The following is a 54035-nucleotide window of genomic DNA, read 5'->3' as shown; positions in this document are numbered from 1 at the left end:
TAATTTACATTATGAGCAGTTTGCGGACGGAAGTGTAAAATGTATCGAAGATGAGATACCATTTGAGCTGCCGGCTGGATGGGTGTGGGCGAGATTATCAATGGTAGGCACAACGAATATTGGCTTAACCTATAAACCAACTGATATATCTGATAGAGGAACAATAGTGCTACGCTCTTGCAACATTAAAAACGGAAAAATAGACTTAGATGATTTGGTACGTGTAAATACACCTATTAAAGAAAATCAATACATAGAAAATAATGATATTTTAATATGTGCTCGAAATGGCAGTAGGGCGTTAGTAGGTAAGTGTGCTTTGCTTGAGGATATACAAGAAAAAACATCTTTTGGTGCTTTTATGGCTGTTTTTCGAACAGAGTGTTACCGATATTTGTATTATTATTTTAATACTTCCTTTTTTAGAAGTTTCTTTGATAGTGATGACTCAAAACAAATTAATCAAGTAACACAAGCAACTTTGAGAGATTCGCTAATACCATTGCCACCATTTTCCGAACAAGTGCGTATTACAGAACAATTAGAAACAACCATAGAAGTATTAGACTTGATTAACGAGCGTGTTGAAGCTACGTCAGAAATAATATCACATATCAAATACAAAATTCTCGACCTTGCTATACAAGGCAAACTTGTTCCTCAGAACCCCGAAGATGAACCAGCTGCTATTCTTCTCGACCGTATACGTGCTGAGAAAGAAGAACTTATCAAATCAGGCAAAATCAAGCGTGATAAAAAGGAATCTGTCATCTTCAAAGGTGAGGATAACTCTTATTATCAAAATGTACCTAACAATTGGTCAATTGCATCGTTATCAGAAATAACTACATCACAACTTTTGAATGATGGCGATTGGATTTTATCCGATAATATGGATTCTGCAGGAGAAGTAAAACTTATTCAACTTGGCTCTGTTGGATTTTTAGAATATATTGACAAAGGATTTAAGTATTTGACCAATGAAATGTTTGAGTATATAAATTGTACTGAAATTCATTCGGGATATATGCTTATTAACAGAATAGTCAGCGATAAAATGACTGTTTGTATATTGCCGGAAATTAGTGGCAAAAAAATAACAACTGTAGATACCTGTTGGGTTGCACCAAAAGAAAATTGGTATAATTTAAAATTTATTCTTTATTCACTTGCTTCACCACAATACCAATCATCAGTTTTATTTTATAGCTCTGGCACAACAAGAAAGCGAATTAGCAAGACTAATTTGATTGCTTTACCTCTTGCCATTCCTCCCCTTGCCGAGCAAAAGCGAATTGTTAAAGCTATTGAAACTATCTTTGCTCAACTTGATGATATTTCAAATGCGATAGCATAACATCAGCCGTCCTCAAACGAGGGCGGCTTAACTTTTACCAAGTTACTATTTTATCAACAAGTGCTTTTTGCTCACTTGCGGTGCGTCTAAGATATATTCTTGTTGTTTCAATACTTTCGTGTCCCATAAGGTCAGCAAGTAAAGCGATATCATTGTATTTCTCAAGAAAATTCTTTGCATAACGATGGCGGAAAGAGTGTGGGTAAACAACTTTTTTATCAAGACCATATTTATCAGCGTAATTTTTTAGCTGCTGTGAAACACCTCTTGTAGTAATTCTTTCACCATAACGATTAAGAAAAAGATAGCCGGAGGAACGATGCGTTTCCTCAAGCCAAGCCAAAGTTTCATTTCTCAATTTTTTCGGTATGTATAATCTTCGTAATTTACCACCTTTCGAATACAAATCAAAATAGCCAAGCTCTACGTGCTCAATTTTAATCTGAATCAATTCGCTTACACGGGCACCGGTTGCGGCAAGATACCACACAACAAAGTACCATTCCATATTTCCGTCTTTCTTTAACTGCTTTTTTAGAAATTTGTAATCTGCATTGCTGATTACGTTTTCAAGAAAATTCTTTTGTTGGACTTTCACCGCTTTCAACTGCAACCGTTCCTTTCCGAGATATTCAAGATATTTGTTCATAGCTTGAATACGAAGATTTACGGTTTTAGGTTTGTAAAACTCCATAAGATACCCCTTGTATGCCAAAAGGTTTTCCTTGCTTATCGTTTCGTAGTGTTCGTGATAGTAGTTCACTGTCCACAGATAAGATGTAATGGTGTTTTCCGAAAGATTACTCTTTCTCAGGTGTTCCTCAAATGTTGCTTGTCCTTTCATAATAAAAGACCTCCGTATATATATTCACGACAAAAAGCCGCAAATATATTATACTTCCCATAAGTCTATGGCTCTTATTATGAGAAGGTCGGGAATAACATTAAAAACATTGCTGATAAAATTCCTTTTGAAATTCCTGAAAGTTGGACATTCGTAAGATTAGAAGATATACTTGATTATGAGCAACCTACACCATATATCGTTAAGTCAATCGATTATAAAGATGATTATCAAACGCCGGTATTAACAGCAGGAAAATCTTTTATAATTGGCTATACAAATGAAACTTACGGAATTAAAACAGAATTGCCTGTAATCATATTTGACGATTTTACAACTGACAGTAAGTATGTTGATTTTCCGTTTAAAGTTAAATCCTCGGCTATGAAAATCCTTACAGCGAAAGAAAAACTTATCAATACTAAATTTGCTTACTATGCTATGCAAGTAGTAGAGTGTGATAATTATAATCATAAGCGTTATTGGATTTCTGAGTTCTCTAAAAAGTTGATTCCCTTACCGCCAAAAAACGAACAAGTTAAAATTGTTAATGCTATAGAAGAATTATACAAATACATAGAACAGAGTCTCAATTGAGGCTCTGTTCTATTATATCAAGCACAACAAAAATTTTGTCTATCACTTCGGATATACGGTTTTGTTCTTCAATCGGTGGCAAAGGAATTTTACAATCATAAATGTTTTCTAAGGACAGATTTGGAATAGCCATTGCAACTTCCTGATGTAACAAATCCTTTTTAATTTTACTCGAATTTATAGCGTAAATTAGATATTTAATATTTACAAATTTCGTAGTTACAAGTCTTACAAGTGCAACTGCCTGATTAGTGTTAAGCGGCAACGCACTTTCAGTAACAATAGCCGTTCTGCCAAGAGTACCTGCAATAGTAATTAAGATATCGTTGCTTTCTAGAATTGAGCGCTTCAGAAAACCAGTATGGGTTTTATCATCAACATACTTTAAGTTATCAAGATTAAGTTTGTCGTATCCTAAAATATTTTCTGCTCTCAAAAATCCAATACCCGATGATGTGTACGAAACATTTCCGCCTCTCGGTGTCGTTCCTTTTGTAATAACTTTCGAAATCATTCCGAGCGATGTCAAAGCCCAATTTGAGGGCAAGTTCTCATAATAAGAGTTATCCTCACCTTTGAAGATGACAGATTCCTTTTTATCACGCTTGATTTTGCCTGCTTTGATGAGTTCTTCTTTTTCAGCACGGATACGGTCGAGAAGAACAGAAGCCGGCTCATCATTTGGGTCTTGCGGAACGAGTTCGCCACGAATAGCAAGGTCAAGAATTTTGGATTTTATCAGAGAAATCTCTCCAACGATAGTTTCTTCGTTGCTCTTTATTGATTCCACAAGTTCAAGTAAATCACTTACTTTACGTGCAATATATTTTTGTTCGTTTATAGGTGGAATAGGAAACATCAAGGATTTTACTAAATCTGAGTTAAGATTATCTACAGTTGAGCCGCCAGCCATAATAGCCATTGTCTGATACATATATTTTGCGCTCAAAGCATAATACAAATAATCTTGATCAAATATTAATTCTATATCACCAATCACAAGCCAACCATCGTGTATGCATCCTTCGGTTTTCAGAATATAAGGACGACCAAAACTCATTGAATTGGTTAATAAAAAGTCTCCGCTTTTTACAAATCTGCTTTTTGATACACCTTCAGGTTTGATTCTTTCTTTTGTTGAAAAAATATATTTACCATCTTTTTCTGTGTCACCGATTTTTATCCAATTCACTCCTTTAGCATCGTTAGTTAAAAATGCTTTTATAGGACGTGGTGAACCTCCACGCGCAATTGTAGAAATGTTACCTAAACGTTCCCACTCCCACCCATCCGGCACTTCAAACGGTATCTCATCCTCAATACATTTCACCGTTGCGTCCGCAAACTGCTCATAATGTAAATTACATCAACCATATTTGGGTCTTAGGGTCTAACGATAACCGTTTTGGATAAACCATCCACAAATGGTCTGCTCGCTAAGATTAAGTAGAACATCATCAACACAGTCCGTATATTTGCCCGCCGAGATAAGAGCGTTTTTCTCTGAAATAAGGCTTTCAATTATTAGTTTTCTTTCTTCCGATGTAAGATAAATATGATACTTTCTCATACAAATATCACTTCCGTGTTAACGATTTCACTTGCTCGATTTCGGATGTTATTCATCTCCTGAACCCATAACATCATATCTTTGGCTTTCAGACTTTCTGTAACATTTTCTTTCTCGGCAAGTGATTTTACAAGCTGCTGAAACATTTCTTCAGCTCGTGTATCTATCTCTTTGAGGTGTTTGTTGAGGGTACCTTTGGTCAAATAGTTGTAGTAAATAATGCGATGATTTTCTTTCAGATATCTGCGGTATCGCTGTCCTCACATACCAATTTCAAACTGTTCTTCTTTTGGTAGTGCCAGTGTGGGAAGCCTGTAATCACAGTTCGTTTTATAAGTTCCACCAAGATTTTCATAAATAGATTTCATTGAAAAATCCTCCTTTGTTTTTGTGTAATTACATTTTACAAAAGATTTTTCAAAAAAACCAATGTGCCGATTGCAGAAAAATAGACACCAACCAATTTGGTCAGTGCCTATTTTCACCCTTGCAATGCCGATTTTACTGTATTTTTAGAATATTTCCTTATAAACACTCAGCATTTGCAAGCTCCATTTTACCAATTTTTCCAAAGTTTTCTACTCCGGTAATTCCTCCTTCATATCCAAAAAGCTCGGTTTCCAGCAAGCTTTCCGGTATTGCAGAGCAATTTACTGTCACGAAAGGATTTTCTTTTCTTTTGCTTGCGTTATGAATGGCTCTTGCCAATAGTTCTTTTCCTGTACCGGTTTCAGCTGTAATAAGTATGTTTGAGTCTGAGTTTGCAACTGCTTTTGCTCTCTGCTTTAAACTTATAAATGTTGGATTTTCTCCAATTAGACTATCAAATGTAGTTTCAAATGACGCATCTCTATACCTTGCGGCTGACCGTTGTAGATTGACAGAGTCCTTATAGCTGCCTATCAATGACACCAATTCATCACCCTTGTAGACTTTTGTTATTTGTGAAGAAATTATTTTCTTTTCACTTTCTTTGTTTTTATAGACTTCTTCTTCTATTATCAAGTCACAGCCATAACCATTCATTGCTTTTTCTAAGATGCTGTTTTGCCAAATGTCTTTTATATGTGTTTTTTCTATGTCAATATCTTTTCTATCAATAGTAATACTAACCTACATAAGAAAGTGTAGTATTAGTTTTCATTGTAAAAATTTTTGCATAAGGTAGTAGCATAAAATTCTTTTCAATATGTATGCTACAATTTTCAAAGTAAACTAGTATAAGTATACTGTTTTTTATGCACCATTGCATATTCAAATACTGAATTAGTCGGTATTTTTGTCCCAATCTTCTTCTCAAATTCTCCAGTAGCTGCAATTCTTATATAACTATTATTGGCAATAGTTACATGACAACCTGTTGTTTCAAGTATCGCATAAGAAATTCTCTGTGTAAAATCATATATTCTATTCATACCTTAACCCTTCAAATAAAACAATTGTATCCCTATTTCATTGTATACTCGTTTAAATTACTATTGTATTGAAGAAAAGTTGGCAGAAATAAGCGGTAATATCACAAAAATTACTACAAATCCGATTGTAACAGCAATTATAAAGACCAGTGCCGGCTCAAGTAGCTTTGTGATTTTTGATATTTTATCAGTCAGCTCTTTAAAATAAATATCTGAAAGCATTTTTAGGCTCTCTTCCATTGTGCCGGTTTTTTCTCCTATATCTAAAAAATAGCTGATTTTGTTTTGCTTTAAATCCAAATTATCAATAGCCTCTTTTATGGAATTGCCCTCTTTAACAGAACCATAAAATTTGTTCAGTTTTAATTTTATTGACTTGGATTTTATCTGCTCTATCAGTAAATCTGTGGCTCTCAAAATATCGATGCCTGATGAAATTAGTAAGTAATACGTCCATAAAACGTAGGCGTAGCTATAGGAGTTTGCTAAATCTGATATAATGGGCAAATTTATATCCTGTAGATTTTTATTTTCTAACCTTAAATTTACAAGTAAAAATATTATAAAAACAAGTGTAATAAATAGGACTGTTGCCTGCAAAAAATATTTTGTAGTAAAAGCCGACACGCCCATTAAAATATGTGTAATTGCCGGTAACTGCACATCACTGCCCTGATACATAGTCGCTACTGATGGTATAAAGCTAAAATTTATGTAACAAATCAATGCAAATATTGCTAATATCAATACTGATGGATAAGCAAAAGCCTTTTTGACCTTGTTTTTTGTTTCATCAGCTATCTTAAAATAATCCGCCAGCCTTTCAAATGCGATATCAAGTCTGCCAGTTTCCTCTCCCACTGTCACAACTGCATATGACGTTTGTGAAAATTTATTAGTGTTTTGCAAAGCCTCACACATAGATTTTCCACCTGAAATGTCATTTTTTATACCGGTAACAAATTTTTTATCGTTTTGTAAAATTAAATCCAAAGAGTCAACTAAATTAAATGATGTCCTTGCAATTTTTGATAAAGAGTCAAAAAATTCGTACTGCTCATAAAAGCTTAGCTTTTTTTCTTTAGGCTTAAATATACTTTGAAATTTCTTCAACTGATGCCTCTCCTTTTTCAAGCATATTTAAAAGATGTTCTTTTAAAGTTTTAATATTTATTTTTTGATAAGTCAGCTCATTATTTTTGATTAAATTTTTAACCTCTTGATTTAGCTCTAATATTTCAAATATGGCTTTTTGGCTAAAATATCCTGTGCCAAAGCAATTTTTGCAGTGAGATGACTTAAAATATGTCTGTCCTGCTTTTAGTCCAAGATACTCATTATTTTTCTCCAGTGTATACTCTATTTTGCAGTCAGGACAAAGCTGTCTAACCAGCCTTTGAGAGATTATTAATGACAATGAAGATATTATCTCATAAGGCTCAATCCCTAAGTCAAGCAATCTGCCTATAGCAGATATGCTTGAATTTGTGTGCATAGTCGACAAAACTAGATGCCCTGTATTTGATGCACGAATGGCAAGTCTAGCCGTCATTTCGTCTCTTATTTCCCCAATATTTATGATTTCAGGGTCTTGTCTAAGCACAAATTTTAAAATATTTTCCACTTCAATACTTTTTGCATGGGAAATTTGTATCTGTGTCACGCCATCTAGCTTGTATTCCACCGGGTCTTCTATGGAAATGATGTTTTTTGAGCCGTCATTTAAATAGTGCATCATTGTAAATAATGTAGTTGATTTTCCTGAGCCTGTCGGACCTGTGACTAAGATTAGACCGCTATTTTTATTTATGTGTTTTTTGATTATTTCCTGCTGTGTTATATCCAAGCTTATGTCATCAAATCTATATATGTGCTTGGTATTTCCAAGTATTCTTATGTCAATTTTTTCGCCATCTACTGTCGGCACTATGGAAACTCTAAAATCGTTTCTGTCAAATGTAAATCTCCCCTCTGTAGGTGCAATCGTACGACTTATGTCAAGTCCACAGCTTAATTTTATAATTCTAATCAGTGTATTTGTCTGTTCCTTTGTTATTTGTGAATATGTTCTTAACTGCCCGTTTATTCTCAGCTTTATCATGCAGTTAGATGTATTATCAAAAATATGTATATCACTTGCGTCTATATATAAAGCCTTTTTTACTATATGCTCAAAAAACTCCTTTGCCCCTTTAGAAATAGCTGTATCAAACTCATTTTTCAGCTCCTCATCTAATCTTATCATGCTGTAGTATTCTTCAAACATCTTATCAAAGTTGAATTTTTTATCATAGATTAGCTGTATATTTTCTCCGAATTTTTTTATTAACTCATTTAAAAAATCAAAATTCTTCGATTTATCTAAATCTTTACATAACAGTATTTCTACTCCTTTTCTTTTATCAAATGGCACAATGTTATATTTTTTTGCGTCATCAAAGGTTATTTGCATTGATATCCCTCTTTATAATTTTATGTATAAAAAAATTCAAAATGTGGTATATAATATTATACACAAAATAATTCTTAATTAAAAGGAGTAAATATGAACTCTGCAAACGAAACTATAATGTCAATGCTTAATCATAGAACTATTAGAAAATTTAAAAATGATGAACTCCCTGAAGACTTAGTCCAAACTCTACTGGATGTAGCTAATATGTCACCTACTTCCACCGGTATGCAGACCTGCTCAATCATTAGAGTAACAGACCTTGAGATAAAAAAAGAACTTGCTACAGTTGGAGGTCAAGCCTATCTAAAAGACTCTCCTGTATTTTTTGTATTTGTGGCAGATTTATTCAGAAACTATATGATTGCCAAAGAGCAAGGCAAAGAAAGTAACGCTTTAGTCGATGCTGACAGATTTTTGCAAGCTTTCACTGATGCAGTAATTTCTGCTCAAAGCGTAGCTGTAGCCGCAGAGTCACTTGGTCTTGGTACAAATTATTTTGGCTGTATCCACAATGACCCTAAAAAAATAATTGACTTGTTAAAATTACCAAAATATACTTTTCCCGCTACAGCACTGGGCATAGGATATAAAGACCAAGAGCCTATGCAAAAGCCTAGAATGGATAAAAGTATGAAATATTTTGAAAATGAATACAATGTCTTTGACAATTACCTAAAGGAAATAGCTGATTTTGACAAGGTAATGCAGGATTATTATGACCTAAGAGAGCATGGCAAACGCTCAGATAAATTCAGTGAGCAAGTTGTAACAAAATTTAACAAAACTAGAGAAAATAGAGCAAACGTGTTTAAAATAATTAAACAGCAGGGGATTATAATCTAATGAATACCAGTAATAAATATAAGCTTTTAAGTATAATACTTATAATTATTTTAGCAGTTCTTTTATACATCGATAATATTACTTTAATATGCGTTTACTCAATTCTAGTCATAAGCACTTTTTTAATCATAAAAAAACAAGGTAAAATGCCAAATTATAAATATTCAAGCATTTACTTTTTTGGCACAATTCTTTGCACTATATCAGGTACTCGCTATAGTGACACAAGAAATATTTACTGGCTAATTTGCTTTTTATTATTAGCAATTCTTATTGTGCTTACTCAAAAAGAAAAAAATTAATAAGAGCATAAAAAATAGACAAATGGAATTAAAGCAATTACATTTGTCTATTTTTGTTTTAAGCTATGAAAAAATGGAATTTACTGGATGCCAATTCTTATTTTTTGTTAAAGTTATCTTTTAATCCTACTATTTCGTTAAATACTAAATGCTCTTTTGTAGAGTCTCTATCCAAAATATAGTATCCGTTTCTAATAAACTGAAATCTGTCGCCGACTTTTGCCTCTTCAATTGTTCTTTCTATTATGCAATTGTCATTTACGTTTATAGAGTTTTCGTTGTATTCGTATTCGCCGGTTTCTTCATTCATTTTGAATAAATAATCGTATTGTCTGACTTCTGCTTTTACAAATTCTTTTGCAGATACGAAATGGATTGTGCCCTTTACTTTTCTACCGGTAAAGCCTGTGCCTGATTTTGTTTCAGGGTCATAAGTTCCATGGATTACTGTTACGTTTCCATTTTCGTCTTTTTCAAAGCTTGTGCATTTTACGAAATAAGCGTTTCTTAATCTTACTTCGTTACCTACGAAAAATCTGTAGTATTTTTTAGGCGGATTTTCTTCAAAGTCACTGCGTTCTATATATAATTCTTTTGAAAAGGCGATTTTTCTTGTGCCTAGTGTTTCATTTTCCATGTTGTTTTCTGCGTCAAGATATTCTACTTCGCCCTCAGGGTAGTTGTCTATGATTAATTTTATCGGGTCAAGGATTGCCATTCGAATTTCTGCTTTGCCTTTTAAGTCGTCTCTTATTGCGTGCTCCAGCTGTGCGATATCTACTGTGGAATTTGCTTTTGCTATGCCTATTTCTTCTGCAAAGTTTCTAATAGACTCAGGTGTATAACCTCTTCTTCTTATACCTGAAATTGTAGACATTCTTGGGTCGTCCCAGCCGCTCACTTTTCCTTCTTCGACTAATCTTCTTAGCAATCTTTTGCTCATCACCATATTTGTCAGGTCAAGTCTAGCAAATTCTATCTGTGTCGGAGGCATTTCAAATTCTGTTTCTTGCACTGCCCAGTTGTAAAATGGTCTATGTTCTTCAAACTCAAGTGTGCATAGTGAATGTGTGATACCCTCTATTGCATCTTCTAGCGGGTGAGCGTAGTCATACATTGGATAGATACACCATTTGTCACCCGTTCTGTGGTGGCTTGAGTGAAGTATTCTGTATATTACAGGGTCTCTCATATATATGTTTGGAGAGCTCATGTCGATTTTTGCTCTAAGTGTCATTTGTCCGTCTTGAAATTCACCGTTTTTCATTCTTTCAAATAAATCTAGGCTTTCTTCGATAGGTCTGTCTCTATATGGCGAATTTTTTCCCGGAGTGTTGAAATCTCCCTTATACTCTTTCATTTGCTCAGCGTTAAGCTCGTCAACGTAGGCTTTGCCTTTTTTGATTAGTTTTACTGCCAATTCATACATGGTGTCAAAATAATCTGACGCGTAGTGCATTTCGTCCCATTTAAAGCCAAGCCATTTGATGTCCTCTTGTATGGAGTCAACATATTCCACGTCTTCTTTTACCGGGTTTGTATCATCAAATCTTAGGTTGCATTTGCCGCCGTATTTTAGTGCTGTCATAAAGTTTAAGCAGATTGCCTTTGCGTGGCCTATATGTAGGTATCCGTTAGGCTCAGGCGGAAATCTTGTGTAAACTTTGTTGTTATACTTGCCTGTTTTGTTGTCCTCGTCAATTTTATCGTGGATAAAATTGTTCATAATAATTTCTTCCATTATTTTTCCCCTTAGTAGATTTTATCTAAATTAATTTTTAGTTAATAAATAATCCTGCTTTTTTTAAATATTCGTTTATTATTATATCATAAGTTTTCTTAATTGGTAAATCCAACTTTTCTGATAATAATTTTGCTGACTCATATTCCGGATAAATGTAGCTTTCATTTTCAAAAAATGCCACTTTTACAAATAGCTCCAAGCCATTATAGACAAAGCTTTCTATTTCTCTTTGCAACATATCTCTTTGAACGTCATATTTTCTTACTCCAATAGTAGTGGTTTGTCTAAAAATTATCCCCTCTACCTTAGCTACATCATTTTTATTGCAAAGGACTGAAAGCTTGTAGGCAGGTCTATTTTTTTTCATATAAATTGGTGTGTAAAATGCGTCTAGGCAGATATCCTGCAATTTTTCCATTAGATAGCCAAGTATTTCAGAACAGCAGTCGTCTATGTTTGTTTCTATCATTTGTAGGTCAACGCTTTTTGCCGTTTTTATTGTGCTATCATTTTCCTCTTCTTGCAAGATAATCGCTCTTAAAATATTTGTTGTTTTTGAAAAATTTTTATTTCCTGCTCCCAGTCCAATTTTTTTGGGTGTATATGATGTAATTTGTTTTTTATTTGCAAAATTTGCCAGTATCGCTGCTCCTGTAGGGGTTATGTGCTCTCCTATTTCATCAATTATATTTATTTTAATTCCATGCTCTGATGCTATATTTATTACAGCAGGCACCGGTACCGGCATATTCCCATGAGCACATTTGACAAAGCCTGTTCCCTCGTAAATTTGTGAGCTGTAAATTTCACTTACTCCCAAATCCTCTAGCAATACGCAAGTCCCAACTATATCTATTATGGAGTCAACTGCTCCAACCTCATGGAAGTGAACCTCATTTATATCTACACCATGAGCCTTTGACTCTGCAACTGCAATTATATGAAAAATATTTTTTGCATTTTGCTTTACATAATCTGATAAATCTGTACTGTCTATTATTTGATAAACTTTTTCAAGGTTTGTGTGAGAATGTTCGTGGTGATGATGTCCATGACTGCATTTGTGGTTGTGTTCATGCTCTTTAGTTTCTAAAATCACGTCAAAATTATACGCAGCTATGCCATTTTTTTTAACTCTGTCAAAAACAAGCTCATATTTTTCTTGTATGTCTAAGGAGTTTATTGCATGAATTAATTTTTCCTTGCTTGCTCCTAGGTCAAGCAGTGAGCCTATAACCATATCTCCTGCAATTCCTGAATACGCCTCAAAATAAATTTTCAATTTCTTGCCTCCTCTATTAGCCTGTTAATCTGAGCCGCATTGTAAGCTGCTCCGTATCCATTATCAATATTTACCACGTTTATACCCTCACTGCAAGAGTTTATCATTGTAAGCAGAGTTGCAACGCCTTTTAAATTTGCTCCATAGCCAACAGATGTCGGCACACAAATTACCGGCTTGTCTACAAGTCCGGCAATCACTGTGGCTAGTGCTCCCTCCATACCGGCTACTGCTATTATTACATTTGCTTTTTTTATTTCCTCTATTTTTGACAAGAGCCTGTGAATTCCGGAAACTCCCACATCATAAAAGGTGTTTACATTTGCTCCAAAAAATTGTGCTGTAATTCTTGCCTCTTCACAAACTGCGATGTCACTTGTACCTCCTGAGCAAATTGAAATTAGTCCTCTTTTTTCTTTTTTTTCAAACTCTATTCTCATTGTTGATGAAATTTCATCAATTATTACCTGTGTATATTTTGATTTTATCAAATCCATTTGAGCCTTTGTTGCTCTAGTTGCAAGTATATTTTCTTTTTTTTGATAAAACAGGTCAAAAATTTTTAACAGATGCTCGTCAGTTTTTCCACCGGCAAAAATTACCTCAGGAAATTTTCGTCTGTTTTTTCTATCAAAATCTATTTTTGCAAAGCCGATATCCTCATAACCATTATTTGTTTCTTGCATATTTTCCTCTAGTTAAATTCACAATCTAAAATAATATTTATTATACTCTATTAGAAAAAATATTTCCATATATTGCTAGAAAAACCAAGCTTAAAAAAGAATACAACCTTTTACATTGTATCCTTTTTATATATTGCATATTATATATTTTTCCCAAGATAAGAAAGTGTGGCTACTACTGCTGCTTTTACTCCAGTTTCAAGAGTTGGGTGCATATCAGGTGCAAAGGCAGGATTGTGGTTTGGCACGATTTTACTTTCAGCTTTAAATCCGCCTAACCCCCAATATACATAAGGTGTGCCTAGAGCAGTTGGTATATTTGAAAAATCTTCAGATGCTGTCATAGGCTTATAATCGTCTACAACATTTTCTTCCCCAAGATATTTTTTAAATATTTCAATCAAATCTTTAGCTATTTGCTCATCATTTATTGTTGCCGGATATAAATTATATATTTTAAATTCAGGTGCTTTAGGAGAATTACTTGCCTCACATTCTGCGATTGTTATTCTTTTTATTGAGGAAATCAGGTGTTCTCTTATTTCATCGCTAAAGGCTCTGATATTTATCCTTATTACCGCCTCTTCCGGTATTATATTTGAAACTGTGCCAGCATTTAACGCTCCAACTGTCACCACTGCAAAATCAAATGGATTTATTTCTCTTGCAACTATCCCTTGCAATCTCATAACTATTGAAGCGGCTAAGACAACTGTGTCTATACCCATGTGTGGCATTGAACCATGAGAGCCTTTACCGTAAACTTTAATGTCAATTGATGCTGCTGTGGATAAAAATTGCCCTTTGCATACTCCAACTTGTCCGGATACAGGAGTAGTTAAAACGTGCTGACCAAAAGCAACATCGGGATGAGGAATTTTATCTTTCAGACCTGCATCTATCATACCTTTCGCACCTGAGCCGACCTCTTCTGCCGGTTGGAAAAGTGCAATATATGTTCCTGTCCATAAATCCTTGTGCTCAGCCATGATTTGTGCCGCTCCTACGCCGGCTGTCACATGAAAATCATGTCCGCAAGCGTGCATTACCGGCACAATTTCTCCGTTTTCATTTTTTGCCACTTCTTTAGATGCGTAAGGTAGACCTGTCATTTCCTTTACCGGCAGTGCGTCCATATCCGCTCTGAATAAGACTGTTTTGCCATCACCATTTTTTAGTACGCCAACAACTCCTCCACCTATTTCAATAACATCGTAGCCAAAAGATATTAATTTTTCTTTTACTAAATTTGCAGTATCATTTTCCTGCATTGGTAGCTCAGGGTGAGAGTGTAAGTGCTTGTAAAGCTCCTCTTGCTGCTTTGAAATTTCTTTTATTGAATTAAAAATTTTTTCGATTTGCATTTTGTCTCCCCTATTAAATCAAAGTATATTTTAGTAAAGTGTTATATATATATTTACAAAAATATTTTATTTAATCAAATGCCCATAGCTTGTTAAACTATTCGTCCATACTTCCCGAACGAAAACCTCTCGCATCTATTGTCGTATATTTAAATCCTGCCCGCTCAAAATCAGGAATTAAATTATTAATTTTTTCTGCTAAAAAAGCAAGCTTGTCTTTGTCTACCTCTACCCTCGCAATATCGCCATGTACTCTAACCCTAACATTGTAAATGCCTAGACTTTTTATTTTACCTTCAAGCTCCTCAATCTTGTCAAACTGTAAAAAATCGACCTTTGTATCATAAGGATATCTAGTGAGCATACAAGGGGCAGACGCTCTGTTTGCAACAGAAATTTCTAATTTTTTCGCAAATTCTCTTACTTCATTTTTAGTGAACCCACATTCTTCAAGCGGGCTAATCACTCCAAGCTCCTTTGCGGCAATACTGCCAGGTCTGTAGTTATCCTTGTCATCAAAATTTGAGCCATCTATGACATATTTAAGAGAGTATTTAGATTTTTCTTCAAAAATTCTTGAAAATAAATCATTTTTGCAATAGTAGCACCTCATTTTGTCATTGGAAAGTATTTTTGGATTTGTAATTTCATTCACATTTATGACAACCTGCTTTACACCAAAATCATCGCAGATACTTTTTGCTATTTTTAAATCATTTTTTGGATTTAAAATGGTGTTCAAGGTGAATGCAACAAGCTTTAAATCCTTTTTAATGTCAGACCTTTCATTATAAAATTTTTCATCACTAAAATTTTTTTCATTATCTAAAATATCTTTTGCAGCTTTAAGTATTAAAGTGCTGTCAACCCCGCCTGAAAAGGCAACAGCAACTCCATCAGGCATAAGTTTTTTTATAAATTCAATTAAGCTTTCCTCTTTTTCAGTATATTTCATAAATGCCTCTGTTTTATTTATCCAAACCAACATATTGATAATCTTGAAATTTTTATTAATAGCATTTTATATTATTCTAAAATACCATTTATCAGTCGAACAAACCGAAGTTTTGTAAACTCAATTTCCTTTGTATCCTATCAATAAATTATTCTAATAACCGCGATAGTTTATTCACCATTTTTTGCTATCTGCTCTATTGATTTTATCTGCTCTAGATAGTCTTTTTCAACTTGTGTGAGGTTTTTTTGCTGATATTTTTTATATTCTTCATTGTACAGTATTATACTATTACTCATTCTTTGCTCCGATTTATCCGTAGTAAACTTGGATTTATAAAGGTGTTTATAGTTTCTTCTTTTCATATTTTTCTTTTATGTCCAAAAAATATACCTTTTTCTGCCAAGCTACTCAAAAGAATTGTTTCCGGAAATATTTTCAAGCAATATTTCAAAATCTAATCTGATATCATAAATTCTCCCACACAAAAAAATTCAAATCTTATTTCCTATTTACTCCCCTATCAACAGTCCTTATAAAATCCTGTGCGTTTGTGACTATTGATGTGGCTGTCAGTGTGCCTCTGTCTGCAAGTTTATTTACTGCAAATTCTTGTATGTCGACTGTATACATATAAATCGGTCTTATAATGCTGTTAAATTCATTATAAGATGGTGTCATATTTCCTGTAGCTATGGTAAATAATATTGCTCCCATCATTATTATTGTTGAAGTTTTTTTCGTATGGCTACGCATTATATTTTGAGCCTCGTATACGTTGTCTATTGTCTCCGGTAGTGAATATCTATCTCTTATAGTGCCCGGGATTACTATGGGTATATTATTTTCTATGGCGGTTTTTATAAAGCCGTCTTTTACTTTACCTGACTCTACTAATTCTTTTATAGAGCCGTATTTATTGGCAAGGCTTATAGCTTTATACATATTTTTGACAGAATTTTGTTCGCTTTCAAAATTTCTTTGTCCCCATGTTGTGCCAAGTATTCCTCTTTCTAAATCCAAGGCTGCTGTTTCTGTGCCGCAAAAGATTGCTTGGACGTATCCATTTTCTATCAAGCTTGATAGGGCATCTCTTGAGTCTGTATCTAGGGCAAGTGCTGTACCTACTACCAATGTAATATAGCCATGATTTTCTTTTTCGTATTCCAATATCTCATACAATCTGTCATAGTCAATCGAAAATGCTGTTTCTCTTGACCTGCCCGACCTAAATGCAAAGGCGTCCTTGTCCTCGTCTTCTTGCAAAAAGCCTTCTGTCCAAACGTATATTCCCTCTGAGGCATCCTCTGTCCTGCCTATTACAACCTTGTCACCTTTTTTAAGATTTCTAAATTCTACCAAGCTTACGCTTTCTTTTCCTACTTCGTCTGTTACTACGCATACTGTATCCATACGCGATTGCAGTGCTAAAATCCATTTGTCATTTATCTTAAAATACTCCGGAAAAATTGACATCGCGTGATAATTTCTTGGGCTTACCCCATCTTTTTCTACGACCTCGCAATAAACATTTGGTGCTTGTTTAAAAATTTCTTGGTCAAAATTTGGGTGATGATATTTTGGTATTTCAAAAGACATTTACATCACCTCTTTCTTATGCTTAGTATCTTTTTCAATTAAATTTCTTTCCAAATTTACGCAAAAGCTTTGCACATTTGTAATAACCGGTGTAAATGCCATGTTTTCTCTTGCGGCTGCTACTTTATTTGCCACATTTTCCGTAACATCAACGCAATACATATACACCGGTGTAACCTTTCCATCTTGCCTTACTCTATATCCTGATGCCATATTTGCTACTGATAAGGTATGCAGCATGGTTGCAACTCCGATTATTAATGTAGCTTTATTCAAATATTCCTTAGTCTTATTCAATGCCTGCTCGGTTTCTGCGTAAACCTCCGGCAATGGTCCATCGTCTCTTATAGAGCCTGAAAGCACAAATGGCACGTCCATTTCTACCATAGTTTTTATTATACCGTCCATTACCTTGTCTTGGTCAATTAAATTTTTTATTGAGCCAGCTGTCTTAACTTCATTTAATAAATCCAAGTGGTTGTAATGTCCCATTGGTGCATTTTCTTGGGTGTAAATGTTTTGCCCAAGAGCTGTGTTGAGATAGCCTGCCTCTAAATCGTGGGTGCAGATGGCATTTCCGCCCAAAAGGCAATTAATATATCCATTTTGGCATAATTTTGTAAGAGCGTTTCTTGTATCAAAGTCAAATACCACGCTTGGACCAAGTACCCAAACTATATAGCCTTTATTTTGTTTTTCATATTCCATCAAGGCAAATAATTTTTCATATGTTTCTGAAAAAGAGGTTTCAACCGCACTCCCGCTCTTGTAATACACACTTTCGTCAAATCCTTCTTTATAGACAAGCACCCCCTCACTACCATCTATGCTGCTGCCTGATATTACTTTGTCGCCTTTTTTTATTTCTCTAAGTTCTTTTATGTTTACCTCGCCATCTTCTACCACTGCAACACAATTTAGGCTGTTTCTTTCCGGTAGATACCATTTGTCGTTGTATTTATAAAAGGTCGGCATATGTGTTGTGAGAAAAAAATTATCCGGTGCAACCTTGTCTTTTTCAGCCTGCTCGATTTTAACATTTGGCATAATTTTATATTTTTCCAAATTAAAATCAGGAGCTTTAAACTCCGGCATATTAAAACTCATAAAAATCTCCTTAAAAATCTAGGTCATATACTAAACATTTATGCAATATTTCATATCTATAAAAATTTACTACTTATATTAAACTATTTTTTTAATATCTTCAACAGTTGTTTAATTGATGTGTCAATATTTTCTATAGGTATACCACCAAAGCCTAATATTAAATCATTGTCCTGCCATTTTGCAATCGAAAAATCTTTTACCCTTTTTATATAAATTTTATTTTCAAGCATTTTTTCATCAAAATCTGTCAAGTCAAAATTTTTTTTATCCAACCTAAGAATTATGTGCAAGCCCGATTGAGAGCCTAATATTTCTATACCTTCATAAGTTTTTAAAATTTTTAAAACTGCCGCCCTCTTTTTTCTGTAATGGGTATTCATTCGATTTATATGTTTTTCAAAGCTACCTGTTTTGAGAAAATATTCCAAAAAATATTGTTGTAATTTTGATGTACCACTTAATAAAATTTGTTTGCTCTCTAACTCTTTTCTAAGGTTAGTCGGCAAAACTAAATATGACACTCCTAAAAAATTACCAATCGACTGTGAAAAAGAGCCTGATAAAATAACCTTTCCTTTTGTATCAAGGCTTTTTAGAGCAGGTATCGGATTGCCTAGATATCTAAAGTCACCGTTATAATCATCTTCAATTATATATCTTCCTGCTTGCTCATTTGCCCAGTTAAGTAATCTTTGACGCCTTCTGATGCCCATTATTATCCCTGTTGGGAACTGGTGATTAGGTGTAGTTATTACTATATTTGCAGCAGTTTTTTCTAAATCCCTTACAGAAAAACCATATTTGTCTATTGGCACATGGATAATATTTCTTGAAAAGCTTTTAAAAATATCCCACGTCCTGTTATAACCGGGATCTTCCATAGCAAAATACGAATTTTTTATAATCGACATAATTAAAAATAAATGCTCAAAGTATCCGGACGCAATTATTATATCCTCAGGACTTACACAAACCGCTCTACGCTGATGTAAATATTTGCTTATTTCATTTCTTAGGCTCATTAGTCCAAGCTTGGATATTTTTTCATTCCCCATACATTTTTCTACTGCAAATGCTGAACATTTTTTCAAAATACTTTCCGGCAAAAGACTTTTTTCCAAAAGTGAGTAATTAAAATTATATTCGTATACGATTTGCTTATTTTCAATTACCTCATACCCTAAATGGTCAGCTATATTAAGATTTTCTATTGAAAGCTTGTCGACAAAAAATCCACTTCTTTCCCTTGATACAATGTACCCTTCGTCTAAAAGCTGCTCATAAGCATTTTTAACAGTATTAAGGCTTACTCCTAGATTTTGTGCAAAAAGTCTCCTTGATGGTAATTTATCATTTGACTTCAGATTACCTGATTTTATTTCATTGACAAAATAATTGTAAATTTGTATGTAAAGTTTTTCATCATTATTAAAATTAAGCGTAATCATTTTGGACCCTTAAAATTTATTTATTTTGATACTTTTATAAGATCCAGTATAGCATTATAATCCAAAATAATAAATAATAAAATAAAGTTTAGCGGAGGATTATATGACAAAATACACATTAGAAGAAGTACATAAACAGCTCCTTGGCGGAGTAATCATGGACGTAACCACTGTAGAGCAGGCAAAAATAGCAGAATCTGCCGGTGCAAAAGCAGTAATGGCACTGGAAAGAATACCGGCCGACATAAGAGCAGCCGGCGGAGTAAGCCGCATGAGCGACCCGGCTATGATAGAAGAAATAATGAAGGCTGTAAAAATACCAGTAATGGCAAAATGCAGAATAGGACATTTTGTAGAGGCACAAATCTTAGAAGCAATCGGCATCGATTATATAGATGAATCCGAAGTATTGTCACCTGCTGACAATCAAAACCACATTGACAAAACCCTTTTTAAAACACCTTTTGTTTGCGGCTGTAGAGACCTTGGCGAGGCACTAAGAAGAGTAGCCGAAGGTGCTGCAATGATAAGAACAAAAGGAGAGGCAGGTACTGGCGATGTAGTGCAAGCCGTAACCCATATGAGAACTATCCAAAGACAGATGGCAGAAGTAAAAGCTCTAAGAAATGATGAAGTCTACACAAGAGCAAAAGAATTGCAAGTACCAGTGGACTTGTTAAAATATGTTCATGAAAACGGAAAATTGCCTGTATTAAACTTTTCCGCAGGTGGAGTAGCAACACCGGCAGATGCTGCACTTATGAGATGCCTTGGTGCTGAAGGTGTGTTTGTAGGTAGCGGTATATTTAAATCAGGCAACCCTGAAAAAAGAGCAAAAGCAATAGTAAAAGCAGTAGAAAATTATCAAAACAGCGATATAATCGCAGAAGTTTCCAAAAATCTTGGTCAAGCAATGGTCGGACTAAATGAAAATGAAATAGAGTTAATAATGGCACAAAGATAATATTTTTGTAACCTATATATTTTTGCTTAATTATATTTAATTTTTATTTGTACTTAAATACACTCCATAAAAATTTTAATAACCCTTACTAAAAAGCCACCCCAAAGGTGGTTTTTTAGTGATTTCATATCATTTACAAAAAATCGTGAAAATAATTTTATTTCACTTTTGAAACTAAGCGTCAATTTACGCATGTCAACAAAGGTATTGATTATTTTAATACTTACTTCTACAGCAACATCGCTTTTTAGTACAGCAAAAAGCATTGCAATTCCTTGTTCTGTAAAAACATACGGATTAGATGAAGAATGTTTTAAGTTTTCTAACGGCCACAATTTGTGACCTCAAGTTTTCATATTCATCTAAAAAAATTATTTTATATCCAATCGATGTTAATACTAACTTACATAAGAAAATGTAGTATTATTTTTCATTATAAATTTTTTTGTATCAGAGAGCAACACAAATTTCTTTTCAATATTTATACTATAATTTTCAAAGTAAGCTAGTATAAGCATTATATTTTATTGACAATATTATAGCATTTTAATATGTTTTTATTAGTTTTAAGATAGTAATTAAAAAAGCAAGGTGCAAAATATTTTGCTTTCCTTGCTTTTTTGAATATGACATACTATATTTTATTAATTTTGGATAATATAACGCCTTATACTAAGACTAATTAAATTGTCAATACAGGCATGGGGTATTCATCGAAAAAGATTGTGAGCCACCGCCATAGGCGAAAAGTTCAAAAATTAATGTACCCCGTCTTTATTAGATAATACTCTTACATCTTTGCTGCTGTTTCTCCAAGCTCAGCACACCTTGCTTTTGCATCTTCATCAGGCTCACCATTGACAATTAGTCCTTCACCATTTACAAGTCTTGCTTTAGCTGAGTTAACTCTATCTTCCCAGTCTTTCATCCATTGACCTACTCCCCATCCAAATGAACCGAATAGCGCAACATTTTTTCCACTCAAATTTGGTTCAATTTCTGAGAAAAACGGTTCAAACTCACTTTCCTCCAGCACTTCATCTCCCATTGATGGGCATCCTAGTATCAATGTATCATAGCTTAAAGCCTCTGTAGCAGAAATATCTGATACGTTATACATCTTAGTTTCAGGGTTTACTCCTTTAGCACCCTCTAGCACTGCTTGTGCCATTTCCTCTGTGTTTCCTGTGCCACTCCAATAAATTACTACTGTTTTACTCATTAATTTTCCTCCAATAAATTTTATAAATAATTATGCAACACAAAAAATGTCTACTAGGCTTTTGCCCTCATTAATTCTTCTTATTAGGGCTGCTCGACATCTTTTGTACCTCAAAAACATATTTTTTGCATATTCGATATTTGAATATGCTTTCCACGCTCCCACATATATACAGCCCTCGTCCTTGTGATTTATAAAGCTATACACGTCTTGTACAGGATATCCTAAAAATACTCCTATTTCGTGTGGAAACTGCTCTTGTTTCATTCTCTTTCTTAATATATTTAAGTAATCATCAAGATTTTCGCAATTTGCATATCCAAATTCACTCAAAAACAGATTTACTTGTCTATCATTAAGCTGTGCCAGCAATTTTGTTTTTTTGTAAACGATTAAAATCGTACTCCTTTCACATTCACAAATCACCTCAATATAAATATCCCTTTGATTTAATAGCAGATTTAGCATTTTTATCTGACTTTTAGCATTTGGATATTTTTTATTGTTATATGTAACTATATTTGAGGCTTTTATGCCTACTAATGCCGGAGCACAATGATATGCAATTAACTCTTCTAGCATAGTATCCTCCAACTTCATTATATATAACACTAACAGGCAAGATGCTCTGACAAGACTTCATCCAATGCTCCTGAGCTTGAAGAGTGACAATATTTTATAGCTGTGCCTGTCCTTTGTGCTTTTAATGTCGCAACATCAAGCATTTTATGTGCTACAGTTTTTGTAAATACTACTATAAGGTCAGGGTTTCCAATTTGGTTTTGAAAATTAGCCGGAGGTTGGGTAAATACTTTCGACTTACACCCATGTTTTTTACATATATTTTTATAATGGCTATTCATTCTGTCTAGCCCTCCTATTATCACTACGCTCATCTATATACTCCTTTTTAATGTATAATTTATTATTTTTCTTTTAATCGCACAAAGGATATGGTAAAAAATTATTGTTGCCAAACAAGTTAAAATTATTCCAATCATATATTCTCCTTTGCAATCATTATGTGTATATTTTAACAAACAAAAAAATTGCCCTCCACTCTAAAAAGGTGAAGGACAATCCATTTTGGCAATTAATAATAATTCTCATTTGTTTTTTTGATTAATCTGTCTATACTCCATTGGTGCTACTCCTTTTACTGAGCGAAAAGCATTCGCAAATTTACTGCTGTTGTCATATCCATGTTCTCCTGCGATTTGCATTATTGTCTTATCTGTATATTCTAACATATAAGCTGCCGACTCCATTTTTTGTGATTTTGTAAATGCGTAAAAAGGTACTCCATAGACTGCTTTTACAGCAGTTTTTATGTTTGTAGCAGATGTGTTAAATTTTTGTGCCATCTGCTCAAGGGTAAATTTTTCATTCATATTTTCTGTTAAAAAATCACAAACTTTTTTTGCAAGCACAACCTTGTATGGAGAAATAAATCTTGACAAGGACTCATCTCTATTTTCAAATACGCTTAAAAATAGCATCAGTTCTAATATTTTTATCTTGAAATACCCCTGTTTTATTTCGCTTGGTACTGTATAAAGCTCTGAAAATATATGCTCAAAGCTCTGATTAGACCTAGCTATAAAATATGCTTTTTCATGGCAAAATTTATCTATTATAAATGCTGGCTGCACTGCTACGTCTTTTATAAAACATGAAAAACATTCAGGTGCTAAGTCCACATCTATATCAATAGTTATGCCATGATAATGCCCAAGTGGAAATTGTGCAGTCTTATCAAGCATTGAAGTTTTTGCTATCATCAAATCTCCCGGTGAAACATAACAAAAATCCCCGCCAATTTTACACTCCATCCTGCCTTCACGACAGTGAAATATGGAAAAGGCATTTTTTTTGCTTTTATCTGAAAGCTCAAGCTCCATCGTCTTTGTATGTATGTTGTGATAAATGATGTTTATACCCGAAAACACCTCATCTTTTTGAGAATAATTTACTATTGCATATGTATTCATATATCTTCTCATTCTATTTTATATTAAAATTAAATTGCTATATTATACCAAAATCTAATAAAATAAATGCCAATTAATCTTCAAAAGCTTCTAATCTAAGAAAGTTCGCCCCTACAGTCTTATTTTAAAATATTTTATTAGATATTAATTAAGGATGCGGAGTATTTTTTCCGCATCCTTTTAATTATGGATAACTAAAGTATTCCCTTGTAATTTGAATTTTCACAATGACAATTACTTGGGCCGCAAGTTTTTGAGCTTGGACAACCAACACATTTTTGTCCGCTTTTTTTAGCTTTATAGATATAAAAACCTGCACCACCTATAATCAAGGCTATTATAGCTATCACAATTAAATCTACCATTTTTTACCTAGCTAATGCATATTCTGCTTTCAATTTCTCGTCTGAATTCATCATTAAATAAGCAATAATTCCAACGATTACTAATACCGCAACAAGCCCCAGTACAAGTCCAGCTCCAACAGCTCCTGTAGTAATTCGTGTACCAATTTGATAGACTAAAAATGCTACAATATATCCGGTTGCAAACTGAAGCACTACTCCGCCAAGCAGCCATTTTTTGTCCCTAATTTCTGAGTTCATAGCTCCTATCGCCGCAAAACAAGGAGGAGTATACAGATTAAACATCAAAAACGCAAGTGCTGCCACCTTTGTAAGTCCAAATATGTCCGCCACTTCATTACTACCGCCTATTAGTTCTAAGTCCTCTGTATTTATGAAGTTTGTCACTCCGTAACAAACAGCTAATGTACCTACAACATTTTCTTTTGCTATAAAACCTGTTATAGCTGCCGCTGCCATCTGCCATACACCATATTAAAACAAATGCAAATGAACTTGCAATACCTACCAGTGTGGTAAAAATCCTACTACAGCTCCAACACCGCCGATTATACCATCAACCAATAAAGAAGAAAGCAAAGGATTTGCATCTGCTACCAATTCTCCAACATAACCTTGGAAGTTTTCAATCCAACCTACAAGATAATCTGCTATATATGGTCCTAACCAAGCTTGTGAAATTTGAAATACCAAAAACATTACTACCGCAAAAATTGGAATTCCAAGCCATATATTAGTGACAAAAGCATCTATGCTATCACCAGAATTTTTATCTTTTGTAAAGACTTGGCGTGTTTCCACCTGCTCTACAATTTTATTTACAAACTCAAAACGCTTACGGTCATCTTCTTCAACCTCCGATTTATCCGTTAAGTCTATTTCGTCTTGTATGTAAGGTGCTTTTTGCATTTTACCTACTTGTTCTATTGCAGTTGTGACCACATTTCTTAAACCGGTTTGTGAAATAGAAACAGTCTCTACAACTGGGCATCCTAATTTGTCTGAAAGCTTATTTACATCAATTACAGTATTTTTCTTCTCATTGATGTCGCTTTTATTTAGTGCTACAACCACAGGTACTCCAAGCTCCATTAGCTAAGTTGTAAAAAATAAACTCCTGCTAAGATTTGTCGCATCGACTATATTTATTATTGAATCAGGATTTTCCTTTTTTACATATGCACTTGTGATGCTTTCCTCTGATGTAAATGGCGACATAGAATATGTCCCCGGTAAATCTACAGCTATCACATCGGCATTGTCACTAAACGCTTTTTTAATAGGTGACTCTTTTTTTTCTACAGTAACCCCCCTGCCCAGTTGCCTACTCTTTCGTTGCGTCCAGTAAGTGCGTTATACTATAGTAGTTTTACCTGAGTTTGGATTGCCGGTTAAAGCAATTCTCACATTGTTTCTTCCTAATTTTATAATCATTTGACTATAATTATATGTATTGGGTTAGCTTTAGCTAAATCAATAATAAAAATATAAAAAGCTGTTAGAAACAATTACTAAACAATAATCGCCTCTGCTAGCTGATTGTCAATATTATATCTGCCATCCTTAACGGAAATAATACATCCGCCCTTAATGTGTGATACGACAGTAATTGGCTCTCCGGTATAACAGCCTAACGAAAATAAAAAACTGTTAAGCTCTTCATCATCAGTTTCAATAGCGGAGATGATATATTCTTTTCCATCTTATGCATCTTTTAAATTCATATTTGCCCACTGTCCTTTTATAATTTTGTCCATAGCAATCTAAGTTGGCTCTAGCTAATCAATTATATTTATATCATAATTGATAATCTTTGTCAATAAATCATTTTAAGTTTTTTAAATTTGATTTTTGTTATTATATGTGATAAAACATTAAGAAATAATTTACTATTTTGAAAGGTGAAATGCTTTATGAATGAATCAGGTGAAATGTATTTAGAAACTATATTAATTCTGTCTAGAAAAAATCCAATTGTGCGTTCTGTCGACATAGCAGAGTATATGAAGTACTCAAAAGCTAGCGTTAGTAGAGCTATGGGGATTTTAAAAAAAGAGGAGTTTATAAATATCGATGCAAACGGATATATTACGCTGTCTGAAAAAGGCGATAATAAGGCTAAAAATATATTTGAAAAACACACAGTGCTGGCACAAATGCTGATGTCTATTGGTGTGGATGAACAAACTGCTACAAAAGATGCTTGTAAAATGGAGCACGTGATTAGCGATAAGTCTCTTGATGCGATTAAAACATACTTGATGATAAAACCTAATTGAAGGTGATATTGTATTTTTCTTTTGCCACTTTCGTTCGCTACCTTACAGTGTTGACAATCTCGCACGTCAAGCACAACTTCACTTTTTCAAACATTGTGATTTTTAATATAGATACTCGTATCAATAAGTGATTAATACTATTGTCTAATAAATGGCTGGATATATTCTTCTAGGAGCACTTTTCGCCTACGGCGGTGGCTCACAATCTCCTTCGATGAACATACCCCGCCTTTATTGATGATTTTATTAGGTATTGGTATAACTATAGTTGAATTAAAAAATTGGATAGAAATTCACGTTGAATTAAATAATTAAAAAAGCAAAGGTCGCATCAAAAATTGATGTAGCTTTTGCTTTTTTGCTTACAATATAAATAATAGTAATTATTTACCAATTATCTTCAAAAATTCTTCTACAAATGTATCGATATTCACTTCGGTTTGCTCAGAGTTTTCCATATTTTTAAGGGCTGCTTTGCCGGTTTCTATTTCGTTGTCGCCTAGTAGCAGGGTGTATTTTGCATTTTTATCGTTTGCATATCGCATTTGTGCTTTTAGTGATTTTTTCATGTGGTCTTGGTCGCAGACAACGTCTTTTTGTCTAAGGGCATCTATTATTTTAAAGGCGGTGGTATCAGCTTTATCGCCTAGGGTGGCTATATAAAGGTCATAGTCTTGTTCAAAGGCTGGAAATTTATTTAATTCCTCCAAGGTCATGATTAATCTTTCCTGACCAAGTCCAAAGCCTATACCGCTTACCTCAGGTCCGCCAAGCTCTTGTACTAGTCCGTCATATCTTCCTCCGCCACAAACTGTTGCTTGTGCTCCGATATCTTTTGAAATAAATTCAAAGGCTGTCTTGGTATAGTAGTCAAGACCTCTTACGATTAGTGGATTAACCTTAAATTTAACTCCAGCAGATGTAAGTAGCTCTTTAACTTTTTCAAAGTGAGCAACTTCTTCTTCAAACAGGTTGTCAATCATAAGTGGAGCATCTGTTGTTGTTTTTTTACAGCTATCTTCTTTGCAGTCAAGTATTCTTAGCGGATTTTTTTCAAATCTTTCCTGACAGGTAGGGCAAAGGTGAGCGAAATTTGGTCTTAAAAATTCTCTTAATTTATCGTTATAAAGTTTTCTGCTTTCAAAAGAGCCGACTGAGTTTATTTCAAGCTCAACTTTGTCTGCTATGCCTAATCTTTCAAAAAATCTATAGGCAATCATTATAACCTCTGCGTCTATTGTAGGAGAATTGGAGGATAGAGCCTCTACACCAAACTGGTGAAATTCTTTGAAACGTCCTTTTTGGTTTCTTTCGTTACGATAGCAGGGTGTGTTGTAAAATATTTTTTGAGGTGGCTTTGTGCTGTTTAGCCCATTTTGTATGTATAGTCTGACAAATCCGGCTGTGCCTTCGGGTTTTAAGGTTATGGTGTCTTTTTCACCGGAGTCCTCTCTTGGAGCAAAGGTAAACATTTCTTTGTTTACTATGTCTGTGGTTTCGCCTATACCTCTTTGGAATACTGATGTGTACTCAAATGTTGGAGTTTCGTATTCATGATAGTCAAACGCTCTGCACACATCTTCAAATATTTTTGTTACATAGTTAAACTTTTTTATGTCCTCAGGAAAAAGGTCATTTGTGCCGGTAACTCTTTGAAATGTTTTCATAATAGTACTCCTTTTTTTCTTTGTATCATATTTTCGATATCTTTAATATATAACAATAAGTCCTTGTAGTTAGGAATTCTTGTAACCAAATCGCCATCTATGATTTTGGACGATGCTCCTGCTCCAAAGCCTATTACAGTCTGCACTTCGTCCATCATAGCTATATTGTATAGACAGATGTAGCCTTTTTTGGAAAAACCGATGTTTTCTGCACTATTAATCATATTTTTTTGTCTATAAAGGTAGTAGGGGAAATATTTTTTGTTGTAAAGGGTATTTGACATTTCATCCATAAGTGGTGATATGTCAAAGTCATCAAAGCCGATGTTTTCTTGGTTTAATACGGCTGTCCTTTTTTTAGCTAGGGTGTGAATGGTGATATTTTCAGGGGCTAGGTCTATTACTTTTTGCAGGCTGGTTTTCATATCTGTTTCACTTTCGCCTATTAAGCCTAGGATTAAATCGCAGTTTATATTGTCAAAGCCTATTTTTCTTGCCAGTTTAAAAATATCTACAAATTCAGCTACGCTGTGAGTTCTGCCTATAGTTTTTAATGTTTCATCTTTCATGGTCTGAGGGTTTAGGCAAATTCTGTTTACTCCAGCATTTTTTATGAGGTGCAATTTTTTTTCGTCTAAGGTATCAGCTCTGCCAGCCTCAAAGGTAAATTCTTTTATGCTATTTAAATCAAAATTATTTTTAATAATTTCAAATAGTTTAGTCAGATTTTTTTCGTCTAAGCTAGATGGTGTGCCACCGCCAATGTAGATGGTGGATATTTTTTTGCCATTAAAATATGGGAGCTTTAGTGTTTCTTTTATTTCTTTTTCCAATGTGTCTAGGTAGTCAGTAGCATATTTGCCGGTAAGTGAAATGTCATTGGAATAAAATGAGCAATAATAACACCTACTTGGACAAAATGGTATAAAAATGTATATGCTAAGAGCATTTTGCAGGGTCTTTATAGCTTTTTCTTGGTTGTCGGATATTTTTGTGATTAGGTCGATTTTTTCGTTTGACAGATAATAATTATTTATTAGCCTTTGGTCTATTTGTGACTTATCATAACCGGCTTTTTTTAGGTCATTTACGATTTTGACAGGTCTAATGCCTGTAAGAGTGCCCCAGCTTGGTCTAAGCAGTTTAGTTTCTTTTTTCAGACAATCAAAAAGTAACCTTTTGTATACATTTTTATCTTTTTCACCGTAATTTTTTGTGTAGGTAAGGCGAAAAATCGGTTCGTTTTCATCATCGTAGTTGTAATGATATAAAACGAAATTTTCTTCAAATTTTCTAATTAAGTAGATTGTATTTTTAAAGTCGTCTATTTGAATACCATCTTCTAAATACATTTTACCATTCTTAATTTCAAAAGCTTTTACAACGACTTTTCTATCTCCTGTAAGCATGGTGTATAAGTCTTTGATGTCAAGGGCATATTTTTTATTGTCTATAAAAATCTTTACCATTTATTAAAGTCCTTGCATAAATGGGTTGGTTCTTTTTTCTATTCCTATTGTAGTGGGCTGTCCATGTCCCGGATAAACCTCTATGATATCATCAAGCTTTGATAGCTTTTTCAAGGAAGTATTCATCATATCAAAAGAACCGGTGGGTAAATCAGTACGTCCAATTGAGCCTTGGAACAATGTATCTCCGGAAAAAAGCTTATTATCGGTAAATATACACATTGAACCTCTTGTGTGTCCAGGAGTTTCAATAAATTTTAATATTTCATTTCCAAGGGTTATTGCGTCACCATCTTTGACCTCTTGCAAATTATTAATTTTAGGACTATTTAAGCCATATCTTGATGTTAGATTTAGAGTGGAGTCTTGTAGTAATTTTTTTTCATTAGACGAAATCACTGTAGGCACGTCATGTTTTTTTAGTAGCTCATCAACTCCTGAAATATGGTCAACGTGTCCATGAGTTAGCAAAATATATTTCAATTCAAGAGATTTTTTGTCTAAAAAGTTTTCGATTTCTCTAACTGAGCCGCCCGGGTCAATTACTGCTGCGTCTTTTGAACTCTCATCATAAAGTATATAAGCATTTTCTTCAAATGGATATACAACAATTGTGTAGTTTTGCAAAATTTTTCTCCTTTATCTGTTTAGGTCGCCGCTATCAAGCCAAATTGTAGTAGGTCCTACGTTTTGTATGTTTACCAGCATATCTGCACCAAACTCACCTGTGCCAACTTCAAAGCCTAAATTTCTAAGATAATCGGCAAATTTTTCATACATCATATTTGCATAATCAGGCTTGCCTGCATTTATAAAGCTTGGGCGATTACCTTTTTTGCAGTCTGCATATAGGGTGAATTGTGATATCAACAGGATTTTTCCGTCAATATCTTTTATGGATAAGTTCATTTTTCCGTTTTCGTCTTCAAAAATTCTAAGCTTGCTTATTTTATCTGCTAATTTTTGTAAATCCTGCTCAGTGTCCTCATTTGATACGCCAAGTAAGATTACAAAGCCTTTGTCTATGCTTGATTTTAACTTATACTCTCCATCTGTCATTATACTTACAGAAGAATTAACAGCTCTTTGTATTAATGCTCTCATTTTTACCTCTTTTTTAAATATATAGATAAAATTATACAACAATTAACTAGTAAAATCAACAATTATATGGAGTGTATAACAGATTTAGCCCAGCAAAATTTATGTAATAAAAAAGCATTCAGAGTTTGAATGCTTTAAAATGAAATGTCTTATTTATTTTCAATACTTTCAATTATTTTGAGAATATCTTTAGGTTTGTTTGCAAAGTAGGTAGCGTTATCCAGCTCATGCTCTCTAGCAAACCCATATAGGCAACCGATAGAATGGATTGCATTTTTTGTAGCTACCTCAATATCATGAAATCTATCTCCAACCATGATGTAGCTTTGCTCACCGAAATCTTTTTTAATATACTGTGAAAAAATTTCATATTTGGGGGTATCAGGGTATTTTTGTGCCCAATAATATGCTTTGAAATAATCATCTAAATGGAATAATTCTCTGTGCATATCCTTGTATGAGGTTCGACAATTGGATAAAAATATCAGTGTATGTTTTTTTGACAGCTCCTCAAGAACTTCTTTAATACCATCGTAAAGTTTGGCTTGTCCCTGCAAAATCATTTCATTCATTTTTAATTCTATAATCTTGGATAAAGTGTATTTAGTTTCGCTATCTAAATCAGGTGCTGTCTTGTCCCACATTTCTTTAAATGTACGACCTAGATTATCGCTGATATCTTTTGCTGTAAACTCTTTTTTAAGTGGCTTGCCGATTTCTAAAAGATGCTTTTCAGCAGCTCTAAAAGCAGGCTCATAAATTATCATGGTGTCATGCAAAGTACCATCATAGTCAAATATTATATACATTAGTTATTCCTTCCTAGATATGAATTATTAAGTGTACTTTGTTATTATATCCAAAAAGTATTTAAACTAGCAATAAATATGTTATAAAATTTTTATTAAAAAAGAATTTTATACTAATGAAGTTTTTCATATTATCCATAAATAAGCAAAAAAATGCAAAATTTTTAAAAATTTCAAAAAAATTTCTAGGTTTAAATTCATTAAAATTTCAGCAATATTAGATATATATGAATAATTTAATTCATAATTTAAAGCATTTAGAAAAAAATACCTCTTGTTTTTTTATAATCAATGCATTATAATTTCATATAAGAAAATGTTTTCTACATTTTCTACAGTTCTAATTATATTTATAGTAATTTTATGAAAGGTGGTTTATTATGTACCCTATCGAAGATTTTGCAGGAGTGAAAGCCCTCCTAAAGAGTTTGAATTTAGCTACATATAACTCAGCAATGAACATTAAAGTGGATGAGGCAAGTGGACTTACTACTTTAAATCTTGACTTAATGCAGAGCTTTGCCGTTGCGATGGTAGTTTATTTCTTAGGTGTATGGATGAAGAAAAAGATTAGCGTTCTTGAAAGATTCTGTATACCAGCACCAGTTGCCGGCGGTTTCGTATTTGCAATACTTCACTTAATTGTTAGACAAACTATGAACTTCTCACTAGGTATTGACACTACTTTCCAAAGCCCATTCATGATGGTATTCTTCACTACTATTGGTTTAACAGCTAGTATTGAGCTTATTAAAAAAGGTGGACTTGGCGTTATAATTTTCTGGGTATTGGCGTCTATCCTTTGCGTATTCCAAGATGCAATTGGTCTTACTCTTGCAAAGGTTATGGGTGCGAACCCTCTACTTGGACTTATTTGTGGTTCTATAACAATGACAGGTGGACATGGTACAGGTGCAGCCTTTGCTCCTAAATTTGCTGAAATGGGACTTGACGGTGCTAACGTTGCAGCTATGGCAGCAGCTACATTTGGCCTAGTATCAGGCTCTATAATCGGCGGACCTATAGGTGCTACACTAATTAGAAAAAATAATCTTAAATCTAAAGCAGCAGAATATACAAATCAAGAAGTAACTCTAGAGTCAGAAAAAGAAGAAATAAATGTTGATGAGGTTTTAAAAACTTTAACTATAATACTAATATCAATAGCAATAGGTGCAGTAGTATCTATACCGGTTAAAAAGGCAGGTATAACACTTCCAGCATATGTTACAGCTATGATAGTTGCATCTATACTACTTAACGTTGGTGAATCCACAAAAATGTGGCACGTTAACCAAAAAGCAAGTTCTTTCCTAGGAACTTTATCTCTTAATGTATTCTTATCATTTGCATTAACAGGTATGCAACTATGGCAATTAGCTGAAGTTGCCGGACCTATGATGGTAATATTAGTTGCTGAAGTTGTATTCATGGCATTATTTGCATACTTTGTAACATTCAAGGTAATGGGTTCTGACTTTGACGCTGCAACTATAGCTGCCGGTCACTGCGGTTTCGGTCTTGGTGCTACTCCTAACGGTGTTGCAAACATGACATCCGTACAAGAAGAATTTGGTCCTGCTCCAAGAGCATTCTTCATATTACCAATAGTTGGTGCATTCCTAATCGACTTTACAAACTCACTAATAATCACAATATTTGTAAACATAGCTCAAACTATGATGTAATATTAATTAGCAAAAATTAAATAGCTTTATATACAATAAGTACGAGCCTTTTGGTTCGTGCTTATTTTTTGAGTATCGGTGTAAATATATGTTGCAATTTTACTAATATTCTTTTATAATACAAAAAAATTAGTCATAATATTCATTTTTAGTGAAAGGAATTATTTTTTTCCATGGCAGAGATTTTTGCAAATATTGGTAATATACAAATTAATCAAATAATCATGTGGATTATTGGTGGCATCCTAATTTATTTAGCTATCAAGAAAGAAATGGAGCCTACACTATTATTGCCAATGGGGTTTGGCGCAATATTAGTCAATCTACCAAATTCAGGTGCAACTGAGGTTATCAATCACTTATTTGAGATTGGCATAGCTGATGGCGAGCTGTTCCCGCTTGTCTTATTTATCGGTATAGGTGCTATGATAGACTTTGAACCTGTATTGTCAAACCCTAAGCTAATGATATTTGGTGCAGCAGCTCAGTTTGGAATATTTTTTACTTTATGTTTAGCGTCTTTATTCGGGTTTGAGCTTAAAGATGCTGCGTCTATAGCTATAATAGGTGCAGCAGATGGACCAACTTCAATATTCGTAGCTAATATGCTAAAATCAAATTATACAGCGGCTATAATGGTTGCGGCTTATTCATATATGGCACTTGTGCCAATTATCCAGCCACCTGTTATCAAAGCTTGCACTACTAAACATGAACGTAAAATCAAAATGAAAAATAGTGCTATGCCTGTATCTAATACTACTAAGATACTATTCCCTATTGTTGTCACTATAATTGTTGGTCTTGTATCACCGGATGCGGTTGCTCTTATCGGTTTCTTAATGTTTGGTAATTTAATAAGAGCTTGCGGAGTTTTGGACTCTTTATCTCAAACGGCACAAACAGTTTTAGCAAATTTGGTTACAATATTTTTAGGTATCACAATTTCTTCTAAGATGGTTGCGACTGATTTCTTAAAATTTGAAACGCTATTGATTATGGGGCTTGGTCTTGTAGCTTTTGTATTTGATACTTTTGGTGGGATAATGCTTGCAAAAATAATGAATTTATTTGTAAAAGAAAAAATAAATCCTATGATAGGTGCAGCCGGTATATCTGCATTCCCAATGTCTGCTAGGGTTATTCATAAGATAGGCTTAGAAGAAGATAGGACAAACTTTTTACTTATGCACGCTATAGGTGTAAATGTGTCAGGGCAGATAGCATCGGTTATAGCCGGTGGTCTTGTACTTACTCTTGTTGGTCCACTTGTAAAGTAATAGGAGGTTAATAGATGGATACTCAATATGTATTTCAAATCACGCCTGAAAATTTTATGGTTGCTTTATCTATATTAGTTAAGGGCATGATAGGCTTATTTATAGTAATGGCATTTATTGTGCTATGCGTGTATGCTTTAAATAACACTTTTAAGAAAAAATAGAGTTAATATTCCAGTTAAATGAAATTTAAAAATCCCTTGTCGTATGAAAATATGGCAAGGGATTTTTTGGAAATATAATTATATTTGTTTTATTAGATTAATCATTTCTATTGCGCAAATAGCACAGTCATAGCCTTTGTTGCCTGATTTTGTGCCGGCTCTTTCTATAGCTTGTTCGATATTATCTGTGGTAAGCACTCCAAATAATACAGGCACTCCGGTTTGTAATGACACATTTGCAACTCCCTTTGACACTTCACTGCACACATAGTCATAGTGGGAGGTAGCTCCTCTAATTACTGCACCTAAGGCAATTACTGCATCGTATTTTTTGCTGTTGGCAAGCTTTGATGCTATGACAGGGATTTCAAATGCTCCCGGCACATAATAGATGTCTATTTCGTCATCATTCATACCATGACGTGTAAGTCCATCTACTGCACCATCAACCAGCTTTGATGAAATAAATTCGTTAAATCTTGTGCTGATTATTGCTACTTTAGAGTCTTGTGCTACTAATTTACCTTCAAATTTTTTCATTTTAATTTACTCCCTCTTCTTTTAAATTTAATAAGTGACCAAATTTTTCTTTTTTTGTTTCCAAATAAAACAAATCCGTCTCATTTGCGTCTATTTCAATTGGTACTCTTTCAACAATTTTTATGCCGTAGTCTTCCAACTGGTATATTTTATCAGGATTATTAGTCATTAGCTTTAATGTTTTTGCACCCAAGTCTCTAAGTATCTGAGCTCCTATATAGTATTCTCTTTCGTCAGGCTTAAAGCCTAAGGCGACATTAGCCTCTAATGTATCCATACCATCGTCTTGTAGTGCGTAGGCTTTTAATTTATTGACTAGACCTATGCCTCTGCCCTCTTGCCTCATGTAAAGCACCACGCCTCTTTTTTCTTTTTCTATTTTTCTAAGTGCTGTAGCTAGCTGGTCTCCGCAGTCGCATCTGAGAGAGCCAAAGGCATCTCCTGTTAGACATTCTGAGTGAACTCTAGTAAGTAAATTTTCTCCGTCACCAATTTCACCTTTTACTAACGCCACATGCTCTTGACCATGGATTTTATCTACAAATGAATGGATTATAAAGTCACCGTATTTTGTAGGTAGTTTCGCTACGCTAACTTCTTCGACCAAGTTTTCGTGAGTTTTTATATAGTGTTGCAAAGCTTTTATTGTGATAAAAGTTATGTTGTATTTTTCTGCTAGTTCTTTGAGCTTGGTGGTTCGCATCATAGTGCCATCTTCATCCATAATTTCACAACAAAGACCTACTTGTTTTAAGCCTGCAAGTCTGAGTAAATCTACAGTAGCCTCTGTGTGACCGTTTCTTTCCAAAACGCCATTCTTTTTTGCAAGCAGGGGGAACATATGTCCGGGGCGTCTAAAATCTATAGGGGTAGAGCTATCCTCTACGCATTTCATAGCGGTTATTGACCTTTCTTTTGCTGAGATGCCTGTAGTTGTAGATAGGTGGTCTATAGATACGGTAAAGGCTGTCTCATGATTGTCTGTGTTATGGCTTACCATTTGTGGCAGTCCTAATTTTTGCACATAATATCTGCTCATAGGCATACATATTAGACCTTTGCCATGCACTGCCATGAAGTTAATATTTTCTGTGGTGGCAAATTCTGCTGCACAAATAAAATCGCCTTCGTTTTCTCTGTCCGGGTCGTCAGTGACTAAGATTAGTTTGCCATTTTTTAAATCTTTAATTGCTTGTTCAACTGTATCGAATTTTTTCAATTTATCCTCCTTAAATTAAAATCCATATTTTTGTAAAAATTCTGCTGTGATTACTGATTTTTTAGGCTCTTGTTTAGAGTAGTCAAATTTTAATAGATTTTCTACATATTTTCCTATCAAATCTACTTCTACATTTACTTTGTCTCCTAATTTTTTAGTGCCTAGAGTGGTTACGGCTAAAGTATGGGGTATAGCTGAAATAGAAAATGAGTGATGCGAAAGCTTTGCTACAGTAAGGCTTAGTCCATCAATGGCAACTGAGCCTTTTTCTATGATGTATTTTAAAATATTCTTTTCTGCTGAAAATTCAAACCATGTGGCATTATCATCTTTTGTAACCGATATTATTTCGCTAACTCCATCAACATGACCGGATACTATGTGACCTCCAAGCCTTGTAGACAATGTCAATGCACGCTCAAGATTTACAATACTACCAGCTTTTAAATCTTTTAGTATACTTCTATTTAATGTTTCGTGCATTACATCAGCGGTGAATGAATTGGTTGTAAAAGATGTAACGCTCAGGCAAACACCGCTGACACATATACTATCTCCTAAAACTGTTCCCTCTAATACTTTTTTTGCTTGTATTTCTAATACAGAGGAAGCTGTGCCCTTAGAGATTTTTTTAATCTTACCAGTTTCTTCTGCCAGTCCGGTAAACATCTAGTTGTACCCCCTTAGTAATATATCTTCGCCTATTTTTTTATAATTTATGTCTTTTAGCTTTATTGCGTCATTCATATCGTCAATGCCTATGCCTTCGACCGGAGATTTGCCTCTCCCGCCAATAAATTTGGGGGCGATGAAGGCATAAATCTTTTGGAATAAATTTTCTTTTATTATAGAAAAATTTATATTTCCCCCGCCCTCGACCAAGATGCTGTCTATATTTTTTTGTCTTAATTTTTTTAATAAATTTTTTATATCTACTTGATTATCTTTTTTTTGTACTTGTAAAAGTTCTATTCCACAATCTTCATACCTTTTGTTATATGAGCAGGTGGCGATTATGGTTTTTACTTCTTTTGCAGTTTTTACTAGATTAGAGCTAAGAGGTGTCCTTAGATTGGTATCTACAATTATTCTTATAGGATTTTTTGCGTTTTCAATTCTGCTGGTAAGTAGTGGGTCATCGGCTAAAACTGTGCCAAGTCCTACAAGTATGGCTGTATATTTATTTCTGAGTAAATGAACATATTTTCTAGATTTTTCGCCACTTATCCATTTTGAGCTACCTGTGTGACTTGCTATCTTGCCGTCAAGTGTCATTGCATATTTTAGTGCCACATATGGGGTGTCATGGGTTATGTAATGGAAAAATATTTCGTTTAATTTGTCACATTCTTCTTTTAATACATGAGTTTTAACCTCTATGCCGGCAGTTTGCAATATTTTTATACCTTTACCGCAAACAAGGCTATTGGGGTCGTCTGAGCCGATATATACTTTTTTTACACCTGATTTGACAATTGCATTTGCACATGGAGGCTGTTTTCCAAAATGAGAGCAGGGTTCTAAAGTGACATACATTTCGCACGCTAAGGCTTTTTCTTTTGCGATTGAAAGTGCCATTGTTTCTGCGTGTAAATCACCATACTTTTTGTGCCAACCCTCAGCTATTATTTCATTGTCCTTTACTAAAACGCAACCAACTAATGGGTTTGGAGATACTTTACCATATCCGTTTTTGGCAAGCTCGATTGCCCTTTTCATAAATTTTTCTTGCATTTTTCCTCCAAAAAAAATTGCGTCCCAAACTCAGGGACGCAAAAAAGTTCTGAAAAAATAAAAAATCTGAACCCAAAAAGGCTCAGAGCATTTTCTTCTCTCATCCGGACTATAACCGTCGGTTTTGGAATTACACCAAATCATGCACAAAGCTCGCGGACTTTACCGCCGATAGGGAATTTCACCCTGCCCTGAAGAATTTATTAATCATATAATAATACATTTGACAACGTTTGTCAATAGTAAAAAAACAATAATTGACAGATGCAATTTAAAAATATTAAAATAGACATTACTGCATACTGAATAATTATTCTAAAATGTTTAATTATCATAAAAAAGCAGTATAAATAAACATTGATGATTAAATTGGAGATAAAAATGAAAACTATATACGATGTAATAATAGTAGGAGCAGGTCCGGCAGGTCTAACGTCCGGGATATATGCAGGCAGAGGCAAGCTAAAGACTTTGATAATTGAAAAAGCAAATGTCGGCGGACAGATGGGAGATACACAAAGAGTACAAAACTATCCGGGATTTATAGACGAGGATAACGGTCAAATCCTATCAAAAAGAATGAAAGAGCAATGTGAAAAATTTGGTGTAGAATTTATTACAGGCGAAGTGAAAAAACTGGATGTCAGCGAAAAATTAAAAACAGTCTTTGCTGATATTGGGGAATATATTACAAAGACTATAATCTATGCAGCAGGCTCATCACCTAGAAAACTAGGGGCAGTAGGTGAGGACGATTTTTCAGGCAGAGGAGTATCCTATTGTGCCACTTGTGACGGAGCATTTTTTACAGGACTGCCAATTTACGTTGCAGGTAGTGGTGCTACAGCAGTAGGTGAGGCTATGTATCTTAGTAAATTTGCAAGCGAAGTAAATATAATTTGTGATAAGTCAGAGATAGATGCTAATAAGCAAGTAATACAAAAAGTAAATGAAAACTCTAAAATTTCAATTATGTATAACAAAAAAATCGTAAAAGTTGGCGGAGATGGACTTGTCCAGTTTATTGAGCTAGAGGACGCAAATACATCACAAATCACAAAAATTGAGTCAAAAGATGGAAATGTTATGGGTATATTTGTATCTCTTGGAGTAGGACCGGCAACGGATTTAATCAAAGACTTTGTTAAAACTGATGATAAGGGCTACGTTTTAGCAGGAGAAGATACACTTACACAAGTGGACGGACTATTTGTAGCAGGAGATTGCAGGAAAAAACCACTGCGTCAGATAGTCACAGCCACAGCAGATGGAGCAACAGCAGCGTCTATGGCAAGTAAATATATAAATAACAATTTTAAATAGATAAGTGCGGATTTTTAGGAGAGTTAATGGAAAGAAATCAAAACGTATTAAAATCAGAAGAATATAAAAGAAATTTTTTCAAAAAAGAAGTCCTAAGAACATTGATAATGGAGGGCATGACCATAGACTATGCAGGGGACGGAGTATCGGAGCTTAGCCTAAAAATTACAGATAAAATGCTAAACACCTACAGCAAAGTGCATGGAGGGATACTATTTACCCTTTCGGATTATGCAGCCGGCTCATGTGCCTACGAAATGGGAAAGGCGGTAGTAACTCTAAATGCGAACATAAATTTTATAAAAGCGGTAAATACACAAGAAATAATAGCAAAGGGCAAAGCCGTACACTCAGGCAAAAGCACAGTAGTAGTAAATGTAGAAACAATGGATAAAAAAACAGGCGAATTGCTGTCTACATCGTCTTTCACAATGTTTGTTATAGGAGATGCTCAGGATTTTATCTAAATGGTGTATAGATATATTCTCTTTCTAAATAAAAATATATTTAAAATCCCTCCGATATGATATAATATAAGATAATGAAATTTAATTGGAGGGCAAAATGAACAAAGTAACAGTTCATATATTTGGCAGAGAATATTCCTTGATGAGCGACAAGTCAAAGGAATTCATCATCAGAGTTGCAAGCTACGTCGATGATGAAATAAATAAAGTGGCAAGTGAGCTTAAAAACCCTGTAAGAGACGATATATTAATACTTGCCTGCAATAATATTGCTGAAAAACTCTTATTAGAGCAGTCAAAGGACATTGCTCAGGAAAATAATAGCCTAAATAAAACCATAGAAAACCTGCAAAGAGAAAATGCCTCACTAATGCTGGAGCTAGAGCAAAAAGACGTAAGACTAAAAAGCTATGAAATGTCAGGCGGAATTGACCCGCAGGAGCTGGCTAAAATAGAAAAAGAAAAAGCACAGCAAAGAGAAACCGTCAAAAAATTAAACGACCAAATAGAAAAATATAAAATCTTAAACGATGAAATCCAAAGTAAATTTTATGAATTACAAATGAAATTAGCAAAATTAGAACAAGAAAATGAAGATTTAAAGAATAATTAGTAAAAAAATATGTGAAATAGGTGAGTTGTCAAACTAAATACAACATAGATATTTTTAGTTTTTACGCTATTATTTTTTTAATAGACTTGGCTTTAAAATAATTTTTCCTTTTTGGATAATTTGTTGCCTAAGTAAATGCAACACATCTTCCCCAAACATATCTACGAATAATTCTGTAGGAGATTTACATGCATATTTTTCTCTTGCATAGGAATTGATATGAGACATCATTAAGTCTATATCATCTTGAGTATAACCATACATACTTGTGTATTTATACTAATATTCTATACAAATGTTACTTAATCCATTCTCTTAGTGTTATACTTTTTACCATTTCTTTTGTTAATTTATTTATTGTTTGGCATAATCTATTAATTACATCTTTTAAGGTTTTAAATACTTCGTTTCTAAACACCATCTAGCGGATTTGTTTCAATATTTGTTCTATGGGGTTCATTTCTGGGGTATACGGCGGTATGTGTATTATCTTTACGTTTTTTGGTATTTCTAATCCTTTTGATTTATGCCATACTGCTCCATCACATACCAGTATTATCATATCTTCTTTGTATTCTGCTGATAATTCTTTTATGAACTCATTCATACAATTTGTATTGCAATTAGGCTTTACTAAAAAGTAATTCTCTCCTGTTTTTGGCTCTAATGCTCCGTATACATATCTGTATTCTCTTATATGATGGCATGGTACTTGTGCTCTTGTTCCTTTTTTACACCAACAATATTTTGATTTATTTATTCTTCCAAATCCTGCTTCGTCTTGAAACATTAGTCTTACTCTTTTATTAGGGCAATCGTTTTCTAAATTCTTTACTGTTTTTTTAATTTTTTTGTGGTTTCTATTGTCTCTTCACTTGCTTTGTTTGGATGTTTGCTTCTTGGCATAACTTTTCTATAGCCATTTCTTTTTAATAATTTATGTATTTGTCCTGACCCTATTTCGTGGCCGACTAATTCTATATATTTTTCTTTTATTTCTTGTACTGTTACTATCTGTCCTTTTTCTGCTTTGTCTTCAAACTTTTTCAAAAATTTTTTTCTTCTTGTATTCTTATGTTTCTTATGTTTCTTCTGTTTCCTTGTTGTTTTTTACTCTTTAATTCTTCTAAGCCTTTTTCTTTAAACTTTTTAGTCCATATACTTATTGTTATTCTTGATACTTTAAGTATTTTTGCTATTTCTTGTACTTTCATTCCTTCTGCTCTTAGTTGTATTGCATGAAGTCTTTTGTCTTCTCGTTTTTCTTTGTATTATTATTTCATTTAATTCTGTATTTGTTATTTGATATTTTTTCCTCATTTTCATCTCCAAATACATTATACCTCTTTTTTATATTGTATAGTAGCTTTTCTATAGAATTTTAGTATAAACAACTTTTTCAGTCTCATATTAATAAATTCTTAAGTGCGCAGGAACTGTGGAAGTAGTTGAGAATTTGAAATCTAAATTAAAACTTTTTTTATTTTATGATTTGTCACTCCTATTATCCTAGATATTTGTCTCATTGTATTATACTAATAGACAAATGAAGCACACACTTTTCTAAAAAATGTTGGTAATTTTTCATTTGCTTCTTCTACCAGTAAATGAATATGATTATCCATTAAAGCGTAGGCATAAATATAGATTTCAAATTCTTCTTTGAATCGAAGTATAGTTTCTTGAAATTTTATGTAATCTTCATAAAATATTATATTTTTATTATTTCCGCCTAACATCACATGGTATATGTTAGATGCTGATTTTTCCTTACTTTTCTTGCCATATTATTTTACCATCTATCTTACCTATACTATAAAAGTAATAATTTTATTTAATAATTATACCTTTATATTATTAAAACGCCAATCATTCCCCCGCCCCAGTTATATAGTATGTTTATATTTCCTTGAAAATATCTATAATCTTTTTCTTATAATTTAATTCACTTTCTATAGAAGATCTAATCATACACTTTTCCGGATAATCTGCAAACCTCACATAATCTTTAAAGTGAAATATAATAAATAATGAATTTACTACGCTTGAAATATTCTTTATATGATTGTTGATAAAAATGATGTCTTTATCTTCAAATTTAAAATCATTTAAATAATTCACTTTATCAAAATAACTTGTGTTTGAAGCATGCACGTAGTTAGACATCTCTTTATAGCTATTGTCCCAATTTTTTATTATATTTGTTATTAAGTTTTCAAGTTTAGACTTATCAATATTATACTTATTTGAAAAAGGATAATTTTTTATATATTCTTTTATTTCTTGTAAATTTTTTATTGTCTTATAATTCTCATCTTCTTCTTTTTTAATACATTCTATTTGATGGTCAAAAAAATAAATATACTTTAAACTAAGCTCTTGTAGTCTTCGTATTAAAAACAATGCAGGAATTTTCATTTCCAAAGGTGTTAAAATCATTATATTTAACAAATCTGAAATCATTTCTTGTATATACTTTATAGTATCTGCCTTGTCTTTGTATGTTTCTTCTAATTTTTTTTCCCAAAATTTCAAACTTAGTAATAATAATATGCAACTCTCAGTAAATTCAATTAGATGTTTATTTTCTAATAAACTACGATTATACTTTTTTCTTAAGAATTTATTTATAATTTCAAATTCTGTATGTAAAATGTAATCACTTTTGTAATCCAATTTTTACCTCTCATAATTATCAAAGTAATTTAACCATGCATTAATATGTGAATTTGTAATGTTAGAAGAAGATTTATTTTTTCTTGAATTATTAGATTTATTGTTTACAATACTAGAGGACTTTTTTAATACCTCGCTAATTGTTTTAAAAATTTCTTGCTGCTTATTTTTTTCAACAGACAAAATAAACACTATTAACATATTTATCATGTCTTCAATCTTTTTAGTTTTTAAATTATTACATTCTTCTTTGTTCATTATTTTTTCTGAAAAAGAAATAAAATCTTTCTTACCTTTAAATATTTCTTTAGTGCTTAATATTTCATAAAGGTATGTTGCTATTTTTTTTTCTTTTGATGTATCAACCTCGTCTAATTTAAAGTTGACTTCTTTCTGCATCATAGTTCTAAGTATAATATCTTTTATATCATTTATATCCTTCAAATTCGGATTTAAAAATTGTACCTTATTTAAAGAATCCAAAAAGTCTAACAATGAGTATAGTTTATCCTTCATTTCCAAATTCATTATATGATTTTCCCTTTCTGCACAATTTCCCTTACAATATTATTAAGCTCTACTTTTATCTCAGAATTTTTTAAATTTTTTATAAATCTATCTTGTGGTTCAGGATATTCCATAAACTTAGTTATGTCCTCACATTGCCTTAATTCATTTGTTAGCAACTTATCTTTCCATCTTTCTTGTATTTGGGTTTTATACTTCTTATATAACACTTTATTTTTATATACCATATTTAATATTATGCCTAAAAACTCTATTTTATGGCTAAACTCTTTAATTATTGTCTGATTTACATATTTTTCCAATATAGGAAGTCCAAATAAAGAGAATGAATCTGTTTTCATTGGTACTATATAATAGTCAGAAGCTAAAAGTGATGTTTTTGTGTAATCTGATATAGTAGGTGGACAATCTATAATTATTAAGTCATATATATTTTTTAAATTATCCTCCATAAATTGATTTAACTTAAACGGTGCTGCTGATAAATTTACGTTCATTATATCTAAACTAGATGGAATAATATCAAAAGACCCCTCAATCTTAAATAAAAACTTCTTTAAATCAATTGGTTTGATTTCTTCAAGTACAGAATTTGTATTGTATTCAGGCGAAAGAAAAGCATATGAAGATTTGCTCTTGTCTCTCAATATAGAATCGACTTGTTTGTCTGGTAAAGAATATTGTGTAGCATTCATTTGCGGATCCATATCAATAATTAAAACTTTTTTACGATAATCTTTTACTAAAATATCCGCCACATTTACTGCCAGTGTAGTTTTACCTACTCCGCCTTTCATATTAATAAAGCTTATTACTTTAGCCATTATATCCTCCTAAGTAGAAAAACATTATTTTAAATATTATACTATAAATAATAAAGCTTCTCTACATATTATTGTCAAAAAATTATACAAAATAACAAAATTTTTTAGACGATATAATTTTAAATTAAAAATAGTTTTTAATAATGAATTTTTTCAAATAATAGTATATAATGTATGTGTATTATCCTATAGTTTTCAATTTTAATAATTAAATTTTCAAGCTTTACTTACAAATTTAAAGTAATTGGTTAAGTTAAGAGGTAGAGCGTTATGAAACTAAAAAATAAGTTGTTGACCTACATAGGATTGCCGGTAATTATAGTTCTTGTTATAATTGCAACTGTATCTTACACATCATCTCAAAAAATGCTTAAAAGTGAAATAAATAAAAAGATGCATCTTACGTCAGCATTTTATGGGACACAGATAGAAAGCTTGATTGAAGATAATAAACAAAAATTACATATAATGTCTCTTTCAGTAGAAGACAATATTATAAAACCGAATTATACAAATGCTGATTTAGCAAGTTTGTTAACATCTATGACAAAAAATTCCGGCAACCTAGGAGATGTATTTTTGGGTTCTACTGATAAACCGTTTATAGATGGAGCTGGTTGGGTAGCGGATGGGAGCTATGACCCAACCAAAACACAATGGTATGAAGATGCTATTGGCAAAACAGACATAGCCTTATCCAATCCGTATGTTTTAGCATCTGATAAGACAAAATTAGTTTTGACAATCAGTAAAGAAGTAAAGAAAAATGGTCAGCCGTTTGGAGTATTAGGTGCGGATATATCCTTAGATACAATAAAAGAACAGCTTAGCAAAGTGCAGATTGGAAAAACAGGCACTATAGTGTTGGTTACAGGAAAAGGCGAATATATTTACGGAAAAGATAAGACTTTAGAACAAAATATCAGTGAAGATTATCCGGATTTAGCTCAAAAGCTACTTGAAAATCCTGATGATAAAGAAATAGAAAACAACGGAATGTATTACTTTACAAAAAAAATTGGTGGAACTGATTGGGTTATAATCACAAATATAGCTAAAAGTGAAGAAATGGCACCAGTACACAAATTGTCATTAATTATACTAAGTATAGCTGTTATTTCATTATTAATAGTCATACTTATAATATACGGAGTTTCAAAGTCTGTAACACACCCTGTGGAAGAATTATGCACAGATATAGAAAATATGGCAAATTATGATTTGACAATCACAGACAGCAAACCTTCAAAAATTTATTCAAATAGGTCGGATGAGATAGGAGATATTTCAAAATCAATAGTTCAAGTTAAACAAACAATGCAGGATATGATGATTTCGTTAAATGATATAGCGAGTCAATTATCATCCTCCAGTGAGGAATTGACGGCTACTAGTGAGCAGTCATCAGCAATAGCGGGCGATGTTGCAAGAGCTATGGAAGAAATATCTAAAGGAGCTATGACTCAGGCGGAAGATGTACAAAATGGGACAATGGCTATGAGCACAATGCAGGACGCACTTAATACAACATCTAGCTCTATAGATACTTTGTCAGGTATGACAAACCAAGTTATGAATGCAAAAGAAAAAGGAATTGAGGCAGTTAATGAGCTGATTGATGCAACACAAAATTCTTACAAAAAACTTGCACAAGTACATGAAGTAATTACAAATACAAATGACAGTGCACAAAAAATAGAGGTTGCATCGGATATGATAAAATCTATTTCAGAGCAGACAAACTTATTGGCACTAAATGCAGCAATAGAGGCAGCAAGAGCTGGTGATGCTGGTAAAGGCTTTGCAGTAGTAGCAGAAGAAATCAGAAAACTTGCAGAACAGTCAAATAGTTTTACAGAAGAAATAAGACAAATTGTAGATGAATTGAGTGGAAAAACATCAGAGGCAGTTGATATAATGCAGCAGGTAAAAGAATTAGTGACTGTTCAATCAGATAAAGTAACAGATACACAAATACAATTTAAGACAATTTCTCAAGAGCTAGACAGTACAAAAGATGCTGTAGTGGGCTTAAACAAGACTCAAGAACAATTGACAACATCTAAAAATGAAATGATTTCTATAATGGAAAATCTGTCAGCTCTGTCAGAAGAAAATGCAGCATCGGCTGAAGAATCAGCCGCATCAGCCGAAAAGCAGACGTCATCATCAGAAGAAATTGCAAGAGCAAGTGCAAATTTAGCTGAACTGGCACAAAAAATGACACAAATGGTTTCAAAATTTGTGCTATGAAATAAATAATCAAAAAATATAATTTTAAAATTAAAAAATCTGCTTTAAGGTATCCTTTGAGCAGATTTTTTAGTAGATATTTTGTGAGGGTTATAAAAATTTACAAACAAATCAGCATATATTGTATTTATTAAATTCTATTTAGCTTGAATAAATAAAAAACATTATTATAATAATATGTGGACAAGGCAGGTAAAAATGGAGTATATAAGAAATTGTAGTGAAAAATATAGCTTGCATGATTGCAAGATAAAGGAATTTGAAATAAAAGAAGATAAATTGATAATGAAATTTGATGCACTTTTTTGGCTACATGGTGACGAAACAGATAACCGACCATTTGAGATAGAATTTCCTGATGTTGACTTTGACGACTGTTCGATTTATATTTTTGACAGATGGCTTTATAGAGGGAAATTTAAAGGAAAAGCAATGAGCTTAAAAAAATTCATAAAAAAATATAAAAGCTACGAATTAGAAATCTTGGACGATATTTTGGATATGACAAGAGCTATTTTTGCCAATATAATAGAAAGGGCAAAGCTCCGGTTAATGTTATAATTAAGATTTGGAATAAAGGAGATATGATATACAGATTTAATTAGCTTGCGTCTTTTGAGCAATATAAATGTGTTAAAACTAAAAAAGTGCCCTAATTTCTAGGGTACTTTTGATAAAATAAGCTAGTCGACATAAAATTTGCCATATATTTATTCGGTAATACTAATTGTATCACCAATTTTTACCTCAGATGGCCTTTTTCCTTTTACTACTATTTGACCAGGTAGTACATGACCTATATAGTCTGTAAATACGACAGTGACATGAGCAAGGTCTCTTAGATTACTTTCCACAAGTCTACCTACATAGAGTATTTCAAACGCATCATCATTTATATTAAGGTGCATACCTTTTTTAATAGGTGAGTTTATTTCAGAAGTGTTGAGAATGTAGCAATATTGCTTCAAAGTTTCCGGAACACTGTCCCCAAAAAATATCATCATATTTGGCTCAAAGAAATCAGACTCAACATGATTTGCTTTTTCTCCAAGCTCAGTTATCTTGCTTTCGTACGCAACCATAAATCCTCCTTAAAATCAATTTAACAATTGTATTATTTTAACATTAAAATAGTATTATTGCAATTTATAATTTTAATCGGCTTATTTGAAAATTTGCTTAATAAAAATAGTTGCACAATTAGATTGAGAATGGTCAAGATTTACAAACATATTTAAAATTTGTTATAATATACTTAACTTGTTTTAAAATGAATAGTATTAGAGGTTTATATGTCAAATATAAAAAAGTATAAAGTTAAGCTAAGGAAACCGGATTTTTCTACACCTAAAAAATTTTCACTAAAACCAATACTTACAACAATCCTACTGATGATTTTGCAGATAATATTAATAGCTCTTGTGTTCATTTACCTAGATGAGTATTTAGCGGCATTCGGATTTATATTATCTATAATTACGTTTATGCTTGTTGTATACATAGTTACAAGTCCTGAAAAATCCGGATATAAAATAGCATGGATATTACCTATTGCGGTTACACCGGTTTTTGGACTGATGTTATATGCTATAATAAAAATATTTCCCGGCACAAAAAAATTATCTTTACGCACTGAAGAGCTAATGAAACAGTCATCAGAGCATTTTCCACAAAACGAAGAGCTGATAAATGAATTTGACACAGTAGACGAAAACTACAGCGACCTTTGCAAAATGCTTTACTCCTCAGGCTGGTATCCATTGTATAAAAACATACCTTGCGAATATTACAGTTCTGGAGAGGTAGCGTTTGAAGAGATGAAAAAACAGCTGAGATTGGCAAAGGAATATATTTTTATAGAATTTTTTATAATAAAACAAGGTAAAATGCTGGCTGAAACTTTGGATATTTTAGCTGAAAAGGCAAAAGAAGGCTTGGAGGTAAGATTTATTTTTGACGGCTCAAATCTTATAAATTTGCCTTGGGATTATGACAAGTTTATTTCCAAATATGGGATAAAAGCTAAAATATTTTCAAAGCCTACTCCGATTTTATCTTCATATCAAAACAACAGAGACCACAGAAAAATAGTGGTAATCGATGGCAGGGTTGCTTTCACAGGAGGGATAAATCTAGCTGACGAATATATCAACGAAGTCGTAAGGTTTGGACACTGGAAGGATTGTGCCATAAAGGTTGAAGGTGAGGCTGTAAAAACTTTTGTAGGTACATTTTTACAGATGTGGAATTTTTATGAAAAATTTAATATAAAAAATGACTGTGACAAATTTTTGAGCAAAGAGTTTACAACTGTAACAAAGAGCGATGTAAAAAATTTTGTAGTACCCTATGCAGACTATCCTGATAACTATGACAACCCGGGAGAGGCTGTATATATGCACATACTTTATTATGCAAAAAAATATGTATATATAATGTCTCCATATCTAGTAATAGACGATGACTTTTTGTTGGCGATGAAATTTGCAGCTAAAAGAGGAGTAAAGGTAAGGCTTATAATACCGGGAATTCCTGATAAAAAAATACCATACACTGTAGCTCAAAGTTTTTTACCTGATTTAATCCGCTCAGGTGTTGAGGTATATATTTATGCTCCGGGGTTTGTTCACTCAAAAATATTTATCAGCGATGATACGGTAGCGACTGTAGGCACAGTAAATCTTGACTATAGAAGTATGTATCTACATTTTGAAAATGGGGTGCTGGCTTACGACAAAAAGCTTACAGCAGCTATAAAGGCGGATTTTGAAAGTACATTAGAGTCTTGCATCAAGGTATACGAAGAGTATTATATATTAGAGCCTTTTTACAAAAAATTCTTAGGTAAGGTAATGAGAATTTTTGGACCAATTATGTAATTAATTTAGTTTAAAATTTTAATCAAAAGGTTTAAATGAGCTATAAAAATAGAATTTGGTATATAGACTTTTTTAGAGGTCTAGCAATTGTTAATATGATTATTTATCACAGCTTGTACGACTTGAGATATGTGTTTAATGTGCCTTGGGCAAAATTTTTCAGCATGGATGGGTTTCATTTTTACCAGCAATACATTTGTATAAGTTTTATTTTTATTGCTGGGATTAGTACAAATTTTTCTAAAAATGTCATTAGAAAAGGCTTATTATTGATATTTTTCAATCTTGTCATACATTTTGTAACTACGTTAATCTCTGAGGATTTAGCTATTAGATATGGAGTGCTGGGACTTATTGGCACAGGTATGATTTTTATAGAGCTTTTTGTAAAAAAGCTAAGAATAAATATTTTCTTTGGATTTTTAATTTTTATGACATTATTTATTTTTGCAAAATACAGTATCTTTTCTCAAAATTTTGTATACAATAGCTTAAATGAGCTTTTTGTAGATTTTGATTTTGGATATATTTTTGGATTTCCAAAGCCGGATTTTTATTCGGCGGATTATTTTCCGATTTATCCATGGATATTTTTAATAAGCTCAGGATATTATTTTGGTAAAAATATTTTAGGTTTTGAGGTAAATAAAAGGGCAGTGATAAAAAACAGCGTAGTCAAGATAATATCAAAGATTGGTCAAAAATCTCTAGCTATTTATCTTTTACATCAGCCTGTAGTAGCGTTAGTATTATTTATTTTCTATCACAAAAATCTTTAATTCTAAAAAAATTAAAAAGGATTAACCTTGAATTGGCGGGTTAATCCTTTTTAGATATTCATTAAAGCTATTCATTGTCTAACATATCAGCATTTAAAGAAAAATGATTTTTTGTGTAGGTGAGCAAACCGTCTTTTTGTAGCTTGGAAAGCTCTACAGACATGGCGGCACGCTCTACATTGAGATAGTCCGCCAGTTGTTGCCTGTTAAAAGGTATATCAAAATCTAATCTTCCTTTTGAAATTGACTCAGAAGATAGGTATGACATAAGTTTTTCTTTAGTAGTCTTTTTACTAGTGTGAGAAATTTTATTGCTAAATCTTATATTTTTTTCGGCTAAAATTGTAACAAAATTTTGGATGACTTTATTATGAAAGCTGCATGAAACGCTACACATTTTCAATATACTATCTAGGTTTATCTGTAAAACTATAGTAGCTTCATCCGCCAAGGCACTTACATTTAATATACTCCCTTTCGATGCGGCAAAGGACTCTGCAAAAAAATGTCCGGTCATCAGCTTATCCATGATATTTCTTCTGCCCCACACATCCTCTTGTATGATTAGCACAGAGCCGGACACTATGAAATACATATATTGCGTAGTTTCTCCGCAATGTAAGATAAAGTTGTCTTTATCATAGTATATTTTTTTGATATCTATGCAAGCTAAAATCTTTAGTAGTTCTTCATCGGTCAAGCCGTTAAATAAAGCATTATTTTTGAGAATAGATAAAAAATCTTTCATAAAAACTCCATAAAAAATTTAAAATAAATAATTTCGTTTGATTTCAAACGGACTTTTTTATTTTTATTATATATAATGAATTCATAAAAATCAAATAGTTAATTTGGAGGTGAAAATGATTAGAAAAATCATACACATAGATGAAAAAAAGTGCAACGGTTGTTCGCTTTGTGCCGATGCTTGTCACGAAGGGGCAATAGCTATGGTAGATGGCAAAGCAAAGCTGATAAGAGATGACTATTGCGATGGACTGGGCAACTGTCTGCCTGTATGTCCAACCGGTGCAATTAGCTTTGAAATGAGAGAGGCGGCGGAGTATGACGAAGAAGCAGTGCAGGAGCACCAAAATAAAAGGATGAATGAAAAAAATATAAAACCTCAAATGGGAGGCTGTAAAGGTAGCCAAGTAAAAATTTTTAATAGAGAAAATAATGTTTATAGTGAAAAAAAAGAAAGTTCGCAGCAAAAAGGGTTAATAGGTGGGCAAGTGTCACAACTTATGCAGTGGCCGGTACAAATAAAATTAGTACCGATAAATGCTGCATACTTTAACAAAGCAAAGCTTTTGATAGCGGCGGATTGCACAGCATACGCTTATGCAAATTTTCATAAGGATTTTATGAGAGGTAAGGTAACTTTAATAGGTTGCCCTAAGCTGGATGAAATTGACTACAGTGAAAAATTGACACAAATAATAAAAAATAATGACATACAAAGTCTTACTATAGTAAGAATGGAAGTGCCTTGTTGTGGAGGTATAGAGTTTGCGGCTAAAAAAGCTCTGCAAGATAGTGGTAAATTTATACCTTGGCAAGTGGTCACAATTTCAACTGACGGAGATATATTAGACTAGTTTTACATCGTGACAGGGTTCATTTCATAAAAAATATATATTTATATTTGGAGGAGTATCATGGAAAAATTATTACAAGAACAAATGTTTTGCTTTCAATGTGAGCAGACAGCAGGATGCACAGGCTGCGAACATAGTGCAGGAGTATGTGGAAAGCAGGCAAGCACAGCTCAGCTACAAGATGAGCTGGTAGGAGCATTAATAGCTTTATCAAAAACAGCAAACGACAAAAAAATTAAATCACAAGAAATTTATAAAATAATAATAGAAGGCTTGTTTACAACGATTACCAACGTAAGCTTTAACGATGAGACACTTCAATTAATTATAGATAATGTAAGAAAGCATACAGATAAAATATCCGGTAAAAATAGTAAGGAAAATAAATCAGACAGAGATTTAGAATACGATATGAAAAATCTTTGGAAGGAAGATGAAGATTTACGTTCATTAAAATCATTAATTTTATTTGGCATAAAAGGCATGGCGGCGTATGCTTATCACGCTATGGTACTAGATTATGTAGACGATGAAGTAAATCAGTTTTTCGTAGACGCACTTGAAATGGTAGGAAATGAAGAAAGCTTTGATGATTTGCTGAAAACTACCCTAAAAGTTGGCGAAGAAAATCTAAAATGTATGGCACTACTAGACAAAGCTAACACAGAGTCCTATGGTACGCCTACACCGGTTACAGTGACACTAAATGTAGAAAAAGGACCATTCATAGTAGTCAGCGGACATGACCTAAAGGATTTAAAATTGTTATTGGAGCAGACAGACGGAAAAGGTGTAAATATCTACACTCATGGTGAGATGTTACCGGCTCACGGATATCCTGAGCTAAAAAAATATCCTCACCTTAAAGGAAACTTCGGTACAGCATGGCAAAATCAGAAAAAAGAATTTAAAGACTTACCTGCACCGGTATTATTTACTACCAATTGTTTAATGCCACCGCTAGATAATTACAAGGACAGAGTATTTACTACAGAAGTAGTTTCATTCCCGGGACTAATCCATATAGATGATGACAAAGATTTTACACCGGTAATAGAAAAAGCTTTAGAGCTTGGTGGCTATAAAGAAGACACACAATTTTATGGTATAAATGGAGGAGACCACGTTACAACAGGGTTTGGGCACGGAGCAATACTTTCACACGCAGGTGAAGTGGTTGACGCAGTAAAATCAGGAGCGATAAAACACTTTTTCCTAGTAGGCGGATGTGATGGAGCAAAGCCGGGCAGAAATTATTACACAGATTTTGTAGCAAATTCTCCAAAAGACAGCATAATCTTGACACTTGCTTGTGGCAAGTATAGATTTAACGATTTAGATTTAGGAACAATAAATGGACTCCCAAGGATAATGGACGTAGGACAATGTAATGATGCCTTTGGTGCAGTGCAAGTAGCACTAGCTCTTGCAAAAGCATTTGACTGCGAAGTAAATGACCTACCACTTTCATATATAATTTCTTGGTACGAACAAAAGGCAGTAGCAGTTTTGTTAACATTACTATATCTTGGAATAAAAAATATAAAACTTGGGCCAACCTTGCCAGCCTTTGTATCTCCAAATGTACTAAAATTTTTAGTAGACAATTATGGTATTTCTCCAATAACTACAGCACAGGAAGATTTAAAACAAATCTTGGCATAGCTTTAAGTTTACAAACAGATTTTTAATAAAAAATTCGCCTGTTAAGTAAAACTACCATTACTTAATAGGCAAATTTTGTTTGTATGTAAATTCAATAGGCTAATAAAAAATTAAAAAAGTTTATTGAGTTTTAGTAAGCGAAATATAATTTTTGTATTTTCTAACGTTAAAAACTGCATTTTCTGAAAATGATATAAAATTTTTTTTTATTGGAAAACTTATAGAAAATCCTAGATTGTCAGGATATCCTGACAGATTTGCTACGACTTTGTTACCTTTCACAAAAATTAAATATACAACCCCCTCGCTTATAATGTTATCAGTGATATAACTGCTTTTAAACCCGACTATAGCCTCTATT

The 54035-nt window shown here is 33.1% G+C and carries 61 protein-coding genes, 2 pseudogenes and 1 riboswitch; of the genes and pseudogenes, 17 read left to right on the top strand and 46 right to left on the bottom strand.

The genetic code is table 11. The features are described from left to right. Positions 1 to 1357 (top strand): restriction endonuclease subunit S (locus tag BBG48_RS06530; protein WP_116170947.1); only part of this gene is annotated, 1357 nt, incomplete at its 5' end. A 34-nt stretch (positions 1358 to 1391) separates the two neighbouring features. Here BBG48_RS06530 and BBG48_RS06525 read toward each other — a convergent pair. Further along, a complete protein-coding gene (locus tag BBG48_RS06525; protein WP_068913943.1) occupies positions 1392 to 2201 on the bottom strand; it encodes a tyrosine-type recombinase/integrase in 810 nt (269 codons plus the stop codon). A gap of 99 nt (positions 2202 to 2300) precedes the next feature. Between BBG48_RS06525 and BBG48_RS11525 the strand changes: the two genes are divergently transcribed. Beyond that, positions 2301 to 2798: a restriction endonuclease subunit S gene (locus BBG48_RS11525; protein ID WP_319946256.1), complete on the top strand. Its 498-nt coding sequence runs from the start codon at positions 2301 to 2303 to the stop codon at positions 2796 to 2798. Here BBG48_RS11525 and BBG48_RS06515 read toward each other — a convergent pair. The 7 genes and pseudogenes from BBG48_RS06515 to BBG48_RS06485 all read right to left on the bottom strand — a co-directional run bounded on the left by BBG48_RS06515 (position 2791) and on the right by BBG48_RS06485 (position 8235). Then, the gene (locus tag BBG48_RS06515) at positions 2791 to 4128 is read right to left on the bottom strand and encodes a restriction endonuclease subunit S (RefSeq protein ID WP_094754486.1); all 1338 of its coding nucleotides are present in this window, start codon (positions 4126 to 4128) and stop codon (positions 2791 to 2793) included. The two genes, BBG48_RS11525 and BBG48_RS06515, sit on opposite strands and share 8 nt — an antisense overlap. A gap of 60 nt (positions 4129 to 4188) precedes the next feature. Beyond that, on the bottom strand, positions 4189 to 4368 hold the full coding sequence (locus tag BBG48_RS06510) for a hypothetical protein (RefSeq protein WP_068913941.1): 180 nt from the start codon (positions 4366 to 4368) through the stop codon (positions 4189 to 4191). Then, a pseudogene (locus BBG48_RS11445) lies at positions 4365 to 4616 on the bottom strand (TnpV protein); the annotation flags it as partial. The gene BBG48_RS06510 and the pseudogene BBG48_RS11445, both read right to left, overlap by 4 nt. 277 nt (positions 4617 to 4893) lie before the next feature. Further along, positions 4894 to 5394 carry a sigma 54-interacting transcriptional regulator gene (locus BBG48_RS11375; RefSeq protein ID WP_068913940.1) on the bottom strand — a complete coding sequence of 167 codons (501 nt, stop codon included), beginning with the start codon at positions 5392 to 5394 and terminating at the stop codon, positions 4894 to 4896. A 179-nt stretch (positions 5395 to 5573) separates the two neighbouring features. Then, positions 5574 to 5783 carry a hypothetical protein gene (locus BBG48_RS06495; protein WP_068913939.1) on the bottom strand — a complete coding sequence of 70 codons (210 nt, stop codon included), beginning with the start codon at positions 5781 to 5783 and terminating at the stop codon, positions 5574 to 5576. 60 nt (positions 5784 to 5843) lie between these two features. Further along, positions 5844 to 6896: a type II secretion system F family protein gene (locus BBG48_RS06490; protein WP_068913938.1), complete on the bottom strand. Its 1053-nt coding sequence runs from the start codon at positions 6894 to 6896 to the stop codon at positions 5844 to 5846. Next, entirely contained in the window at positions 6871 to 8235 is a 1365-nt protein-coding gene (locus BBG48_RS06485) for a GspE/PulE family protein (RefSeq protein ID WP_068913937.1), read from the bottom strand. The genes BBG48_RS06490 and BBG48_RS06485 overlap by 26 nt, the downstream gene beginning before the upstream one ends. A 93-nt stretch (positions 8236 to 8328) precedes the next feature. On the opposite strand from BBG48_RS06485, the gene BBG48_RS06480 reads away from it, so the two are divergent. Further along, positions 8329 to 9081 carry an NADPH-dependent oxidoreductase gene (locus BBG48_RS06480; protein WP_068913936.1) on the top strand — a complete coding sequence of 251 codons (753 nt, stop codon included), beginning with the start codon at positions 8329 to 8331 and terminating at the stop codon, positions 9079 to 9081. Between the two features lie 399 nt (positions 9082 to 9480). Here the strand turns inward: BBG48_RS06480 and BBG48_RS06470 are convergent, their stop codons facing one another. The 9 genes from BBG48_RS06470 to pdxR all read right to left on the bottom strand — a co-directional run bounded on the left by BBG48_RS06470 (position 9481) and on the right by pdxR (position 19571). Beyond that, entirely contained in the window at positions 9481 to 11124 is a 1644-nt protein-coding gene (locus tag BBG48_RS06470) for a glutamine--tRNA ligase/YqeY domain fusion protein (protein ID WP_068913934.1), read from the bottom strand. A gap of 37 nt (positions 11125 to 11161) precedes the next feature. After that, positions 11162 to 12409: a nickel pincer cofactor biosynthesis protein LarC gene (gene larC, locus BBG48_RS06465; RefSeq protein ID WP_094754483.1), complete on the bottom strand. Its 1248-nt coding sequence runs from the start codon at positions 12407 to 12409 to the stop codon at positions 11162 to 11164. Then, entirely contained in the window at positions 12406 to 13095 is a 690-nt protein-coding gene (larB, locus tag BBG48_RS06460) for a nickel pincer cofactor biosynthesis protein LarB (RefSeq protein ID WP_068913933.1), read from the bottom strand. The genes larC and larB overlap by 4 nt, the downstream gene beginning before the upstream one ends. A 140-nt stretch (positions 13096 to 13235) precedes the next feature. Continuing rightward, positions 13236 to 14459 (bottom strand): amidohydrolase, encoded by a 1224-nt coding sequence (locus BBG48_RS06455; protein ID WP_068913932.1) that lies wholly within the window; start codon positions 14457 to 14459, stop codon positions 13236 to 13238. 97 nt (positions 14460 to 14556) lie between these two features. After that, positions 14557 to 15414, bottom strand: coding sequence for an ATP-dependent sacrificial sulfur transferase LarE (gene larE, locus BBG48_RS06450; RefSeq protein WP_068913931.1), 858 nt, complete (start codon positions 15412 to 15414; stop codon positions 14557 to 14559). Between the two features lie 170 nt (positions 15415 to 15584). Further along, the gene (locus BBG48_RS11370; RefSeq protein ID WP_274541880.1) at positions 15585 to 15713 is read right to left on the bottom strand and encodes a hypothetical protein; all 129 of its coding nucleotides are present in this window, start codon (positions 15711 to 15713) and stop codon (positions 15585 to 15587) included. A gap of 202 nt (positions 15714 to 15915) precedes the next feature. Next, positions 15916 to 17013: a fused N-dimethylarginine dimethylaminohydrolase/saccharopine dehydrogenase domain-containing protein gene (locus tag BBG48_RS06440; protein WP_068913930.1), complete on the bottom strand. Its 1098-nt coding sequence runs from the start codon at positions 17011 to 17013 to the stop codon at positions 15916 to 15918. Beyond that, the gene (locus tag BBG48_RS06435) at positions 17014 to 18120 is read right to left on the bottom strand and encodes an ornithine cyclodeaminase family domain (protein WP_199560393.1); all 1107 of its coding nucleotides are present in this window, start codon (positions 18118 to 18120) and stop codon (positions 17014 to 17016) included. It lies immediately after the preceding gene. Positions 18121 to 18203: 83 nt separating this feature from the next. Beyond that, on the bottom strand, positions 18204 to 19571 hold the full coding sequence (gene pdxR, locus BBG48_RS06430; protein WP_068913929.1) for a MocR-like pyridoxine biosynthesis transcription factor PdxR: 1368 nt from the start codon (positions 19569 to 19571) through the stop codon (positions 18204 to 18206). Positions 19572 to 19674: 103 nt separating this feature from the next. Between pdxR and pdxS the strand changes: the two genes are divergently transcribed. Then, the gene (pdxS, locus tag BBG48_RS06425) at positions 19675 to 20535 is read left to right on the top strand and encodes a pyridoxal 5'-phosphate synthase lyase subunit PdxS (protein ID WP_068913928.1); all 861 of its coding nucleotides are present in this window, start codon (positions 19675 to 19677) and stop codon (positions 20533 to 20535) included. 53 nt (positions 20536 to 20588) lie between these two features. On the opposite strand, the gene BBG48_RS11485 is transcribed toward pdxS, so the two are convergent. From BBG48_RS11485 to BBG48_RS06385, 9 genes and pseudogenes are all read right to left on the bottom strand, one after another. Then, positions 20589 to 20870 carry an ORF6N domain-containing protein gene (locus tag BBG48_RS11485; RefSeq protein ID WP_068913927.1) on the bottom strand — a complete coding sequence of 94 codons (282 nt, stop codon included), beginning with the start codon at positions 20868 to 20870 and terminating at the stop codon, positions 20589 to 20591. A gap of 455 nt (positions 20871 to 21325) precedes the next feature. Further along, entirely contained in the window at positions 21326 to 21757 is a 432-nt protein-coding gene (locus BBG48_RS06415) for a flavodoxin (protein ID WP_068913926.1), read from the bottom strand. Positions 21758 to 21787: 30 nt separating this feature from the next. After that, positions 21788 to 22339 (bottom strand): DUF3793 family protein, encoded by a 552-nt coding sequence (locus tag BBG48_RS06410; RefSeq protein ID WP_068913925.1) that lies wholly within the window; start codon positions 22337 to 22339, stop codon positions 21788 to 21790. A gap of 29 nt (positions 22340 to 22368) precedes the next feature. Further along, entirely contained in the window at positions 22369 to 22653 is a 285-nt protein-coding gene (locus BBG48_RS06405; protein ID WP_068913924.1) for a DUF2325 domain-containing protein, read from the bottom strand. A 210-nt stretch (positions 22654 to 22863) separates the two neighbouring features. Next, on the bottom strand, positions 22864 to 23748 hold the full coding sequence (locus tag BBG48_RS06400; protein WP_068913923.1) for a helix-turn-helix domain-containing protein: 885 nt from the start codon (positions 23746 to 23748) through the stop codon (positions 22864 to 22866). Positions 23749 to 23942: 194 nt separating this feature from the next. After that, entirely contained in the window at positions 23943 to 24113 is a 171-nt protein-coding gene (locus BBG48_RS06395) for a FeoB-associated Cys-rich membrane protein (RefSeq protein WP_116170946.1), read from the bottom strand. 3 nt (positions 24114 to 24116) lie between these two features. Further along, positions 24117 to 24572 (bottom strand): hypothetical protein, encoded by a 456-nt coding sequence (locus BBG48_RS11480; protein ID WP_330410358.1) that lies wholly within the window; start codon positions 24570 to 24572, stop codon positions 24117 to 24119. Positions 24573 to 24617: 45 nt separating this feature from the next. After that, a pseudogene (locus BBG48_RS11475) lies at positions 24618 to 25433 on the bottom strand (FeoB small GTPase domain-containing protein). Positions 25434 to 25624: 191 nt separating this feature from the next. Next, positions 25625 to 25801 (bottom strand): FeoA family protein, encoded by a 177-nt coding sequence (locus BBG48_RS06385; protein WP_274541881.1) that lies wholly within the window; start codon positions 25799 to 25801, stop codon positions 25625 to 25627. A 225-nt stretch (positions 25802 to 26026) separates the two neighbouring features. Between BBG48_RS06385 and BBG48_RS06380 the strand changes: the two genes are divergently transcribed. Continuing rightward, positions 26027 to 26392, top strand: a complete 366-nt coding sequence (locus BBG48_RS06380) for a metal-dependent transcriptional regulator (protein WP_116170945.1) — start codon at positions 26027 to 26029, stop codon at positions 26390 to 26392. 383 nt (positions 26393 to 26775) lie between these two features. On the opposite strand, the gene hisS is transcribed toward BBG48_RS06380, so the two are convergent. From hisS to BBG48_RS06355, 5 genes are all read right to left on the bottom strand, one after another. Beyond that, complete coding sequence (hisS, locus tag BBG48_RS06375; RefSeq protein ID WP_068913921.1) at positions 26776 to 28059, bottom strand: histidine--tRNA ligase; 1284 nt, start codon at positions 28057 to 28059, stop codon at positions 26776 to 26778. Further along, a complete protein-coding gene (gene hemZ / locus BBG48_RS06370) occupies positions 28056 to 29528 on the bottom strand; it encodes a coproporphyrinogen dehydrogenase HemZ (protein ID WP_068913920.1) in 1473 nt (490 codons plus the stop codon). The genes hisS and hemZ overlap by 4 nt, the downstream gene beginning before the upstream one ends. Before the next feature lie 3 nt (positions 29529 to 29531). Further along, positions 29532 to 30155: an MBL fold metallo-hydrolase gene (locus BBG48_RS06365; RefSeq protein WP_068913919.1), complete on the bottom strand. Its 624-nt coding sequence runs from the start codon at positions 30153 to 30155 to the stop codon at positions 29532 to 29534. A 12-nt stretch (positions 30156 to 30167) separates the two neighbouring features. Further along, positions 30168 to 30632 carry a D-aminoacyl-tRNA deacylase gene (dtd, locus tag BBG48_RS06360; protein WP_068913918.1) on the bottom strand — a complete coding sequence of 155 codons (465 nt, stop codon included), beginning with the start codon at positions 30630 to 30632 and terminating at the stop codon, positions 30168 to 30170. A gap of 149 nt (positions 30633 to 30781) precedes the next feature. After that, complete coding sequence (locus BBG48_RS06355; RefSeq protein WP_068913917.1) at positions 30782 to 31441, bottom strand: HAD family hydrolase; 660 nt, start codon at positions 31439 to 31441, stop codon at positions 30782 to 30784. Between the two features lie 380 nt (positions 31442 to 31821). Between BBG48_RS06355 and gltS the strand changes: the two genes are divergently transcribed. From gltS to BBG48_RS11150, 3 genes are all read left to right on the top strand, one after another. Further along, a complete protein-coding gene (gene gltS / locus BBG48_RS06350; RefSeq protein WP_094754480.1) occupies positions 31822 to 33129 on the top strand; it encodes a sodium/glutamate symporter in 1308 nt (435 codons plus the stop codon). A gap of 173 nt (positions 33130 to 33302) precedes the next feature. Continuing rightward, a complete protein-coding gene (locus BBG48_RS06345; protein WP_068913915.1) occupies positions 33303 to 34409 on the top strand; it encodes a sodium ion-translocating decarboxylase subunit beta in 1107 nt (368 codons plus the stop codon). Between the two features lie 14 nt (positions 34410 to 34423). Next, positions 34424 to 34573, top strand: coding sequence for a hypothetical protein (locus tag BBG48_RS11150; protein WP_185959825.1), 150 nt, complete (start codon positions 34424 to 34426; stop codon positions 34571 to 34573). A gap of 78 nt (positions 34574 to 34651) precedes the next feature. On the opposite strand, the gene ribH is transcribed toward BBG48_RS11150, so the two are convergent. Genes ribH through ribD form a run of 4 tightly spaced genes read right to left on the bottom strand, consistent with a single transcriptional unit; the run spans position 34652 to position 38066 of the window. Continuing rightward, positions 34652 to 35113: a 6,7-dimethyl-8-ribityllumazine synthase gene (gene ribH, locus BBG48_RS06340; protein WP_068913914.1), complete on the bottom strand. Its 462-nt coding sequence runs from the start codon at positions 35111 to 35113 to the stop codon at positions 34652 to 34654. 1 nt (position 35114) lies between these two features. Next, positions 35115 to 36332, bottom strand: a complete 1218-nt coding sequence (locus BBG48_RS06335; RefSeq protein WP_068913913.1) for a bifunctional 3,4-dihydroxy-2-butanone-4-phosphate synthase/GTP cyclohydrolase II — start codon at positions 36330 to 36332, stop codon at positions 35115 to 35117. A gap of 15 nt (positions 36333 to 36347) precedes the next feature. Beyond that, positions 36348 to 37001, bottom strand: a complete 654-nt coding sequence (locus BBG48_RS06330) for a riboflavin synthase (protein WP_068913912.1) — start codon at positions 36999 to 37001, stop codon at positions 36348 to 36350. Beyond that, positions 37002 to 38066, bottom strand: coding sequence for a bifunctional diaminohydroxyphosphoribosylaminopyrimidine deaminase/5-amino-6-(5-phosphoribosylamino)uracil reductase RibD (gene ribD, locus BBG48_RS06325; RefSeq protein WP_243446756.1), 1065 nt, complete (start codon positions 38064 to 38066; stop codon positions 37002 to 37004). It abuts the gene before it with no gap. 88 nt (positions 38067 to 38154) lie between these two features. Next, a riboswitch (FMN riboswitch) is annotated at positions 38155 to 38269 on the bottom strand. 178 nt (positions 38270 to 38447) lie between these two features. On the opposite strand from ribD, the gene BBG48_RS06320 reads away from it, so the two are divergent. The 3 genes from BBG48_RS06320 (at position 38448) to zapA (ending at position 40469) form a co-directional block, all read left to right on the top strand. After that, complete coding sequence (locus tag BBG48_RS06320; RefSeq protein ID WP_068913911.1) at positions 38448 to 39389, top strand: NAD(P)/FAD-dependent oxidoreductase; 942 nt, start codon at positions 38448 to 38450, stop codon at positions 39387 to 39389. A 26-nt stretch (positions 39390 to 39415) separates the two neighbouring features. Then, entirely contained in the window at positions 39416 to 39856 is a 441-nt protein-coding gene (locus BBG48_RS06315) for a PaaI family thioesterase (RefSeq protein WP_068913910.1), read from the top strand. A 97-nt stretch (positions 39857 to 39953) separates the two neighbouring features. Next, a complete protein-coding gene (zapA, locus tag BBG48_RS06310; RefSeq protein WP_068913909.1) occupies positions 39954 to 40469 on the top strand; it encodes a cell division protein ZapA in 516 nt (171 codons plus the stop codon). 421 nt (positions 40470 to 40890) lie between these two features. On the opposite strand, the gene BBG48_RS06300 is transcribed toward zapA, so the two are convergent. From BBG48_RS06300 to BBG48_RS06270, 8 genes are all read right to left on the bottom strand, one after another. Then, positions 40891 to 41316 carry an IS630 family transposase gene (locus BBG48_RS06300; protein WP_116170944.1) on the bottom strand — a complete coding sequence of 142 codons (426 nt, stop codon included), beginning with the start codon at positions 41314 to 41316 and terminating at the stop codon, positions 40891 to 40893. After that, positions 41301 to 41519, bottom strand: coding sequence for a winged helix-turn-helix domain-containing protein (locus tag BBG48_RS06295; protein ID WP_094754477.1), 219 nt, complete (start codon positions 41517 to 41519; stop codon positions 41301 to 41303). The genes BBG48_RS06300 and BBG48_RS06295 overlap by 16 nt, the downstream gene beginning before the upstream one ends. After that, a complete protein-coding gene (locus BBG48_RS06290) occupies positions 41516 to 41683 on the bottom strand; it encodes a helix-turn-helix domain-containing protein (protein ID WP_158527912.1) in 168 nt (55 codons plus the stop codon). The genes BBG48_RS06295 and BBG48_RS06290 overlap by 4 nt, the downstream gene beginning before the upstream one ends. Continuing rightward, positions 41652 to 41789 carry a hypothetical protein gene (locus BBG48_RS10995; RefSeq protein WP_158527911.1) on the bottom strand — a complete coding sequence of 46 codons (138 nt, stop codon included), beginning with the start codon at positions 41787 to 41789 and terminating at the stop codon, positions 41652 to 41654. Before BBG48_RS10995 ends, BBG48_RS06290 begins: the two co-directional genes overlap by 32 nt. A gap of 215 nt (positions 41790 to 42004) precedes the next feature. Then, positions 42005 to 42208 (bottom strand): transposase, encoded by a 204-nt coding sequence (locus BBG48_RS11585; protein WP_068913907.1) that lies wholly within the window; start codon positions 42206 to 42208, stop codon positions 42005 to 42007. Between the two features lie 160 nt (positions 42209 to 42368). Beyond that, positions 42369 to 43145 carry a hypothetical protein gene (locus BBG48_RS06280; RefSeq protein WP_068913906.1) on the bottom strand — a complete coding sequence of 259 codons (777 nt, stop codon included), beginning with the start codon at positions 43143 to 43145 and terminating at the stop codon, positions 42369 to 42371. A 3-nt stretch (positions 43146 to 43148) separates the two neighbouring features. Further along, positions 43149 to 43673: a hypothetical protein gene (locus BBG48_RS06275; protein WP_068913905.1), complete on the bottom strand. Its 525-nt coding sequence runs from the start codon at positions 43671 to 43673 to the stop codon at positions 43149 to 43151. Next, a complete protein-coding gene (locus tag BBG48_RS06270) occupies positions 43673 to 44497 on the bottom strand; it encodes a ParA family protein (protein WP_068913904.1) in 825 nt (274 codons plus the stop codon). Before BBG48_RS06270 ends, BBG48_RS06275 begins: the two co-directional genes overlap by 1 nt. A gap of 270 nt (positions 44498 to 44767) precedes the next feature. Here BBG48_RS06270 and BBG48_RS06265 point away from each other — a divergent pair, with 270 nt between their 5' ends. Both BBG48_RS06265 and BBG48_RS06260 read left to right on the top strand, forming a co-directional pair. After that, positions 44768 to 46750 (top strand): methyl-accepting chemotaxis protein, encoded by a 1983-nt coding sequence (locus BBG48_RS06265; protein WP_068913903.1) that lies wholly within the window; start codon positions 44768 to 44770, stop codon positions 46748 to 46750. A 198-nt stretch (positions 46751 to 46948) separates the two neighbouring features. After that, positions 46949 to 47311 carry a hypothetical protein gene (locus BBG48_RS06260; protein WP_094754475.1) on the top strand — a complete coding sequence of 121 codons (363 nt, stop codon included), beginning with the start codon at positions 46949 to 46951 and terminating at the stop codon, positions 47309 to 47311. 149 nt (positions 47312 to 47460) lie between these two features. On the opposite strand, the gene BBG48_RS06255 is transcribed toward BBG48_RS06260, so the two are convergent. After that, the gene (locus BBG48_RS06255) at positions 47461 to 47832 is read right to left on the bottom strand and encodes a PTS glucitol/sorbitol transporter subunit IIA (protein WP_068913902.1); all 372 of its coding nucleotides are present in this window, start codon (positions 47830 to 47832) and stop codon (positions 47461 to 47463) included. Positions 47833 to 48042: 210 nt separating this feature from the next. On the opposite strand from BBG48_RS06255, the gene cls reads away from it, so the two are divergent. Together cls and BBG48_RS06245 are read left to right on the top strand one after the other, a co-directional pair. Continuing rightward, complete coding sequence (gene cls / locus BBG48_RS06250; RefSeq protein ID WP_094754474.1) at positions 48043 to 49629, top strand: cardiolipin synthase; 1587 nt, start codon at positions 48043 to 48045, stop codon at positions 49627 to 49629. A 35-nt stretch (positions 49630 to 49664) separates the two neighbouring features. Beyond that, positions 49665 to 50408: a heparan-alpha-glucosaminide N-acetyltransferase domain-containing protein gene (locus tag BBG48_RS06245; RefSeq protein WP_068913901.1), complete on the top strand. Its 744-nt coding sequence runs from the start codon at positions 49665 to 49667 to the stop codon at positions 50406 to 50408. Positions 50409 to 50475: 67 nt separating this feature from the next. On the opposite strand, the gene BBG48_RS06240 is transcribed toward BBG48_RS06245, so the two are convergent. After that, positions 50476 to 51156: a Crp/Fnr family transcriptional regulator gene (locus tag BBG48_RS06240; RefSeq protein ID WP_068913900.1), complete on the bottom strand. Its 681-nt coding sequence runs from the start codon at positions 51154 to 51156 to the stop codon at positions 50476 to 50478. 115 nt (positions 51157 to 51271) lie between these two features. Here BBG48_RS06240 and BBG48_RS06235 point away from each other — a divergent pair, with 115 nt between their 5' ends. Continuing rightward, complete coding sequence (locus BBG48_RS06235) at positions 51272 to 52009, top strand: ATP-binding protein (protein ID WP_068913899.1); 738 nt, start codon at positions 51272 to 51274, stop codon at positions 52007 to 52009. 60 nt (positions 52010 to 52069) lie between these two features. Then, positions 52070 to 53674, top strand: a complete 1605-nt coding sequence (hcp, locus tag BBG48_RS06230) for a hydroxylamine reductase (RefSeq protein ID WP_243446755.1) — start codon at positions 52070 to 52072, stop codon at positions 53672 to 53674. A 120-nt stretch (positions 53675 to 53794) separates the two neighbouring features. Here the strand turns inward: hcp and BBG48_RS10990 are convergent. Next, positions 53795 to 54035, bottom strand: a 241-nt coding sequence (locus BBG48_RS10990; RefSeq protein WP_158527910.1) for a hypothetical protein, incomplete at its 5' end; no start/stop codon positions are given.

The sequence above is a fragment of the Criibacterium bergeronii genome (assembly GCF_001693775.2).
GTDB classification, from domain to species: Bacteria; Bacillota; Clostridia; order Peptostreptococcales; family Filifactoraceae; genus Peptoanaerobacter; species Peptoanaerobacter bergeronii.
Note: the sequence above shows the minus strand (reverse complement) of the source record. Positions and strands in the feature narration are given on the sequence as shown.

Excerpts from the sequence above, each read along its gene's own strand:
- BBG48_RS06525 (WP_068913943.1), bottom strand. The coding sequence starts at position 2,201 with ATGAAAGGACAAGCAACATTTGAGGAACACCTGAGAAAGAGTAATCTT.
- BBG48_RS06510 (WP_068913941.1), bottom strand. The coding sequence starts at position 4,368 with ATGAGAAAGTATCATATTTATCTTACATCGGAAGAAAGAAAACTAATA.
- BBG48_RS11375 (WP_068913940.1), bottom strand. The coding sequence starts at position 5,394 with ATGAATGGTTATGGCTGTGACTTGATAATAGAAGAAGAAGTCTATAAA.
- BBG48_RS06495 (WP_068913939.1), bottom strand. The coding sequence starts at position 5,783 with ATGAATAGAATATATGATTTTACACAGAGAATTTCTTATGCGATACTT.
- BBG48_RS06485 (WP_068913937.1), bottom strand. The coding sequence starts at position 8,235 with ATGCAAATAACCTTTGATGACGCAAAAAAATATAACATTGTGCCATTT.
- BBG48_RS06480 (WP_068913936.1), top strand. The coding sequence starts at position 8,329 with ATGAACTCTGCAAACGAAACTATAATGTCAATGCTTAATCATAGAACT.
- BBG48_RS06470 (WP_068913934.1), bottom strand. The coding sequence starts at position 11,124 with ATGGAAGAAATTATTATGAACAATTTTATCCACGATAAAATTGACGAG.
- larB (WP_068913933.1), bottom strand. The coding sequence starts at position 13,095 with ATGCAAGAAACAAATAATGGTTATGAGGATATCGGCTTTGCAAAAATA.
- BBG48_RS06455 (WP_068913932.1), bottom strand. The coding sequence starts at position 14,459 with ATGCAAATCGAAAAAATTTTTAATTCAATAAAAGAAATTTCAAAGCAG.
- larE (WP_068913931.1), bottom strand. The coding sequence starts at position 15,414 with ATGAAATATACTGAAAAAGAGGAAAGCTTAATTGAATTTATAAAAAAA.
- BBG48_RS11370 (WP_274541880.1), bottom strand. The coding sequence starts at position 15,713 with ATGAGTAATAGTATAATACTGTACAATGAAGAATATAAAAAATATCAG.
- BBG48_RS06440 (WP_068913930.1), bottom strand. The coding sequence starts at position 17,013 with ATGTCTTTTGAAATACCAAAATATCATCACCCAAATTTTGACCAAGAA.
- BBG48_RS06435 (WP_199560393.1), bottom strand. The coding sequence starts at position 18,120 with ATGAGTTTTAATATGCCGGAGTTTAAAGCTCCTGATTTTAATTTGGAA.
- pdxR (WP_068913929.1), bottom strand. The coding sequence starts at position 19,571 with ATGATTACGCTTAATTTTAATAATGATGAAAAACTTTACATACAAATT.
- pdxS (WP_068913928.1), top strand. The coding sequence starts at position 19,675 with ATGACAAAATACACATTAGAAGAAGTACATAAACAGCTCCTTGGCGGA.
- BBG48_RS06415 (WP_068913926.1), bottom strand. The coding sequence starts at position 21,757 with ATGAGTAAAACAGTAGTAATTTATTGGAGTGGCACAGGAAACACAGAG.
- BBG48_RS06410 (WP_068913925.1), bottom strand. The coding sequence starts at position 22,339 with ATGCTAGAAGAGTTAATTGCATATCATTGTGCTCCGGCATTAGTAGGC.
- BBG48_RS06405 (WP_068913924.1), bottom strand. The coding sequence starts at position 22,653 with ATGAGCGTAGTGATAATAGGAGGGCTAGACAGAATGAATAGCCATTAT.
- BBG48_RS06400 (WP_068913923.1), bottom strand. The coding sequence starts at position 23,748 with ATGAATACATATGCAATAGTAAATTATTCTCAAAAAGATGAGGTGTTT.
- BBG48_RS06395 (WP_116170946.1), bottom strand. The coding sequence starts at position 24,113 with ATGGTAGATTTAATTGTGATAGCTATAATAGCCTTGATTATAGGTGGT.
- BBG48_RS11480 (WP_330410358.1), bottom strand. The coding sequence starts at position 24,572 with ATGGCAGCGGCAGCTATAACAGGTTTTATAGCAAAAGAAAATGTTGTA.
- BBG48_RS06380 (WP_116170945.1), top strand. The coding sequence starts at position 26,027 with ATGAATGAATCAGGTGAAATGTATTTAGAAACTATATTAATTCTGTCT.
- hisS (WP_068913921.1), bottom strand. The coding sequence starts at position 28,059 with ATGAAAACATTTCAAAGAGTTACCGGCACAAATGACCTTTTTCCTGAG.
- hemZ (WP_068913920.1), bottom strand. The coding sequence starts at position 29,528 with ATGGTAAAGATTTTTATAGACAATAAAAAATATGCCCTTGACATCAAA.
- dtd (WP_068913918.1), bottom strand. The coding sequence starts at position 30,632 with ATGAGAGCATTAATACAAAGAGCTGTTAATTCTTCTGTAAGTATAATG.
- BBG48_RS06355 (WP_068913917.1), bottom strand. The coding sequence starts at position 31,441 with ATGTATATAATATTTGACTATGATGGTACTTTGCATGACACCATGATA.
- gltS (WP_094754480.1), top strand. The coding sequence starts at position 31,822 with ATGTACCCTATCGAAGATTTTGCAGGAGTGAAAGCCCTCCTAAAGAGT.
- BBG48_RS06345 (WP_068913915.1), top strand. The coding sequence starts at position 33,303 with ATGGCAGAGATTTTTGCAAATATTGGTAATATACAAATTAATCAAATA.
- BBG48_RS11150 (WP_185959825.1), top strand. The coding sequence starts at position 34,424 with ATGGATACTCAATATGTATTTCAAATCACGCCTGAAAATTTTATGGTT.
- ribH (WP_068913914.1), bottom strand. The coding sequence starts at position 35,113 with ATGAAAAAATTTGAAGGTAAATTAGTAGCACAAGACTCTAAAGTAGCA.
- BBG48_RS06330 (WP_068913912.1), bottom strand. The coding sequence starts at position 37,001 with ATGTTTACCGGACTGGCAGAAGAAACTGGTAAGATTAAAAAAATCTCT.
- ribD (WP_243446756.1), bottom strand. The coding sequence starts at position 38,066 with ATGCAAGAAAAATTTATGAAAAGGGCAATCGAGCTTGCCAAAAACGGA.
- BBG48_RS06320 (WP_068913911.1), top strand. The coding sequence starts at position 38,448 with ATGAAAACTATATACGATGTAATAATAGTAGGAGCAGGTCCGGCAGGT.
- BBG48_RS06315 (WP_068913910.1), top strand. The coding sequence starts at position 39,416 with ATGGAAAGAAATCAAAACGTATTAAAATCAGAAGAATATAAAAGAAAT.
- zapA (WP_068913909.1), top strand. The coding sequence starts at position 39,954 with ATGAACAAAGTAACAGTTCATATATTTGGCAGAGAATATTCCTTGATG.
- BBG48_RS06290 (WP_158527912.1), bottom strand. The coding sequence starts at position 41,683 with ATGAAAGTACAAGAAATAGCAAAAATACTTAAAGTATCAAGAATAACA.
- BBG48_RS10995 (WP_158527911.1), bottom strand. The coding sequence starts at position 41,789 with ATGAGGAAAAAATATCAAATAACAAATACAGAATTAAATGAAATAATA.
- BBG48_RS11585 (WP_068913907.1), bottom strand. The coding sequence starts at position 42,208 with ATGTTAGGCGGAAATAATAAAAATATAATATTTTATGAAGATTACATA.
- BBG48_RS06275 (WP_068913905.1), bottom strand. The coding sequence starts at position 43,673 with ATGAATTTGGAAATGAAGGATAAACTATACTCATTGTTAGACTTTTTG.
- BBG48_RS06270 (WP_068913904.1), bottom strand. The coding sequence starts at position 44,497 with ATGGCTAAAGTAATAAGCTTTATTAATATGAAAGGCGGAGTAGGTAAA.
- BBG48_RS06265 (WP_068913903.1), top strand. The coding sequence starts at position 44,768 with ATGAAACTAAAAAATAAGTTGTTGACCTACATAGGATTGCCGGTAATT.
- BBG48_RS06260 (WP_094754475.1), top strand. The coding sequence starts at position 46,949 with ATGGAGTATATAAGAAATTGTAGTGAAAAATATAGCTTGCATGATTGC.
- BBG48_RS06255 (WP_068913902.1), bottom strand. The coding sequence starts at position 47,832 with ATGGTTGCGTACGAAAGCAAGATAACTGAGCTTGGAGAAAAAGCAAAT.
- cls (WP_094754474.1), top strand. The coding sequence starts at position 48,043 with ATGTCAAATATAAAAAAGTATAAAGTTAAGCTAAGGAAACCGGATTTT.
- BBG48_RS06245 (WP_068913901.1), top strand. The coding sequence starts at position 49,665 with ATGAGCTATAAAAATAGAATTTGGTATATAGACTTTTTTAGAGGTCTA.
- BBG48_RS06240 (WP_068913900.1), bottom strand. The coding sequence starts at position 51,156 with ATGAAAGATTTTTTATCTATTCTCAAAAATAATGCTTTATTTAACGGC.
- BBG48_RS06235 (WP_068913899.1), top strand. The coding sequence starts at position 51,272 with ATGATTAGAAAAATCATACACATAGATGAAAAAAAGTGCAACGGTTGT.
- hcp (WP_243446755.1), top strand. The coding sequence starts at position 52,070 with ATGGAAAAATTATTACAAGAACAAATGTTTTGCTTTCAATGTGAGCAG.